The organism is Kribbella sp. NPDC051586 (assembly GCF_044453965.1).
GTDB lineage: Bacteria > Actinomycetota > Actinomycetes > Propionibacteriales > Kribbellaceae > Kribbella.
This window is the reverse complement of sequence record NZ_JBITDF010000003.1, coordinates 284,672-342,342: the sequence shown is the minus strand read 5'-3', so window position 1 is coordinate 342,342 and position 57,671 is coordinate 284,672. Positions and strand designations below refer to the sequence as shown.

49 protein-coding genes (2 of these 49 running past the window's edge) are annotated in these 57,671 nt (G+C 67.7%); 15 read left to right on the top strand and 34 right to left on the bottom strand.

What is annotated here, in order from left to right:
• Window positions 1–366, top strand: the final stretch of a protein-coding gene (locus ACIA58_RS20495; protein ID WP_396405302.1) for a DUF349 domain-containing protein. 861 nt of this gene lie to the left of the window's left edge; 366 of the gene's 1,227 nt are visible here — the last part of the coding sequence; the start codon falls outside the window, past its left edge; it ends in the stop codon at window positions 364–366.
• Between the two features lie 274 nt (window positions 367–640).
• On the top strand, window positions 641–1,504 hold the full coding sequence (locus ACIA58_RS20490; protein ID WP_396405301.1) for a hypothetical protein: 864 nt from the start codon (window positions 641–643) through the stop codon (window positions 1,502–1,504).
• 1 nt (window position 1,505) lies between these two features.
• Here ACIA58_RS20490 and ACIA58_RS20485 read toward each other — a convergent pair whose 3' ends face one another.
• From ACIA58_RS20485 to ACIA58_RS20475, 3 genes are all read right to left on the bottom strand, one after another.
• Window positions 1,506–2,075, bottom strand: coding sequence for a GrpB family protein (locus ACIA58_RS20485; protein ID WP_396405300.1), 570 nt, complete (start codon window positions 2,073–2,075; stop codon window positions 1,506–1,508).
• Window positions 2,076–2,145: 70 nt separating this feature from the next.
• On the bottom strand, window positions 2,146–2,904 hold the full coding sequence (locus ACIA58_RS20480; RefSeq protein ID WP_396405299.1) for a hypothetical protein: 759 nt from the start codon (window positions 2,902–2,904) through the stop codon (window positions 2,146–2,148).
• 1 nt (window position 2,905) lies between these two features.
• Entirely contained in the window at window positions 2,906–3,487 is a 582-nt protein-coding gene (locus ACIA58_RS20475) for a papain-like cysteine protease family protein (RefSeq protein WP_396405298.1), read from the bottom strand.
• Between the two features lie 180 nt (window positions 3,488–3,667).
• On the opposite strand from ACIA58_RS20475, the gene ACIA58_RS20470 reads away from it, so the two are divergent.
• A complete protein-coding gene (locus ACIA58_RS20470; protein WP_396405297.1) occupies window positions 3,668–4,573 on the top strand; it encodes a hypothetical protein in 906 nt (301 codons plus the stop codon).
• On the opposite strand, the gene ACIA58_RS20465 is transcribed toward ACIA58_RS20470, so the two are convergent.
• From ACIA58_RS20465 to ACIA58_RS20410, 12 genes are all read right to left on the bottom strand, one after another.
• Window positions 4,570–5,298: a hypothetical protein gene (locus tag ACIA58_RS20465; RefSeq protein WP_396405296.1), complete on the bottom strand. Its 729-nt coding sequence runs from the start codon at window positions 5,296–5,298 to the stop codon at window positions 4,570–4,572. The genes ACIA58_RS20470 and ACIA58_RS20465 overlap by 4 nt on opposite strands.
• 243 nt (window positions 5,299–5,541) lie before the next feature.
• Window positions 5,542–7,731: a RelA/SpoT family protein gene (locus tag ACIA58_RS20460; protein ID WP_396406495.1), complete on the bottom strand. Its 2,190-nt coding sequence runs from the start codon at window positions 7,729–7,731 to the stop codon at window positions 5,542–5,544.
• 324 nt (window positions 7,732–8,055) lie between these two features.
• Window positions 8,056–8,595 (bottom strand): adenine phosphoribosyltransferase, encoded by a 540-nt coding sequence (locus ACIA58_RS20455; RefSeq protein WP_396406494.1) that lies wholly within the window; start codon window positions 8,593–8,595, stop codon window positions 8,056–8,058.
• Window positions 8,595–9,773 carry a protein translocase subunit SecF gene (secF, locus tag ACIA58_RS20450; RefSeq protein ID WP_396405295.1) on the bottom strand — a complete coding sequence of 393 codons (1,179 nt, stop codon included), beginning with the start codon at window positions 9,771–9,773 and terminating at the stop codon, window positions 8,595–8,597. Before secF ends, ACIA58_RS20455 begins: the two co-directional genes overlap by 1 nt.
• A complete protein-coding gene (secD, locus tag ACIA58_RS20445; protein WP_396406493.1) occupies window positions 9,773–11,452 on the bottom strand; it encodes a protein translocase subunit SecD in 1,680 nt (559 codons plus the stop codon). Before secD ends, secF begins: the two co-directional genes overlap by 1 nt.
• Window positions 11,453–11,617: 165 nt before the next feature.
• Entirely contained in the window at window positions 11,618–12,079 is a 462-nt protein-coding gene (gene yajC, locus ACIA58_RS20440) for a preprotein translocase subunit YajC (RefSeq protein WP_396405294.1), read from the bottom strand.
• Window positions 12,080–12,314: 235 nt separating this feature from the next.
• Window positions 12,315–13,367 (bottom strand): Holliday junction branch migration DNA helicase RuvB, encoded by a 1,053-nt coding sequence (ruvB, locus tag ACIA58_RS20435; RefSeq protein ID WP_134102782.1) that lies wholly within the window; start codon window positions 13,365–13,367, stop codon window positions 12,315–12,317.
• 15 nt (window positions 13,368–13,382) lie between these two features.
• On the bottom strand, window positions 13,383–13,985 hold the full coding sequence (gene ruvA, locus ACIA58_RS20430) for a Holliday junction branch migration protein RuvA (protein WP_396405293.1): 603 nt from the start codon (window positions 13,983–13,985) through the stop codon (window positions 13,383–13,385).
• A gap of 22 nt (window positions 13,986–14,007) precedes the next feature.
• On the bottom strand, window positions 14,008–14,604 hold the full coding sequence (ruvC, locus tag ACIA58_RS20425; RefSeq protein WP_396405292.1) for a crossover junction endodeoxyribonuclease RuvC: 597 nt from the start codon (window positions 14,602–14,604) through the stop codon (window positions 14,008–14,010).
• A 72-nt stretch (window positions 14,605–14,676) separates the two neighbouring features.
• Window positions 14,677–15,837 carry an enhanced intracellular survival protein Eis gene (gene eis / locus ACIA58_RS20420; protein WP_396405291.1) on the bottom strand — a complete coding sequence of 387 codons (1,161 nt, stop codon included), beginning with the start codon at window positions 15,835–15,837 and terminating at the stop codon, window positions 14,677–14,679.
• Between the two features lie 27 nt (window positions 15,838–15,864).
• A complete protein-coding gene (locus tag ACIA58_RS20415; RefSeq protein ID WP_396405290.1) occupies window positions 15,865–16,326 on the bottom strand; it encodes a hotdog fold domain-containing protein in 462 nt (153 codons plus the stop codon).
• Between the two features lie 42 nt (window positions 16,327–16,368).
• Window positions 16,369–17,637, bottom strand: coding sequence for an amidohydrolase family protein (locus ACIA58_RS20410; protein WP_396405289.1), 1,269 nt, complete (start codon window positions 17,635–17,637; stop codon window positions 16,369–16,371).
• A gap of 309 nt (window positions 17,638–17,946) precedes the next feature.
• On the opposite strand from ACIA58_RS20410, the gene ACIA58_RS20405 reads away from it, so the two are divergent.
• From ACIA58_RS20405 to ACIA58_RS20370, 8 genes are all read left to right on the top strand, one after another.
• Window positions 17,947–18,519 carry a hypothetical protein gene (locus ACIA58_RS20405; RefSeq protein ID WP_396405288.1) on the top strand — a complete coding sequence of 191 codons (573 nt, stop codon included), beginning with the start codon at window positions 17,947–17,949 and terminating at the stop codon, window positions 18,517–18,519.
• 141 nt (window positions 18,520–18,660) lie between these two features.
• Window positions 18,661–19,677 carry a LacI family DNA-binding transcriptional regulator gene (locus tag ACIA58_RS20400; RefSeq protein ID WP_396405287.1) on the top strand — a complete coding sequence of 339 codons (1,017 nt, stop codon included), beginning with the start codon at window positions 18,661–18,663 and terminating at the stop codon, window positions 19,675–19,677.
• Window positions 19,677–20,312 (top strand): DUF1961 family protein, encoded by a 636-nt coding sequence (locus tag ACIA58_RS20395; protein WP_396405286.1) that lies wholly within the window; start codon window positions 19,677–19,679, stop codon window positions 20,310–20,312. The genes ACIA58_RS20400 and ACIA58_RS20395 overlap by 1 nt, the downstream gene beginning before the upstream one ends.
• 141 nt (window positions 20,313–20,453) lie before the next feature.
• Entirely contained in the window at window positions 20,454–21,071 is a 618-nt protein-coding gene (locus ACIA58_RS20390; RefSeq protein ID WP_396405285.1) for a YesL family protein, read from the top strand.
• Window positions 21,068–22,627 carry an extracellular solute-binding protein gene (locus tag ACIA58_RS20385; protein ID WP_396405284.1) on the top strand — a complete coding sequence of 520 codons (1,560 nt, stop codon included), beginning with the start codon at window positions 21,068–21,070 and terminating at the stop codon, window positions 22,625–22,627. The genes ACIA58_RS20390 and ACIA58_RS20385 overlap by 4 nt, the downstream gene beginning before the upstream one ends.
• Window positions 22,628–22,630: 3 nt before the next feature.
• Window positions 22,631–23,629: an ABC transporter permease gene (locus tag ACIA58_RS20380; protein ID WP_396405283.1), complete on the top strand. Its 999-nt coding sequence runs from the start codon at window positions 22,631–22,633 to the stop codon at window positions 23,627–23,629.
• A 10-nt stretch (window positions 23,630–23,639) separates the two neighbouring features.
• The gene (locus ACIA58_RS20375) at window positions 23,640–24,527 is read left to right on the top strand and encodes a carbohydrate ABC transporter permease (RefSeq protein ID WP_396405282.1); all 888 of its coding nucleotides are present in this window, start codon (window positions 23,640–23,642) and stop codon (window positions 24,525–24,527) included.
• Window positions 24,524–27,067: a Tat pathway signal sequence domain protein gene (locus ACIA58_RS20370; protein WP_396405281.1), complete on the top strand. Its 2,544-nt coding sequence runs from the start codon at window positions 24,524–24,526 to the stop codon at window positions 27,065–27,067. Before ACIA58_RS20375 ends, ACIA58_RS20370 begins: the two co-directional genes overlap by 4 nt.
• Window positions 27,068–27,132: 65 nt before the next feature.
• Here the strand turns inward: ACIA58_RS20370 and ACIA58_RS20365 are convergent, their stop codons facing one another.
• From ACIA58_RS20365 to ACIA58_RS20295, 15 genes are all read right to left on the bottom strand, one after another.
• Window positions 27,133–27,894 carry a YebC/PmpR family DNA-binding transcriptional regulator gene (locus ACIA58_RS20365; RefSeq protein ID WP_396405280.1) on the bottom strand — a complete coding sequence of 254 codons (762 nt, stop codon included), beginning with the start codon at window positions 27,892–27,894 and terminating at the stop codon, window positions 27,133–27,135.
• A gap of 33 nt (window positions 27,895–27,927) precedes the next feature.
• Window positions 27,928–28,533, bottom strand: coding sequence for a pyridoxal 5'-phosphate synthase glutaminase subunit PdxT (gene pdxT, locus ACIA58_RS20360; RefSeq protein ID WP_396405279.1), 606 nt, complete (start codon window positions 28,531–28,533; stop codon window positions 27,928–27,930).
• Complete coding sequence (locus ACIA58_RS20355) at window positions 28,530–29,096, bottom strand: DUF6891 domain-containing protein (RefSeq protein WP_396405278.1); 567 nt, start codon at window positions 29,094–29,096, stop codon at window positions 28,530–28,532. The genes pdxT and ACIA58_RS20355 overlap by 4 nt, the downstream gene beginning before the upstream one ends.
• A gap of 21 nt (window positions 29,097–29,117) precedes the next feature.
• Window positions 29,118–30,011, bottom strand: coding sequence for a carbohydrate ABC transporter permease (locus ACIA58_RS20350; RefSeq protein ID WP_396405277.1), 894 nt, complete (start codon window positions 30,009–30,011; stop codon window positions 29,118–29,120).
• Window positions 30,008–31,009 carry a carbohydrate ABC transporter permease gene (locus tag ACIA58_RS20345; RefSeq protein WP_396406492.1) on the bottom strand — a complete coding sequence of 334 codons (1,002 nt, stop codon included), beginning with the start codon at window positions 31,007–31,009 and terminating at the stop codon, window positions 30,008–30,010. The genes ACIA58_RS20350 and ACIA58_RS20345 overlap by 4 nt, the downstream gene beginning before the upstream one ends.
• A 2-nt stretch (window positions 31,010–31,011) precedes the next feature.
• Complete coding sequence (gene ngcE / locus ACIA58_RS20340; RefSeq protein WP_396405276.1) at window positions 31,012–32,424, bottom strand: N-acetylglucosamine/diacetylchitobiose ABC transporter substrate-binding protein; 1,413 nt, start codon at window positions 32,422–32,424, stop codon at window positions 31,012–31,014.
• 401 nt (window positions 32,425–32,825) lie between these two features.
• Window positions 32,826–35,360, bottom strand: a complete 2,535-nt coding sequence (hrpB, locus tag ACIA58_RS20335) for an ATP-dependent helicase HrpB (protein WP_396405275.1) — start codon at window positions 35,358–35,360, stop codon at window positions 32,826–32,828.
• A gap of 9 nt (window positions 35,361–35,369) precedes the next feature.
• Entirely contained in the window at window positions 35,370–35,594 is a 225-nt protein-coding gene (locus ACIA58_RS20330) for a substrate-binding domain-containing protein (RefSeq protein ID WP_396406491.1), read from the bottom strand.
• Between the two features lie 333 nt (window positions 35,595–35,927).
• On the bottom strand, window positions 35,928–37,634 hold the full coding sequence (gene drmB / locus ACIA58_RS20325; RefSeq protein WP_396405274.1) for a DrmB family protein: 1,707 nt from the start codon (window positions 37,632–37,634) through the stop codon (window positions 35,928–35,930).
• Window positions 37,621–40,851, bottom strand: a complete 3,231-nt coding sequence (locus ACIA58_RS20320) for a helicase-related protein (RefSeq protein WP_396405273.1) — start codon at window positions 40,849–40,851, stop codon at window positions 37,621–37,623. The genes drmB and ACIA58_RS20320 overlap by 14 nt, the downstream gene beginning before the upstream one ends.
• Window positions 40,844–42,637 (bottom strand): UvrD-helicase domain-containing protein, encoded by a 1,794-nt coding sequence (locus tag ACIA58_RS20315; RefSeq protein ID WP_396405272.1) that lies wholly within the window; start codon window positions 42,635–42,637, stop codon window positions 40,844–40,846. The genes ACIA58_RS20320 and ACIA58_RS20315 overlap by 8 nt, the downstream gene beginning before the upstream one ends.
• The gene (locus tag ACIA58_RS20310; RefSeq protein ID WP_396405271.1) at window positions 42,634–47,466 is read right to left on the bottom strand and encodes a DEAD/DEAH box helicase; all 4,833 of its coding nucleotides are present in this window, start codon (window positions 47,464–47,466) and stop codon (window positions 42,634–42,636) included. The genes ACIA58_RS20315 and ACIA58_RS20310 overlap by 4 nt, the downstream gene beginning before the upstream one ends.
• A gap of 145 nt (window positions 47,467–47,611) precedes the next feature.
• Window positions 47,612–47,782, bottom strand: coding sequence for a hypothetical protein (locus ACIA58_RS20305; protein WP_396405270.1), 171 nt, complete (start codon window positions 47,780–47,782; stop codon window positions 47,612–47,614).
• 562 nt (window positions 47,783–48,344) lie between these two features.
• The gene (gene pdxS, locus ACIA58_RS20300) at window positions 48,345–49,244 is read right to left on the bottom strand and encodes a pyridoxal 5'-phosphate synthase lyase subunit PdxS (RefSeq protein ID WP_396405269.1); all 900 of its coding nucleotides are present in this window, start codon (window positions 49,242–49,244) and stop codon (window positions 48,345–48,347) included.
• A 73-nt stretch (window positions 49,245–49,317) separates the two neighbouring features.
• Window positions 49,318–50,673 (bottom strand): PLP-dependent aminotransferase family protein, encoded by a 1,356-nt coding sequence (locus ACIA58_RS20295; protein ID WP_396405268.1) that lies wholly within the window; start codon window positions 50,671–50,673, stop codon window positions 49,318–49,320.
• Between the two features lie 125 nt (window positions 50,674–50,798).
• Between ACIA58_RS20295 and ACIA58_RS20290 the strand changes: the two genes are divergently transcribed.
• On the top strand, window positions 50,799–52,454 hold the full coding sequence (locus ACIA58_RS20290; RefSeq protein WP_396405267.1) for a bifunctional 3'-5' exonuclease/DNA polymerase: 1,656 nt from the start codon (window positions 50,799–50,801) through the stop codon (window positions 52,452–52,454).
• Between the two features lie 66 nt (window positions 52,455–52,520).
• Window positions 52,521–52,718 carry a hypothetical protein gene (locus tag ACIA58_RS20285; RefSeq protein ID WP_396405266.1) on the top strand — a complete coding sequence of 66 codons (198 nt, stop codon included), beginning with the start codon at window positions 52,521–52,523 and terminating at the stop codon, window positions 52,716–52,718.
• On the opposite strand, the gene ACIA58_RS20280 is transcribed toward ACIA58_RS20285, so the two are convergent.
• Complete coding sequence (locus ACIA58_RS20280; RefSeq protein ID WP_396405265.1) at window positions 52,719–53,669, bottom strand: RNA polymerase subunit sigma-70; 951 nt, start codon at window positions 53,667–53,669, stop codon at window positions 52,719–52,721.
• A complete protein-coding gene (locus ACIA58_RS20275; protein ID WP_396405264.1) occupies window positions 53,666–54,160 on the bottom strand; it encodes a hypothetical protein in 495 nt (164 codons plus the stop codon). Before ACIA58_RS20275 ends, ACIA58_RS20280 begins: the two co-directional genes overlap by 4 nt.
• A 77-nt stretch (window positions 54,161–54,237) precedes the next feature.
• Between ACIA58_RS20275 and ACIA58_RS20270 the strand changes: the two genes are divergently transcribed.
• Both ACIA58_RS20270 and ACIA58_RS20265 read left to right on the top strand, forming a co-directional pair.
• Entirely contained in the window at window positions 54,238–55,014 is a 777-nt protein-coding gene (locus ACIA58_RS20270; RefSeq protein WP_396405263.1) for an S-methyl-5'-thioadenosine phosphorylase, read from the top strand.
• The gene (locus ACIA58_RS20265) at window positions 55,011–56,051 is read left to right on the top strand and encodes an NAD-dependent epimerase/dehydratase family protein (protein WP_396405262.1); all 1,041 of its coding nucleotides are present in this window, start codon (window positions 55,011–55,013) and stop codon (window positions 56,049–56,051) included. The genes ACIA58_RS20270 and ACIA58_RS20265 overlap by 4 nt, the downstream gene beginning before the upstream one ends.
• Here the strand turns inward: ACIA58_RS20265 and ACIA58_RS20260 are convergent.
• Both ACIA58_RS20260 and ACIA58_RS20255 read right to left on the bottom strand, forming a co-directional pair.
• Complete coding sequence (locus ACIA58_RS20260) at window positions 56,025–57,191, bottom strand: sensor histidine kinase (RefSeq protein ID WP_396405261.1); 1,167 nt, start codon at window positions 57,189–57,191, stop codon at window positions 56,025–56,027. The genes ACIA58_RS20265 and ACIA58_RS20260 overlap by 27 nt on opposite strands.
• Window positions 57,188–57,671 carry the 3' portion of a response regulator transcription factor gene (locus ACIA58_RS20255; RefSeq protein ID WP_396405260.1) on the bottom strand. Its footprint extends 218 nt past the window's final position, so the window shows 484 of its 702 coding nt (coding positions 219–702); the start codon falls outside the window, past its right edge; the stop codon is at window positions 57,188–57,190. Before ACIA58_RS20255 ends, ACIA58_RS20260 begins: the two co-directional genes overlap by 4 nt.

The following is a 57,671-nucleotide window of genomic DNA, read 5'->3' as shown; positions in this document are numbered from 1 at the left end:
ACCATCGTGCCGGTGTCGGACGCTCGCACTGCCCGCGAGCAGCTCCGTGACTACCTGGACCGCTGGGACCAGATCGGCAAGATCCCGCGCGACTCCATGCGCGCGGTCGACGGCCGCCTGCGCGCCGTCGAGCAAGCTGTGAAGGCCGCCGAGGACGAGGTCTGGAACCGCAGCAACCCCGAGGCCCGCGCCCGCGCCGAGGCCACGGTCAAGCAACTCCAGTCCTTGATCGCCGATCTGGAGAAGCAGGCCACAAAGTTCGAGTCCCAGGGCAACACCCGCAAGGCCACCGAGGCCCGCGAAGCCATCGCCGCCCGCCGAGAATGGCTAACCCAAGCCCAAAACGCCCTAACCGACTTCAGCTGACCCGTACCCACTGAAGAAGACCGAAGCCATCGGGGGCCACTGCTCCACGGGTGATGCGGATGCCCGGGCCATCACAATCGCGGAGTCCGGGCCGCCGTAGGTGGTCAGCGGGTGGCGGTCGGTGGATTGTGATGGCCTGGCGATCCGGCAGCCGATGGCCCGCATGTGGCGTCGAGCTGCGCGGGTGGCTTCGGCGACGGCTCCCAGACGGCGGGCAGGGTGGGCCTGTGGACAACTCTGCGCATGAAATCGCGGGTTCGGGGATGCTGTCGGGATGCTTCCTGCTGACTTTCCGTATTACTTCTGTGGGATTCCGTTTCGGCCTTATCAGGTGAAGCGGAAGCTCAAGTGGCTTCTGGCCCATGGGGACATCCGGCCGGTCATGAAAGGGGTGTACGTCGACGTTCGGGTGCGTGACTCACTCGAACTGCGAGCAGATGCTGCGCGCCTGTTGATTCCCGAGGATGCGGTTGCGTGTGGACCGACCGCTGCCTGGCTGCACGGTCTCGACACCACCGCGTTGGGACCGGCCGAGTTGGTCGACGCGCACTGGACGAGGCAGCCGACCGATGAGGTCGACGTGCTCGGCGTGCGTGTTACCAGCCCGATCGCCACGGCCGTGGAGCTTGCCATGCGGCTGCCGCGGCCGTTTGCGTTGTCGGCAGTGGATGCGTTCCTCCGCACGGGCAAGGCGGATCGTTGGGCGCTGCGAGCCGCGTCGGCGGCGTACGAGGGCCGGCCGGGCTACCGGCAGGCACAGGACATCCTGCGATGGGCGGACCGTCGAGCGGCCTCGCCGGGAGAGTCTTGGCTGCGGCTCCGCCTGGTCGACGCCGGATTCCCGCGGCCGGATCTCCAGGTCCGCGTCGACGGCAACGGCCGGACCTACCGCCTCGACCTTGGCTATCCGGATCAGCCGGTTGATGGGCGTCGGCTGGGACTGGAGTACGACAGTGATGCTTGGCATTCGTCGGTCAAGCAGCAGTTGAAGGACGAGACCAGGCGGGCCGAACTGGATGGGCTTGGGTGGCAGATTGTTTCGGTTCGGCGGACTGATTTGTGGGGGGCTTATCCGGCGTTGGAGTTGGCCGTTGGGGGGTTTCTTTGTCAGGAGCCTCGGTTGCCGCGGCGGTGGTGAATCAGGAGGGGGTCCAGTTGGTGTGGTCGGCCCAGCGTTCGGCGGCTGTCATGAGGACGTCGGTGGCTGGGGCTTTGATCTGGCCGTAGTCGAAGAAATCGGGGACGGACTGGGCGAGGCGGAGTTTGAAGGCGCCCCAGGCTTGGCGGGCGGTCTCGTCGGCGCGAAGGTAGTCGCGGAACAGCAAGGCATAGCGGGCGTTCGGGCCGGTGGCGAGGCGGACGTGGACGTTGGTCGCGCGCTCCCCGACGGGTGGTGCGAAGACGAACTTCTCGCAGCGGTGACCGCTGGAGATCTCGACGCGGTTCCACGGCTCCGGACGGCAGCGGAAGCCGGCCTCCTCGAGCAGCTCGACGAGGTCCGGCGAGAGCGCCGTGACCCGGATCTGCGCGTCGATGCAGTTCTTGGCGGGCAGACCGGGAACGGACGTGGAACCGACGTGGTCGATGGAGACGGCGCGATCCCTCACCGCCGCACGCAGTCTGTCGGCGAGATAGGTGAACTCGGCCGGCCAATCAGAGTTGTAGTCGGCGACAGTGACAGCGGGACCCAGTTCGTCGGCGAAAGGCATTAGGTCATTATCCCAAGCGCCCGGTTCACCGCACCGAGGGGCGGGTACGGCGAACCGGGGCGGCTGGGGGTCACTCGCTGTAGGTCATTTTGCGCCTAACTACTAGTAGGAGGGCGAGGGCGAGCACGCCGGACGCCGCGGTGATGGGGACGGTGAGATCGGGGTGCGAGCGCGGTGACTGGGGAGCCGCGGTCGGGGTGGAGGTGTCGTAGCCGCCGGCCAGGCCCGCGTCGTTGTACGTGCTGCCCGGCAGCTTGTCGGAGTACCGGTGGGAGACGAGGTCCTGGTACGCCGCGACCGTGATGGGCTTGGCGCCGATCGACTTGACGGCGGACTGGTTGAGGGGACGGACCTGGCCGGCGGTCAAGGCGTACCACGCGCTGATCTGGGGCTCGGTGAACAGCAACGCGCCACCAGCGGCAGTCGCCATCCGGGCCTCGGTGTTGCCGGAGGCCACATTCACCGGCTGCCAGGCGCCGCTCGCGTCGGGAGCGGTGAAGACGGTCAACGCCTGACCGCCCTTGCTGGCAGAGGTTGCGGCGTACCAGAAGGTGGCGACCGGCGCGGACGCGTCCCGGACGAAGGCCGGGTTGAGTGCGTAGACAGCGTGACTGTCCGAGCCGATGCTCGCCGCAGCCTTGCCAGCAGCACCACCCGGGACCTTGGCGAGCAGCTGGACAGCGGAAGACGAGTGGGCAGCATTAGTTGCCTTGGACAACTCACTGGGAGCGACCGGCTGAGGTGCGGCGGCGCCGGCCGGGGCAGCGAAGGCAAGTCCCAGACCGAGACCGGCAGCGAGTACGGCGGCACAGCGAAGCAGGCGGCGCATGTCAGGCTCCGATCCGGTACAAGGAGTGGGTCCAGGTGAACTGCGAGTTGGACCGGTACCAGCTGTACGTCGAGTAGTTGTAGCGCGGGTCGTCCGGCCACGGGTTGTAGTACTCGAGGGTCGAGTCGGAGGCGTCGTACCCGATGATGTCCATCATGTGACCGCCGCCCGAGGTCCAGCCGATCCGCGTCATCACCGGGCGGCCGGCGGCGATCTCGGTGACGAGCGAGTTGAAGCTGAGCGTGCCGGAGATGTAGCTGCCGGCGCTGATCCCGATCGTCCGGAACGCCTGCTGGTCGTTCGCCAGGCTGGCCTGGTTGTTCGGGCAGGTCGCGTTCGCATTGTTGCCGAAGGCCATGTTGCAGAACTGGTTCTGCGAGTACGACCGGCCGTAGAACGCGGCGATGCTGTTGCCGCTCGCCGCCCAGCACCAGTTCGACTTCTGCTGGGCCTGGCCAGTGACGTTCAGGTAGTAGCTGCCGGGCGCGGCCGAGGCGGGCGGTGCGAGGGGGGCCAGCGTCGCGAGGCCGAGGATCGTCGCCAAGAGCAACGACCACGGGCGGCTGGGGCGGAGCCTGCGCATGAGTCCTCCTTCGAGGGGAGTGGGCGGAGACCATCGTCGGGACCCCGGCACGGCGCGACAAGCTCTCGGATCCCGCCGTACGGCGGCTTGTGAACGCCCAACACGCCGTGAACAGCGGGTGATGAGGCGGTGCCGGACCGTGCTGTGAATGTTTACACTGCCCTGGAGGAGCGTGGGCCCATGGTCAAATCGGTCGAAGCGTCGATCCCTGCGGTGACCCCGGAGGCGTCGTTCGCGGACGCCCTGCGGCATGCGATCTCGCGCCGCGGGCTGGCCCTCAACCGGATCCGCACCCACCTCGCGGACCGCGGGCTGAACGTCGGCGTCGCGACGCTGAGCACGTGGCAGAGCGGCCGCCGGATCCCACGCGAGGACTCGCTGGCCGTCATCACCGCGCTGGAGGAGCTCCTGCAGGTGCCGACCGGGTGGTTGACCGTCCGCATCCCGCCGGCCCGCGAGCCGGGCACGTCGCCCCAGCCGTACGCCGTGGTCGACTACGCCGAGGCGCTGAGCCGGTTGCTCGATCGTCTCCGCCGGGACGCCCACGGGCGGCTGCGGAATGTCACTGTGCTCGAGGAGGTCGAAGTCGGGGCCGACCGGAGTGCGCGTCGCAGGAGGGTGATCCAGACCGTGGTCGCCGTACAGCCGGTCGATCGGCTGATCATCGCGCACCAGGGCGAAACGGGCTCCGACGCGGAGCAGGTCACGCTGCGGGCCTTGAGCGGTTGCCGGACCGGCCGGATCGCCCGCTCTCCCGAGTGCGGGGCGCTCCTCGGGGAGCTGCTGCTGGACCGGGTGCTCGCCGTCGGGGACACTGCCGTCGTCCACTACGAGGTCGACGACCCGACCGGGTTGCCGACGACGGACTACCAGCGCTTCAGCGAGTGGGGCGGGATGCACTACGTGCTGGAGGTCCAGTTCGACCGTGCGGCGCTCCCCGTCCGCGTCTACGAGCTGCGCCGCCGCCACACCTCCGGCCCGAACCTGGTGCACCGCGAGCTGATGCTCACGCCGGACGGCCGCGTCCACGTGATCGAGCCGTCCGCCGATCCGGGGACGGTCGGGATCGCTTGGGAGTGGGACTAGCTCTGGAAGCCGGCGTGGACGTGGTCGTGGTGGGTCTGGTCCGAGAAGTACGCCGAACCGGAGAGCTGGTACGGACCGCCGACGTTGTACGAGCCGGCGGCTTCGGCGGCGTGCATGTACGACGTGACGAGTGAGCGGGACGTACTCGGCGACACCACCGCGTGCCCGTTGATCCGCCACGTGTCGAAGGCTCGGCCGCGGGGGTGGTCGCTGGGGCGGTCGGTGCCGAAGACATCGATCGGGTGGCCGGAGCGGATCACGCTGACACCGATCTGATACGTCTTGGCGAGTTCGAGCATCGCGGTCAGCACGCTGTCGTGCACCTGCCCCGAACGGATGTCCGCGGCGGATGCCGGAGGCAACGAGATCTGCTTGCTGACTAGCACCTGACGTGCCGCGGCCGACAGACTCGAGGCCGGTGCACCGGGCTGGGCCGGATGGGTCGCCGTCACCCGCCAGGTGCCCTGCGACGACTTGCTCAGCCGTACGTCGACCGTCGTACCGCCGCTGATCACCCGGTTCTGTCTGATCGAATACACGAGACACGGCACCAGCACGCTGGCCGACGAGCTCAGGATCCCGCCGTACTGCGCGTCGATCACGTCGATCGCGGCCGGCGTGTCGGTCGGCTGCAACAACTTCAGCACCGCCGCCACCGCCAGCCGCTTCACCTGAGGCTGGATCTCCCCCGGCCCCGGCACCCAGGCACGCACGGAAGGCAGCACGACCGTAGGCCTAGGTGTGGGCGACGGTGTCGGCGTCGGCGTAGTCGGCGGCGCGCTGGACCGCCCAGACGGCGTCGGAGTGGGCGTCGGGCTCGGACTCAGGCTTGGGCTCGGCTGATCCTGAGCCGACGAGTCACTGCACCCGGCCACCAACCCAACGCCCGCAACCAGAAACGCCCGCCGCCCGAAGCCACTCATAACCGCAGTGTCCCCGGCCTCTCAAATCCAGCCGCGGACGAGGAGCTACTGCGTCACGCGGTACACGTCGAAGACGCCTTCGACCGAGCGAACCGCCTTCAGCACGTGCCCCAGGTGGGTCGGGTCGCCCATTTCGAAGGTGAAGCGGGACTTGGCGATCCGGTCGCGGGTGGTGGTCAGGGCCGCGGACAGGATGTTCACGTGGTAGTCCGACAGCACGCGGGTGATGTCGGACAGCAACCGGGCCCGGTCCAGCGCCTCGACCTGGATGGCGACCAGGAAGACGGACTGGGCGGTCGGCGCCCACTCGACCTCGACGATGCGCTCGGGCTGGGTCTTCAGGTTCTCCACGTTGGCGCAGTCGGCCCGGTGCACCGAGACACCCGCCCCGCGGGTGATCCACCCGATGATCTCGTCGCCCGGAACCGGCGTACAGCACCGCGCCAGCTTCGACAGCACGTCCGTCGCGCCCTTGACGATGACACCGGCGTCGCCCCGGGCCGTGCGCTTGCGCCGCTCACGCGTGGCCGGCAGGTGGACACCCTCGGCGAGGTCCTCGGCCGCGCCCTCTTCACCGCCGTACGTCTCGATCAGACGCCGCACGACGGCCTGCGCGCTGACGTGCTGCTCGCCGACAGCGGCATACAGACCGGTGACGTCCGGATACCGCAGGGAGTTGGCGACTGCGGTCAGGGTCTCGTGCGACAGCAGGCGCTGCAGCGGCAGGCCCTCCTTGCGGAGCTGCTTCGCGATCGCGTCCTTGCCGTGCTCGATCGCCTCGTCGCGGCGCTCCTTGGAGAACCAGTGCTTGATCTTGTTCCGCGCGCGAGGGCTCTTGACGAACGTGAGCCAGTCGCGCGACGGTCCCGCGCCCTGCGCCTTCGAGGTGAAGACCTCGACGACGTCGCCGTTCTCGAGGGTGCTCTCCAGCGGCACGAGGCGGCCGTTCACGCGGGCGCCGATGCAGCGGTGCCCGACCTCGGTGTGGATCGCGTACGCGAAGTCGACCGGCGAGGACCCGGTCGGCAGCGACATCACGTCGCCGCGCGGGGTGAAGACGTAGACCTCGGAGTTGTTGATCTCGAACCGCAGCGAGTCGAGGAACTCCGACGGGTCGGAGGTCTCCCGCTGCCAGTCGACGAGCTGCCGCACCCAGGGCATGTCGTTCGGACCGCCGACGTCGGTGGTCGGCGTGGCCGGCGCGACCGAGCCCGGGTCTTCCTTGTACTTCCAGTGCGCGGCGATGCCGTACTCCGCGCGGCGGTGCATCGAGAACGACCGGATCTGCAGCTCCACCGGCTTGCCCTGCGGGCCGATCACCGTGGTGTGCAGCGACTGGTACATGTTGAACTTCGGCATCGCGATGTAGTCCTTGAACCGGCCGGGGACCGGGTTCCACCGCGCGTGCAGTATGCCGAGGGCCGCGTAACAGTCGCGGACCGACTCGACCAGGACCCGGATGCCGACCAGGTCGTAGATGTCGCCGAACTCGCGGCCGCGGACGATCATCTTCTGGTAGATCGAGTAGTAGTGCTTCGGCCGGCCGGTGACGGTGGCCTTCACCTTCGCGGCGCGCAGGTCCTCGTGGACCTGGTCGATGACGGAGGCCAGATACTCGTCGCGGGACGGCGCGCGCTCGGCGACCAGCCGGACGATCTCGTCGTACACCTTCGGGTGCAGGGTCGAGAACGCCAGGTCCTCGAGCTCCCACTTGATCGTGTTCATACCGAGCCGGTGGGCCAGCGGGGCGTAGATCTCCAGCGTCTCGCGGGCGATCCGCTCCTGCTTCTCCTGCCGCAGGAAGCCGAGCGTGCGCATGTTGTGCAGCCGGTCGGCGAGCTTGATCACCAGGACCCGGATGTCCTTCGACATCGCGACGACCATCTTGCGGATCGTCTCGGCCTGCGCGGACTCGCCGTACTTGACCTTGTCCAGCTTGGTGACGCCGTCGACCAGCATGGCGATCTCTTCGCCGAAGTCGCGGGTCAGGTCCTCGACCGTGTACGGCGTGTCCTCGACGGTGTCGTGCAGGACGGCGGCGCACAGCGTCGGCGCGGTCATGCCGAGCTCGGCGAGGATCGTGGCGACGGCGAGCGGGTGCGTGATGTAGGCGTCGCCGCTCTTGCGCAGCTGGCCGGTGTGGTACTTCTCCGCGGTCCGGTAGGCGCGCTCGATCAGTCCGAGGTCGGCCTTGGGGTGCGTCGCGCGGACGACCCGGAACAGCGGCTCGAGCATGGGCGCGCGGTTCGGGTGGCGGGTGCCACCGAGGCGGGCCAGCCGGGCCCGGACGCGGGCCGGCGCGATCCGCGGCGGCTGGGCCGGTGGTTGGGCAGGCGGCTGGGACGCAGGCGTCGGCGATACCGGGCGCACCGGTGACGGCGCGCGCGGGGGCTCTTGCGGTACGGCGTTCGGCACCGCAGATGTCATCGCCGGGTCTTCGCCCACGTTTGTGTCCCTCCGCCGACAGACCCCCAGTCTAGAGGCCCGCGTCCAACGAGGCAGAACCCGCTGTGGACAACACGCCGGGTCAGCTCACGACTGCGGAGAGTTTGCCCGAAATCAGACCGTCAACAGCGAGGTCAGCTGCTCACCCTCGAGGCGCTTGCGGCCCGGGAGGAAAGAAAGTTCCAGCAGAACCGCGGTGCCGGTGACCTCGGCCTCGCACCGCCGGATGAGGCGGAGGCAGGCTTCGACCGTGCCGCCGGTGGCGAGCACGTCGTCGATCACCAGGACCCGGTCACCGGGAGTGAACGCGTCCTGGTGCACCTCGATGGTCGCCTCGCCGTACTCCAGCGCGTACGACTCCTCGTACGTCGCGGCCGGCAGTTTGCCCTTCTTCCGTACCGGCACGAACCCGGCGCCGAGAGCGAGCGCGACCGGGGCGGCCAGGATGAACCCGCGCGCCTCGATCCCGACCACCTTGTCGACCACCGGGTTCCCGTCGTCGTCCTTCCCGACGGCCGCCAGCGCCTCGACCACCTGGCCGAAGCCGGTGTGGTCGGCCAGCAGCGGGGTGATGTCCTTGAACACCACCCCCGCCTGCGGGTAGTCCGGGATGTCGCGAATGCCGTCGGCGAGGACCTGCTCCAGCGACCGCATCACTTACCGCGCTTGGACCGCGGCTTGCGCGTCGGCTGCGGCCGCCCGGCCGTCGTCGCCCGCATCGGGCGGGACGACGGCGCCGGCGCCGTACCGGTGGCCCGATCCGCCTTCCGGGCCGTGTCCTGTACTGCGGCGGACCGCGGCGCCGCGCCTGACGTGGCGACCGCGACCGGAGCGGCCGCGGCGGCAGCGGTCTGGGCCTTCTTCGCCGACACGCGCTTGCTCAGCGCCTGCATGCCCGGCTCGCGCTCCTTGAAGACCGCGAGCAGCGACGGGGCGATGAAGATCGACGAGTACGCACCGACCGCGATACCGACGAACAGCGCCAGCGACAGGTCTTTGAGCGGGCCGGTGCCGAGCACGACCGTGCCGACGACCAGGATCGCGCCGACCGGCAGCAGGGCGGTGACGGTGGTGTTGATCGACCGGACCACGGTCTGGTTGACGGCGAGGTTGGTCGCGTCGGAGTACGTGAACCGGTTCGACCCGGTGATGCCGCGGGTGTTCTCGCGGACCTTGTCGAACACCACGACGGTGTCGTACAGCGAGTAGCCGAGGATCGTCAGTACGCCGATCACCGTCGCCGGCGTGACGTCGAAGCCGATCAGTGCGTACACACCGACGGTGATCGTGACGTCGTGGATCAGGGCGATGATCGCGGCCATCGAGGCCTTGGGTTCTCGGAAGTACAGCCAGATCACCGCGAACACGAGGACCAGGAACACGATCAGCGCGAGGATCGCCTTGTCGGCGATCTGCTTGCCCCAGGACGCGCCGATCTGCTGCGACGTCACCTGCTCGGCGGGGATGCCGGCTTCTTTCGCGATCGCGGCCCGCACGTTGCCGACGTCTGCCTGCGCCAGCGGCTTGGTCTGGACCCGGACCTTGCTGTTGTTGATCGTCGTGACGACCGGGTCGCCGAGGCCCTTGGCGTTGGTCGCCTTCACCGCGTTCGTGAAGTCGTCGACCGTGCTGTCGGTGACCTTCACGGCCGCGTCGTACTCGACGCCGCCCTTGAACTCGATGCCGAGCGCCAGACCGCGGGCGAACAGGCCGCCCAGCGAGATGACCACGAGGGCGATCGAGAGGCCGAACCAGAACTTGCGATGGCCGATGAAGTCGTAGGAGACCTCACCGCGGTGCAGCTTGGCACCGATCTGTCCGAGCTTCGACATCAGACCTCCCCTCCCAGCGGCTTGCGCGTCGACGGCGTCTTCCGCGGCCGGGCTGTCGGTTTCGTCTGGCCTGGTAGCCGTTCGACGCCGAGATGCTCCGGATCCAGGCCGGACAGCTTGTGCCCGTGGCCGAAGAAGTCGGTCCGGGCCAGCAGCGTGACGACGGGCTTGGTGAACATGAAGACCACGAACAGGTCGATCAGCGTGGTCAGGCCGAGCGTGAACGCGAAGCCCTTCACGCTGCCGATCGCCAGCACGTAGAGCACCACCGCGGCGAGCAGCGAGATCGAGTCGGCCGCGATGATCGTGTGCTTGGCGCGGGCCCAGCCGGTCTCCACCGAGGACCGCAGACTGCGGCCTTCACGTACTTCGTCGCGTAGACGTTCGAAGTAGATGATGAACGAGTCCGCGGTGATACCGACAGCCACGATCAGACCCGCGATCCCTGCCAGCGAGAGCGTGAAGCCGATTCCCTTGCCGAGCAGGATCACCAGGGACCCGGTCAGGATGCCGGCGGCGACGAGCGACAACACCACGACGATGCCGAGACCGCGGTAGTACAGGAAGCAGAACATCACGACCAGCGCGAGGCCGATGACACCGGCCCAGATGCCGGCCGAGAGCTGATCGCCGCCCAGCTGCGGCGACACGGTCTCGACCGAGGAGATGTCGAACTTGACCGGCAGCGAGCCGTACTTCAGCACGTTCGCCAGGTCGCGGGCCTCGGCCTCGGTGAAGGAACCGGTGATCTGCGCCTGGCCGCCCGGGATCGGGTTGTCCACGGTCGGGCTCGAGATCGTCTTGCCGTCCAGCACGATCGCGAACAGGTTCTGGCCGTCGCCCCGCTGGGAGATGTTCTGGGTGGCCCTGAGGAACTTGTCGCCGCCGGACGAGGTGAACTTCAGGTTGACCTGCCACTGCAGACCGTTCTGCGGAATGCCGGCGCTGGCGTCCGACAGGTCGGTACCCGCCAGGATCGCGGGGCCGAGCAGGTATTTGTACTGCCCGTCCTGGTTGCAGGAGAACAGCGCCTTCTTCGGGTCGTCGAGCTGCTTGTCCCCGCACTTGAACGTCGCGAACGCCGCCTGCGTGGCCGCGTCCGGCGTGTAGTTCAGCGGATCGCCCGCTGCGGTGGCCGGCGTCGACGGCGTCGCGGCCGGAGTGCTCGGCTTCGGCGTCGCGCTGGCCTTGGGGGTCGGCGTGGGCGTCGGCGTCGCGTCGGCGAGCGCGCTGGTCCAGGCTCGGCCCTTCGGCGAACTGCTCGTGGTCGGCTTGACCGTGGCGCTCGGCTTCACGGTCGTACTGGCCTTCGGCGTCGTCGTCGGCTTCGGCGTGGTGCTGGCGCCCGGAGTCGGCGTCGGAGTGGGCGCCGGCGCGGTTGCCTGCGCGCCCAGCACGATCCGGAAGTACAGCAGGGCGGTCTGGCCGACCTGCGACACCAGGGATTCCTTCGTGGCGCCCGGGACGGCCACGTTGATGTGGTTCGCCCCGGAGGTGGTGATGTCGGACTCGGCGACGCCGGCGCCGTTCACCCGCTGACCGATGATGTTCTTCGCCTCGTTCAACTGGTCGGCAGTCACCTTGCCTTTACCGTCGAACGTGCTAGCGGTCAGCGTGATGGTGGTGCCACCGCGCAGGTCCAGTCCGAGCTTGGGCTTCCAGGTCTTGGTCAGCGCCATGATGCCGAACAGCAGGACCACGACCACCAGGAGGGCGATCAGGCTCCGCCCGGGGCGGGATGTCGACGAACTCGTTGCCACGTCAGATTCAACCTTCGTACTTCTGGGCGCGCCGCACCGTCAGGTGGACGCCGAACGCCGCGCCGCAGGCTGTTGGGACGGAATTCAGTTCTCGGTGTGCGTCGGCGGCAGCTTCGGCGTGTCCTGCACCTTGCCGTCAGCCTTGTCACGGCCCGTGTCCGGAACATCCACCTTGGTGGCGTCGTCGGTCGCGGTCACATCGGCGGCGTCCGCGGAGTCGGTCTCGTCGGCGGTGTCCTCGGCGGTGGCGTCCTCGTCCGGGACGACCCGGCCGATCGCGGCCTTGACCACCTGCACCAGCACGCCTTCGGAGATCTCCAGCGTCACGTACTCGTCGTCGGTCTCCTCGACGATGCCGACCAGACCGCTGGTGGTGATCACCTTGCTGCCCGGGGCGAGCGCGGCGACCGTGTCAGCCTGGCGCTGGCGCTGCTTCTTCTGCGTGCGGCTCATGAACCAGATCATTCCGACGATCAGGATCAGCGGCAGCAGCAGCGTGATGCCGCCACCCCCGGAGGAGGCCATCGGTACGGCGAGGAGTTGCATCGGGTCTCAGAATCCTTTGTCGATCGGGAGTACGGGCGTCCGGCACGCTCTGCTCGAAGCGCGCAGGTCGCAGCGGAAATAACCTGGAGGCCAGGCCACCGGGGAGTCTAACCCTGAGGGGCAACAAGTGCCTCATGACACCGGGTCACGTTTGAGTTACTCACTACAGAAGTAACTACGCTCCGGCGTCCGCGGACGTTCCCCGACGTCCGCTGTTCAGTTGGGGTCGATCTCCTTAGTCCTCATCGGTGTCGAAGAGCGTGTCGGCGAACGTCGCGCCCTTCGGGACTTTCAGCCCGATGTGCCGCCAGGCCGCCGGCGTGGCGACGCGGCCGCGCGGCGTACGGGCCAGATAGCCCGACCGGACCAGGAACGGTTCGGCCACTTCCTCCACGGTCTCACGTTCTTCGCCGACCGCAACCGCCAACGTGGAAAGACCGACCGGTCCACCCCCGAAACGACGGCACAAGGCGTCCAGAACCGACCGGTCCAGCCGGTCCAGGCCCATCTTGTCCACCTCGTACAGCTCCAGGGCCGACTTGGCGAGCGCGAGGGTGATGATGCCGTCCGCTCGTACCTCTGCGTAGTCACGGACGCGGCGGAGCAGCCGGTTGGCGATACGCGGCGTACCGCGGGAACGGGACGCGATCTCCGCCGCGCCCTCTGGGGTGATGTCGACCTCGAGCAGCGCGGCCGAGCGGTTGACGATCTTCTCCAGCTCGGCGGACTCGTAGAACTCCAGGTGACCGGTGAACCCGAACCTGTCCCGGAGCGGCCCCGGCAGCAGACCGGCCCGCGTGGTCGCCCCGACCAGCGTGAACGGCGGGATCTCGAGCGGGATCGCGGTCGCGCCGGGACCCTTGCCGACGATCACGTCGACCCGGAAGTCCTCCATCGCCATGTACAGCAGCTCTTCGGCGGGCCGGGACATCCGGTGGATCTCGTCGAGGAAGAGGACCTCGCCCTCGCTCAGCCCGGACAGGATCGCGGCCAGGTCGCCGGCGTGCTGGATCGCCGGGCCACTGGTCACCCGCAGCGGCGCGGACAGCTCGCTGGCGATGATCATCGCGAGCGTCGTCTTCCCCAGCCCGGGCGGGCCGGACAGCAGCACGTGGTCCGGCGCCCGATTGCGCCCGCGGGCCGCGTGCAGCACCAGCTCGAGCTGCTCACTGACCCGGCGCTGACCGCCGAACTCGGCCAGCGTGCGCGGCCGGAGCGCGGACTCGATCTTGCGCTCCTCGAGATCCACCGCGTCGGCGGACACCAGCGGCCGGACGTTGTCTTCCATCTCTTATGCCTTCTCTCAGGCCTTCGAGAGCACGCGCAACGCGGCACGCAGCAGGTCGGGGACGGCCGGGCTCGGGCTGTCGGCGGCGAGTGGCGACACCGCGGTGACCGCATCCTCGGCATCGCGGGCCGAGTAGCCGAGACCGACCAGACCGGCCGCGACCTGCTCCCGCCACGCCTCCTGCGTCTGCAGGGGCCGCCCGGTCACCGTCTTCGACGGCGCACCGATCTTGTCCTTGAGCTCCAGCACGATCCGCTGCGCGCCCTTCTTCCCGATGCCCGGCACCTTCACCAGTACGACGAGATCCTCGGTCGCGACCGCCTGGCGCAGCTGGTCCGGGCTGAGCACCGCGAGCGCGGCCTGGGCGAGCCTCGGACCGACGCCGGACGCGGTCTGGAGCAGCTCGAACAGGTTCTTCGCGTCGTCGTCGGCGAAGCCGTACAGCGTCAGCGAGTCCTCGCGAACCACCATCGACGTGGAGATCCGGGCTTCCTGCCCCGGCCGTAGCCCGGCCAGCGTGCCCGGGTCGCAGTACACCTGCAGGCCCACTCCCCCGACCTCGACCACGGCGCTGTCCACGCCGATGGCCGCCACCGGTCCACGCACAAAGGCGATCATCGCCAACCTCCCGTTCCCGTGCTCACCGCTTGCCCTGCTGGGCCGCCACCGCGGCCCGCAATCTTGCCATCTGCAGACGGGACTGCGCCTGCGCCACCGCCTCCAGGTTCGACCGGGCGGCGGCCGCCTCCTGGAGCTTGCTTGCCACGCCACCGCGCCACACCTGGCAGATCGCCAGCGCCAGCGCGTCCGCGGCGTCGGCCGGCGTCGGCCGCTCGCTCAGCTTGAGGATCCGGGTGACCATCGTGGTCACCTGCTCCTTGTCCGCGCGGCCCGATCCGGTGACCGCGGCCTTCACCTCACTCGGCGTGTGCAGCGCGACCGGCAGCCCGCGCCGGGCAGCGACGACCATCGCCACCCCGGAGGCCTGCGCGGTCCCCATCACGGTCCGGACGTTGTGCTGGGCGAACACCCGCTCGACGGCGACCGCGTCCGGCTGGTACTTCGCGATCCACTCGTCCAGCTCCGCCTCGATCTGGACCAGTCGCTTGGACACGTCCAGCTCGGCCGGAGTCCGGATCACCCCGACGGCGACCAGCGCGGGCGGCTTCCCCGGCGTACCCTCGACCACGCCGAGGCCGCACCGGGTCAGTCCCGGGTCGACGCCGAGCACCCGCATGGACCACCTCCGAACGTTTGTTCGATAACCCTAGACGGCGGTCTCGCGACTACGGAAACCGACGCGCCGAACTCAGAAGTAGTCGAGCATGTACGGCGTCGGTCCGCCGAAGACCGCGTCCAGGCCGGAGTCCGCGTCGGCCGCCCCACCGGTGATCAGTCCGGCTCCGCGAAGGGCTGCCGTCGGCGTACCGGCGTACAGGGCGGCCAGTCCACGCGGGCCGAGTCGGAGGGCCTCGCTCGACGGGTCTGTGGGCGTGAGGCGCCCGGATCCGTCGGCGACGGACAGGTGCCAGTCGCCCGTGTTGGCGGTCAGCTCCGGGTCGTCGATCCGCAGGTCGGCCTCGAGTACGACGCCGTCCGGGAAGCCGCGCGTCGCGATGGCGGCCGGAGCGTCGACCAGCCGGAGCATCCAGCGATTGATCTGCGTATCGCCGTTCGCCTCGTGCTCGGCGAGCAGGTGGATCGGGTCGAACGGCGGGCAGTACGCCTGGACGGTCTTCGCGATGGACGCGCCCGAGCCGACGGTCGCCCACAGCGCCCGTGCGGTCTCCTCGGACCCGGCCATCAGCTCGTCGACGGCCAGATCGCCGTCGGACCAGTTGTAGACCACGAACCCGTCGTCGGCGACGTACGCGAAGTTGTTCTCGTCCTCGAGCCACGACTCGACCTCGGTGCGCGGCCAGATCAGCGGACCGCTCGAACGCCGGGCCTCATGCGCCTTCCCGGCGAGCTTCAGGAACAGGTCCGCGTCAGCACGACCTGCCTTCCGCACCGCCGTCCCCTTGCCGCCCAGCCTCCGCAGATCGGCCGCCTGGAACGAGAACTTGTACCGGTGGCCGGCGAACTCGTAGCCCAGATGCCTGTAGAGCACAGTCGTCGCCGGATACAGCGCCGTCAGCGGATACTGCTTGTCGGCGCATCGCCGCAGCACGGCCCGCATCAGCAGGCTGCCGACCCCACGACCGCGGTACTCCGGTGCCACGACGACGCCGGCCACTCCGCCCATCGGGACCCGCCGCCCACCCCACCACTGCTCGAACGGCCAGATCCGCGCCGCAGCGACCAACTCGTCGCCGTCGACAACGCCCAGCAGTCGCCCGTCCTCCAGGGACGCGCGCGCGATCTTCAGCCAGTGGTCCCGGTCCCCACCAGGACCGAACGACCGGATCCGCACCTCCCACACCGAGTCCAACTGCTCCTCGACGACATCCACCACCCGCAGCTCAGTCACGCCGCGACCCTACGTCGTACGACGCAGCTATTTCTTGTCAGTTACCCACAGATGGATGGTCCCCTCGACAACGACCGTGCCGTCGTCCCGGGTCGCCGTCACCCGTACCGGCACCTCCGGCCCCGCCGTCCACAGATCCGGATCGGTCTCCGCCGAACAGGTCAGGTCGGACGTCGACTTGGCCAAGTACGCGACCTCCATGCCCTTCGGCAGCCACCGCTTCCCCGCCGGGACCGTGGCCTCCGCCAGCGCCCCCATCGCCGCCTCGAGACCGTTGCACACGGCAATCGCATGCACCGTGCCGATGTGGTTCAGCACTGCCCGCCGCTTCGGCAGCGTCAACGCCGCGAAGTTGGGACTCACCTGCACGAACCGCGGCCGCACCGACCGGAAGTACGGCGCCTTCCATGTGAAGCCCCACGAGAACACCCGCTCCCCGCCCGGCACCCCACGCAACCGCTCCCACAACCCCAGCACCTGACTACTCATGCCCCGATGTTACCCACGAGTCACATCTCGCGTGAAGAGCCCTCAGGCGGTGTCCTTGACGATCTCCCCCTGCTTCATGATCAGCGCGAACGCAGTGTCCGGCGTGGCCAGCAGCTGGATGTCGTCGAGCGGGTTGCCGTTGACCAGGACGAGGTCGGCGAGGGCGCCTTCCTCGACGACCCCGAGGATGCCCGGGTACGGATTCCGCGGGCCGGACAGCGACAGCAGTTCGGCGTTGGTGACGGTCGCCATCGTCAGCACCTCGGCCGGCGAGAACCACCGCGTCATCTTCGCGAGCTGCTTGCCCTGCTTCGCCGCGAGCGCCGGATCGAACAACGTGTCCGTGCCCCACGCGACCCGGACGTCGTGCTTGCTCGCCAGCGCGTACGCCGTCTCGGTACCGGTCACCATCTGCTCGTACTTCCCACGGCTACCGGGCGGGACAGGCGGCGCGTCCTCGTCGTCGAGGAACGGCTGCAGCGACCACCACACGCCGTTGTCCGCCATCAGCTCGACCGTCTCGTCGTCGAGCAGTTGGCCGTGCTCGATGCACTTGACCCCGGCCCGGACCGCCTGCTGGACCGCGCGCGGCGTGTACGCGTGGACCATCACGTACGTACCCCAGTTCTCCGCCGCTTCGACGGCCGCGCGGAGCTCGGCCTCGGTGTACTGCGTGACGTCCAGCGGATCGTACGACGACGCGACGCCGCCGCCCGCCATCACCTTCAGCTGCGATGCGCCGAGCATGAGTTGTTCGCGGGCTGCTTCGAACACCGCGTCCACACCGTCGGCGATACGGACAGCGCCGACGAGCTCGGCGTGGCTCAGGTGTCCGCTCCGCCCGCGCGGGATCTCGTGCCGGGCCCGGAAGTCGCCGTGGCCGCCGGTCTGCGAGATCATCGCGCCGGCCGGGAAGATCCGCGGCCCGAGCACGATGCCGGCGTCGATCGCCTGCTTGAGTCCGAACGACGGGCCGCCGGCGTCGCGAACCGTGGTGAATCCCCGCAGCAGCGTGTCCCGGGCCGCGGCCGCAGCCATGATGTGCAAGTACCCGACGTCACCGGTCAGAGCCGTTGCCAACGGCACCGCTGCCAGGATCGAGTGCCAGTGCGCGTCGATCAGTCCCGGGATCAGCGTCCGTCCCTCACCGGCGACGACGCGCGCTCCGGCCGGGATCTCCTGCTCCGGCGAGATCCTGCTGACGACCCCGTCCCGGACCTCGACCTGCACCGGGTCACCGACCCTGCCCTGCCGCACATCCAGCACTCGCACCTGACGAAAGACGGTCGGTTGTCCCTGATCCGAGGTCACGGTGGCACCTTTCTGAAGGGTGTCCTCAGCGTAGAACCCCGGTGGGAGCGGGCTGCTCACCCGATCCGGAGGATGAAACGGCCGTTCCGACCGGCCCCTTCCGATTGACTCGCGCCGCCGGCCGCCGCGCGAGCAACTCGTTGCCGCGCTACGGGGTGAGGCTGGAGCCGTGCTGCTCGCCGCCGTACTCGCGATCGGGGTCGCCATCGACAGGCTGTTTGCGGCATCCTCGCTGCATGCCTTGTCGCTGGTTCGATCGACCGTCACGCAGTACGTCGCTGGAGCAACCCGTGGTCCGCCCCAGCTGAGATGCCGACGCTCTCCGACGTACGAGTCGCCGCCGATCTCACGCTCCGCCTTCGTTTCGACCGCTACGACGCGGACGCCGCTCTGAGCCTTCGAGAGCTGGACGAGATCCTCAAGTCGTTGCGAACACTTCTGCGCCTCCTCGCAGTGGCGGTCGTTCCCACCGCCGAGTGGCCGCCCGACCCGCACCCGCCCTTCCCCGGCTACCGCGACTGGAACGCGAACGTCCTCGAGATCGGGTACGCGTCGCCGCTGCGTTTGAGGGTTTCAACCGCGGGCCCGGTCGCGCTTCTCGCGTACTGGATCCTCCGCAATCCCGAACGGGTCGGCGCATGGCTGCCGACTGCCGTCCGGAGTGCCCAGGAGGCCTGGAAGTCCGCCGACAGACTCGAGCGCCAGGACGAGATGCGCAATCTCGCACCCCAACTCGGCCCTCGAACAACCGGAGTCGACGGTCGCCCATTGGAAGATCGGTACGCCGACCTGGTCAGCAGCGTCGCCGACGACATCTGGCGAGGCGACCCCGGCGATGTCGAGATCGAGGAGTACGACAGCGACCCACCGGATATCCGCTGACCCCCACAGCTGACAAAGCCCTCGCGCCGGCCGACGGTTTCACAGTGCGCCTGTGCACCAGGCCCCGCGGACGGTGGGGATTTTGACGATTCAATTCGGGATAGACTCGGGGCGACCTGAACGGCTGGTGGATGGGGAACGATGGGGACGCCCAGCATCAAGGAGGTTGCGCGGCGGGCCGGGGTTTCGGTGGGGACTGTCAGCAACTTCTTGAATCGGCCGGCGATCGTGGCGCCGGATACCCGGCTGCGGGTGCAGGAGAGCATCGACGCGCTCGGGTTCGTGCGGAACGAGGCGGCGCGGCATCTGCGGGCGGGGAAGAGCCGCACTGTCGGTCTCGTCGTCCTCGATGTGGCGAACCCGTTCTTCACCGATCTCGCCGAAGGCGCCGAGTCGTTGGCGTACGAACACGACACCGTAGTCATGCTCTGCAACAGCAAGACCGACCCCGTGCGCGAGGGGCATCACCTCGATCAGCTCGAGCAGCAGCGGGTGATGGGGATCCTCATCACCCCGTTCGACAGCAGCGATCCGCAGCTGTCGGCGCTCGTCGAGCGCGGTACGCCGGTGGTGCTCGTCGACCGTACGGCGGACCGTGGGCTGTGCTCGGTGTCGGTCGACGATCATCTCGGCGGACGTCTCGCCGGGAATCATCTGATCGAGGCCGGTCATCGGCGGATCGCCTTTATCGGTGGGCCGTTCACGATGCAGCAGGTGTCGGACCGCAAGGCCGGCATCACCGCGGTCGTCGCGGAGTCGGGCGACGTCGACCTGCAGTACTACGAGGTCGACGTGATGGGCGTGATCGAGGGACGCGCGATCGGCGAACGCGTCGCCGCGATGCCGGTCCGCTCCCGCCCCACCGCGGCCTTCCTCGCGAACGACCTGCTCGCACTGGGATTCCTGCAGGCGATGGCGGTTGCCGGACTGCGCGTGCCGCGCGACATGGCGATCGTCGGGTACGACGACATCGACTTCGCCCGCGCCGCCGCCGTACCGCTGTCGTCCGTGCGGCAACCGGCCGAGCTGCTGGGCCGATCCGCGATGGAGCTGTTGCAGGAGGAGGTCGAGGCGTCGGACCGGCATCGCCATCGCCAGGTCATCTTCCAGCCCGACCTGATCGTCCGCGAGTCCAGCGACTTCAAACGCCGCCGCTGATGACGGTGCTGTACGAGAATCCCCTCGCGACACCGGCCGATCTCGACGGCTTCCGGCTCGAAGGCGAGGGCGCGTCGTCGTTCCCGCTCGGACGGTTGCGGTTGGAGAGCTCGCGGCCGGCGAGCGACGGGCAGGATGCGAACATCGTGCTCTGGTGCCCGGAGGACTTTCCGCCCGATATCACCGTGGAGTGGGACTTCTGGCCGATCCGTGAGCCCGGCCTGTGCATCCTGTTCTTCCACGCCCAGGGCCGCCAGGGCGAGGATCTGTTCGACCTGCGGCCGCGCACCGGCCCGTACGAGCAGTACCACCACGGCGACCTCGACACGTACCACGTCTCGTACTTCCGCCGCCGTTGGCCGGCCGAGCGCGCCTTCCACACCTGCAACCTGCGCAAGAGCTACGGCTTCCACCTGGTCGCGCAGGGCGCGGACCCGATCCCGGACGTCCCGGACGCCGACGGCCCGTACCGTCTCAGGCTCTCGGCACAGGACGGCGAGATCACGTTCGCGATCAACGACCTGGTCAGTTTCTGCTGGCACGACGAGCGGCCGCTGCCAGGCGGCAAGCTCGGCTTCCGGCAGATGGCGCCGATGATCGGCGACTACGCGAACCTGCGCATCTCGCAGCCTTGACGGCCCCCTTCGGGCAGTCCGCTCACCCACCTGTGACCACTCCCTGACAAACGCTTTCCAAGGCGTTGACGTTGAGACGATTCAACTATATGGTCACATCACTTTTCGCCCGTAGCACCCCGAAACATCTAGGCAGGCGCCATGAGTGGCTGGTCGATCAAGCTCTACAACGCAACAGACGAAGTCGTCTGGGCGATCAAACTGAATGCGCTGTGGATCCTGTTCACCCTGCTAGGCGGCATTGCGCTGGGTATCGGCCCGGCCACGCTCGCGGCATATTCACTGGCCAGACGCAGGTCTTCCGGTGAATCGTTTCATGCACTCCCTGCCTTCCGTACGGCGTTCCGCCAGGAATTCCGCCGCGGCACGCTCGTCGTACTGCCCCTGACCGCGCTCGCCGTCATTCTCGTCGGCAACTACCTGTACTTCGCCGTGCTCGGCGCCGCACTCCCCCGGCTGGCGAGCCTCGCAGCGCTCGTCGCGCTCGGGCTGATCGCCGCCTACGCGCTCCCGATGGCCGTGCACTACGACCTCGGCCTCCGCACCTTGTTGCCCAAGGCATCGCTGGTCGCGCTCGCGCGGCCGGCGTCGTCGCTGGTCCTGCTGTTCGTCGCGGTGTCCATCGCCTACCTGTCGGCCAAGTTCCCGGTGTTCGGGTTCGTGCTGGCCGGTGGCGCCTGGATCCAGCTCGATACCTGGCTCTGCCTGCGCTTCTTCGCCGAGAACGAAGCGCGCCTGCATCTGAAAGGGAACCGATGACCATCTTCTCCAAACGGCGCATCGCCGTAGCCAGTCTGTCGATGGCTCTGTCCACGGCACTGCTCGCCTCAGCGGCCTGTTCCGGCGATGGCGACGACAGCGGAGGCCAGGCCTCGAGCAACGAGCTGACGGTGATGGCGCCGCTGTTCGGCACCGCGCCGGACGCCAACGGCGAGCTGCAGCAGGCGGTCGAGAAACTGATCGGCAAGAAGCTCAAGATCACCTGGGTGCCGAACGCGGAGTACGGCGACAAGTCGAACGTCACGCTGGCGTCGGACAAGATCCCGGACGTGATGGTGGCGAACGAGAAGAGCCCCTCGTTCGTCAAGGCGGCCGAGGCGGGCGCGTTCTGGGACCTGACCGGCAAGCTCGACAAGTACCCGAACCTCAAGCCGGCCAACGAGCAGATCGCCAAGAACTCGCAGACCAACGGCAAGACGTACGGCATCTACCGGGTCCGGCCGCTGCTGCGCTCCGGCATCGTGATCCGCAAGGACTGGCTGGCCAAGCTCGGTCTCAAGGAGCCGCAGACCGTCGAGGACCTCTACACCATCGCGAAGGCGTTCACCGAGCGGGACCCGGACGGCGACGGCAAGAAGGACACCTACGGCCTGATCATCCCGAAGTGGCCCGGCAACTACGCCAGCGCCAGCCCGTACGACGTGGTCGAGACCTGGTTCGGCGCCCCGAACGGGTGGGGTGAGCGCGACGGCAAGCTGGTCCCCGGCTTCGACACCCCGGAGTTCCTGGCCGCGAACGAGTGGTTGCGCACATGGGTCAAGGAAGGCCTGATCAACCCGGACTTCGCCACCCTCGACAGCGCCAACTGGAACGACCCGTTCGTGCAGGGCAAGGGCGGCATGATCATCGACGTGAACGTGCGGGCCACCCAGCTGCTCGACCTGTTCAAGGAGAAGAACCCGAAGGACTTCGACAAGGTCACCCTGGTCGGCAACCTGAAGGGCCCGGACGGCGAGAAGCACTCCTACCCGTTCACGGGCTACAACATGGTGATGGCGATCTCCAAGCAGCACATCCGCACCGAGGAGCAGCTGGACCAGGTGCTGCAGACGCTGGACAAGCTTGAGTCCAAGGAGGGCTCGATCCTGCTCACCAACGGGATCGAGGGCCGCAACTTCAAGGTCGACGGCCAGTACGCCGTGCCGATCAACCAGGACGACCCGAAGGTCAAGGCGATCCAGAACGACGTCGACAAGGGCTTCATCCAGCTCGGGACGCGCGCCTCGGTCGGACTCGGCGCCTACGCCCTGCGGCCGAACGACGAGGCGAGCCGGGCGATGCGGACGAAGTTCGACGTGCTGATGAACGAGGACCTGAAGACCGCGGTGTTCAACCCGGCGCTCAGCATCATCGCGCCGACCGCGGTGGCCAAGGGCCAGACGCTCGACACGATCATCCCGGACGCCCGGATCAAGTACCTGTCCGGCGCGATCACCGAGGACCAGCTGAAGGCGCAGATCAAACGCTGGTACGACGGCGGCGGCACGCAGATCGCCAAGGAGGTCAACGACCTTTCCGCCAAGGCCGGCGGCTGATCCATGGCCACCGATCTGGTGCCGGAGGTGGTCCAGCCTGCCGCGGGGTCCTCGCGGCAGGCGTCCGCCCCGAAGCGCAAACGCCGGACCCGGACCAGGCCGCTGTGGCGGGACCTGCTCCGCTACCGCTGGCTGTACCTGTTGCTGCTGCCAGGCCTGGCGTACTTCGTCGTGTTCAAGTACCTGCCGATGTACGGCCTGACGATCGCGTTCAAGGACTACGTGCCGTTCCTCGGGTACTCCGGCAGCGAGTGGGTCGGCCTGAAGCACTTCCACGAACTGTTCACCGGGCCCGACTTCGGCCGGCTGATGTTCAACACGCTGCTGCTCGCAGTGTTGACGATCCTCTTCGTCTTCCCGGCGCCGATCATCGTCGCACTGCTGCTGAACGAGCTGCGGGTCAACGTGTTGAAGCGGTCCGTGCAGTCGCTTGTCTACATCCCGCACTTTCTGTCGTGGACGATCGTGGCGTCGCTGACCTACCTGCTGTTCTCGGTGGACTTCGGCGTGATCGCGAACTGGATCCACAGCATCCTCGGCGGGCAGAAGACCGACTACGTGGCGCAGGCCGAGTGGTTCCGGCCACTGATCGTGCTGCAGCTGCTGTGGAAGCAGACGGGCTGGGGCACGATCATCTACCTGGCCGCGCTGGCCGGGGTGGACTCGCAGCTGTACGAGGCGGCGAGAGTGGACGGCGCCGGCCGGTGGCGGCAGTTCTGGCACATCACGCTGCCGGCGATCCGGCCGACGATCGTGGTGATGGCGATCCTGACGTCCGGGCACCTGATGGACTCCGGGTTCGAGCAGATCTGGCTGATGACCACGTCGCTGAACCGCGACGTCGCGGACGTGTTCGACACGTTCGTGTACTACGTCGGCATCACCCAGGGTGCGTTCAGCTACGCGACCGCGGTCGGCCTGTTCAAGGGCGTGGTCGGCGTGATCCTGATCTTCGGCTCGAACTTCCTGGCCAAGCGCCTCGGCCAGCGCGGATTGTTCTGAGGGGAACGCGATGAAGCAAAGAGTGCGGTACTACGACTCCGTCGGCAGCCGCGTCTTCGATGTGCTGAATGTCCTTTTCCTGAGCGGGTTGGCGATCGTCACGGTGCTGCCGCTGCTGTACGTCCTGGCCGGGTCCTTCGCCACCGAGTCGGAGATCAGTTCGCGGCCGTTCTTCCTGTGGCCGAAGCGGTTCGTGACCGACACGTACCAGTACATCTTCTCGACCGACACGTTCGTGCGTGCGCTGCTGACCACGGTCGGCGTGACCGCGGTCGGCACCGTCGTCCAACTCGTGCTGACGCTGACGATGGCGTACCCGCTGGCGAAGCGGTTCCTGCCCGGGCGGGCGCTCGTGCTGAACCTGGTGATCTTCACGCTGGTGTTCAGCGGCGGCATGATCCCGACGTACCTGGTGGTGCGCGATCTCGGGCTGCTCGACAGCTACTGGGCGCTGATCCTGCCGCTGGCGATCAACCCGTTCTACCTGATCGTGGTGAAGAGCTTCTTCCAGGAACTGCCGGAGGCGCTCGAGGAGGCGGCGCGGATCGACGGCTGCAACGAGCTGAACGTGTTCCTGCGGATCGTGCTGCCGTTGTCGAAACCGATCATCGCGACGTTCTCGCTGTTCTACGCGGTCGGGATCTGGAACGACTACATGTCGCCGTTGCTCTACATCGACGACAACAAGAAATGGACGCTGCAGATGATCGTCCGCCAGCTCACCGCGGCGAACGCGGACTCGGCGAACGTGCTGCAGCAGTTGGAGACGGTGACGTTTCCGGAGCAGGGGCTGAAGTTCGCGGTCGTGGTGGTCGCGACGCTGCCGATCCTGTTCTTCTATCCCTTCCTGCAGAAGCATTTCGCCAAAGGCGTCCTGATCGGATCGGTGAAGGAATGACCACGCTGCAATGGCTGGAAACCCCTTGTCGGCAAGGCGTTTCCTGGGGTGTCCCGTGGCCTCGCGGAGCGGTGGCCGAGGGCACTGAGTTCGCGATGGCCGACGGTAGTACGCCGGTGCAGAGCTGGACGACCGCGACGTGGCCGGACGGTTCGGTCAAGTGGTCCGCGCACGCGATCGGCCCGGCCGAGCGACCGGATGCGTCGTACGAGCTGGTCGTCGGTGAGTCCACGCAGCCGCGTCAGCCGGTGCAGGTCGAGCGGGTCGACGGCGAGGTTCGGGTGTCGACGGGCGAGGTCACGTGGGTGCTGAAGCCGCCCGGGTTGATTGCCTCCATCAACGACAGCGGGCAGGAGATCGTGCGGGACGTCCGCCTGGTCAGCCTGCGTCAAGACGCGCCCGACGAGGAGCTGAGCCGGACCCGGCACCACACCACGGCTATTGTCGACAATCTTGTTGTCGAGCAGGACGGTCCGGTGCGTGCCGTGGTCAGGCTGGACGGCAAGCACGGTGACTGGCTGCCGTTCTCGGTGCGCCTCTACTTCTATGCGGGCGCCGCCGACGTGCGGATCGTGCACAGCTTCATCTGGGACGGCGATCCGGACCGCGACTTCCTGGCCGGCCTCGGGCTCAGCGCCGACGTCGTGATGCGCGACGAGACGCACAACCGGCACATCCGGCTCGCTGGTCCGTCCGGCTTCCTGACCGAGTCGGTCCGCGGTCTGACCGGTCTGCGCCGCGATCCGGGCGAACAGGTACGCCGTACACAGGTGGCCGGCCAGGCCGTCCAGGAGATCCCGAACCCTGAGGTGGCCGACCGCCTGAACCTCATCCCCCAGTGGAACGACTACACGCTCGACCAGAGCAGCGCGGACGGTTTCACCCTGCGCAAACGCACCGGACCGGGGCAGGGCTGGGTCACCATCCCGTCCGGGACCAGGTCGCCCGGTTACGGGTACGTCGGCGGTGTCAGCGGCGGACTGGGTTTCGGGCTACGCGACTTCTGGAAACTGCACCCGACGCGGCTGGACATCCGCAACGCCGCTACGGACGTCGCCACCGCCACCGTGTGGATGTGGTCGCCCAGCGCACCAGCTATGGACGTGCGCTACTGGCACGACGGCATGGACCAGGACACGTACGCCGAACAGCTCGAAGGACTCGAGATCACCTACGAGGACTACGAACCAGGCTTCGGCAACGCCCAGGGCATCGCCCGCACGCACGAGCTCAGTCTGCGCGTCCACGACACCACACCGTCGGCAGACGAGCTGTCGGAACACGTCGCACTGCTGAACTCCCCCGGTCTGCTGACCGTCTCGCCGGCAAGGATGCTGGAGGCGGGTGTCTTCGGCACGTGGAGTCTGCCCACCGCAGACCACCAGGACATCGAGGCCCGGCTGAACTTCCTCTTCCAGTACTACGTCGGCCAGCGCGAGCAACGACGCTGGTACGGGTTCTGGGACTACGGCGATGTCATGCACACGTACGACCGCGATCGGCACACCTGGCGGTACGACGTGGGCGGGTACGCGTGGGACAACTCCGAGCTGTCACCCGACCTCTGGCTCTGGTACCAGTACCTGCGCACGGGACGGGCGGACGTGTTCCGGTTCGCGGAGGCGATGACGCGGCACACCGGGGAGGTCGACGTACATCATCTGGGGCGGTGGAAGGGGCTGGGGTCGCGGCACAACGTGCAGCACTGGGGCTGTAGCTGTAAGCAGGTCCGGATCTCCAGTGCGATCTACCGACGCTTCTACTACTACCTGACCGCTGACGAGCGCACCGGCGATCTGATGGACGAGCTGTCCACCCTCGAGGAGGCGTTCCTCAGAATCGATCCGCAGCGCAAGGTGCGGCCTGATGTCTACTCCCCCGACCCGCACGCGCTCTCGGTCGAGCTGGGCGTGGACTGGGGCGCACTCGCTGCGGCGTGGCTGACGCGGTGGGAACGGTACGGCGACGAGCGGGCCCGGGCACGACTGGTCGGCACGATGGCCGACATCGCGGCGCTGCACTACGGGTTCCTCACCGGCAACGCGCGGCTGGACCTGTCGAGCGGGCGATTCGACACCAGCCGACGGGGTATCGCCGTCTCGCACCTGTCGTCGCTCTTCGGGCTGCCTGAGATCTGTTCGGAGCTGATCGACCTGGACCTCGACGTACCTGGGTTCGAGAAGGCATGGCTGGACTACTGCCGCCTATATCTGCTGTCGCCGGAAGAGCAGACCGCTGCGGTTGGACAGCCGTTGCAGGGCATCTCGCTTGTGCAGGCCCACAGCCGACTGGCCGCGTACGCCGCTGCCCGCACCGGTGACGCGGAGCTGGCGCGCCTGGCCTGGCGGAAGTTCTTCGTGGACGAGGGCGACCAGCTCAACCGCAACGCGATGCAGCGCGAGGCGGAGTGGAAGACCACGGCTGTCGACGGCGCCCTCATGCCGGTCGACGAGGCGGCGTTCATCAGCACCAACGGCGCCGCGCAGTACGCCCTCGCAGCCATGCAAAACCTCGCCCTGATCCCAGAACACCGGAGCTGACAACGCCGAAGGCCTCTCCGGCGAAGCTGGTCGCCGGAGAGGCCTTCGACAGGTGCGGGGCGAGGTCAGCCGACCTCGGCCATGATCTCGTCGGAGACGTCGAAGTTCGCGTAGACGTTCTGCACGTCGTCGCTGTCCTCGAGGGCGTCGATCAGGCGGAAGATCTTGCCGGCGCCGTCGGCGTCGAGCTCGACCGTCATCGACGGGACGAACTGGACGTCGGCGGAGTCGTAGTCGATGCCGGCGTCCTGCAGCGCCGTCCGGGCCGGGACCAGGTCGGTGGCCTCGGTGACGACCTCCCAGGACTCACCCAGGTCGTTGACCTCGTCGGCGCCGGCCTCGAGCACGGCCTCCATCACGTCGTCCTCGGACAGCGACTTCCCGTCCTGCTCCTTGGCGACGACGATGACGCCCTTGCGGTTGAACAGGTAGGCGACCGAGTTCGGGTCGGCGAGCGAGCCGCCGTTGCGCGTCATCGCCGTCCGGACGTCCGCGGCGGCCCGGTTCCGGTTATCGGTCAGACACTCGACCAGCATCGCCACGCCGTTCGGGCCGTAGCCCTCGTACATGATCGTCTGGTACTCCGCGCCGCCGGCTTCCGCACCGGATCCGCGCTTGATCGCGCGGTCGATGTTGTCGTTCGGGACCGAGGTCTTCTTCGCCTTCTGGATGGCGTCGTACAGGGTCGGGTTCCCGCCGGGGTCACCGCCGCCCATCCGGGCGGCCACCTCGATGTTCTTGATCAGCTTCGCGAAGAGCTTGCCGCGCCTCGCGTCGATGACGGCCTTCTTGTGCTTCGTGGTGGCCCACTTGGAGTGGCCTGACATGGCGAAACCAACCCTTCTACCTACAACAACGACTCAGTGGGCCCGGACCAGCTCGGCGAAGTAGCCGTGCAGCCGCGCGTCCCCGGTCATCTCCGGATGGAACGACGTGGCGAGCAGCCGGTCGTGGCGGACCGCGACGATCCTACCTGTGGCAGGGCCCGACCTCACCGTCGAGAGTACCTCTACGTCCGGTCCGACCCGCTCCACCCACGGTGCCCGGATGAACACGGCGTGGTACGGCGCATCGAAACCTGCTCCCAAACCAGGGAACTCGAGGTCGGCCTCGAACGAGTCGACCTGCCGCCCGAACGCGTTCCGGCGGACCGTCACGTCGAGCCCGCCGAGGGTTTCCTGGCCTTCGATCCCACCGGTGATCCGGTCGGCCAGCATGATCATCCCGGCGCAGGTGCCGAAGACCGGCATCCCGTCCGCGATCCGCTTCTGCAGCGGCTCGAACAGCTCGAACGTCCGCGCCAGCTTGTACATGGTGGTCGACTCCCCGCCGGGCAGAACGAGCGCGTCGACCTGCTCCAGCTCGGACGGACGCCGTACCGGTCGCGCCTCGACACCGACGTCGGTCAGCATCGCCAGGTGCTCGCGCACGTTCCCTTGCAGCGCGAACACGCCGATGGCCGTCATAGCGTCACCCTCCGTTGCCAGTTGAGCGTGACCTCGATCCGGCCCTCGTCGAAGACCGCGGGCAGGTCGTTGCGGTGCAGCAGCTCGAGTACGTCCTCCAGCAGCGGCTCACCCGGCGCCACGTTCGCGGTGTCCGGATGCCAGAGCTTGAGCTCGAGCATGCCGAAGTCGACCGCGTGCCAGACGTCGGTGTCGGTGAAGAACACCAGACCCTGCGGACTGTCCGCGGCCTCCAGCACCTGTCGGGCTTCGTGGTGGTCCGGCGTGTACCGGACCACCACCACGCCCAACTGCTCGAGCTCCGCGAGTACGGCGTCCAACCGGTCCGGGTCGGTGCTTTCCGGCCAGGTGGCGGCCTCGGCGTCGAGGTCCATCACCGCCTCACCGATCAGCAGCGGGACCAGGCCGGCCGGGTCCATCGACGGCGCGTCCTCCTGGACCGCCTCCGTCAGGGCAGCCGTGATGGCGGCGTGGTCGGCGTACCCGGACCGCACCAGGACGCGGGCGAGGCCACGCAGCTCCCGGGCGGTCCGTTCGTCCACCGACTGCAGGTTGCTTGTCACTGCTCAAGGGTAGTTCAGGCGCTACTTCACGCCTCCGGCGGTGACCGAGACCTGCAGCTGACGCTGGAAGATGATGTAGACGACCAGCACCGGCGCCACCGTGATCACCACGGCCGCGAACAGCGCACCGAAGTCCACCGCGTATCCGGCCTGCGACGCGAACGACGCCATGCCCTGCGAGAGCACGTAGTTCTTCGAGTCGGTGTTCAGCGCGACGGGAAGCAGGAACTGGTTCCACAACCCGAGGAAGTTGAAGATGGCGACCGACGCCATCCCAGGCCTCGCCATCGGCAGCATCACCGAGAAGAAGGTCCGCCACTCACCCGCCCCGTCGATCTGTGCCGCCTCGTAGATCTCGCCCGGCAGCGCCTTGAAGAAGGAGTGCAGGAAGAAGACGGTGAACGGCAGCGCGAACGCGACGTAGGTGATGATCAGCCCTGGAAGGGTGTTGAGCAGGGAGAAGTTCTTCAGCGTGAAGAACAGCGGCACGATCGCCAGGAAGACCGGGAATGTCAGTCCGGCCAGCATGGAGTAGTAGATCAGCCGGTTGCCTGGGAACGTGAACCTGGCCAGCACGTACGCACACATGGCGCCGAGGATCATCACCAGCACCAGTGCACAGCCCACGACGATCACGGTGTTCGCGAAGTAGCGACCGATGCCGGCCGTCGTCCAGGCGTTGGCGTAGTTCTCGAACCGCAGTTTGTGCGGCAGCGTCAGCGGGTTGCCCAGGACCTCCTGCGTCGACTTGAACGAGGACAGCAGCGTCCACAGCAACGGCACGATGACCAGCAGCGACCACAGGATCAGCGCGATGTGGGCGGTCGTGGCGACGCCCTTGCCCTCACGGGTCCCATGGCCGGGTGCCCGGGAATCGGCGACCAGGTCGGCCCGGTCGGCGGTAGTGGTTGTCATCGTCGTACCTTCCGCTCACGTCCGCCGGTCAGGGCGTTCACGACGAAGACCAGGAGCGCGAACAGCATCGTCACCGCGGCCAGGACCACGCCCATCGCGGTCGAGTAACCGAACTGCCCCTTGGTGAAGGCAGTGGTGAACAGCTGCTGGGGCATGACCAGGGTCGAGTTCTGCGGCCCGCCGCCGGGGTTCAGCGCCTGCATGTAGACGAAGGCGTCGAGGGCGGCAATGCCGAGGTAGATGTAGGCCGTCTGCACGTTGTCCCGGATCAGCGGCACCGTGATGGACAGCGCCGTCCGGAACCGGCCGGCGCCGTCGATGCGGGCCGCCTCGAACACCTCGGGGTCGATCCCCCGGATGGCGGCGATGAACAGCACCATGTAGAAGCCGACGAAGCCCCAGACCATCACGAACATCGACGCCGGCATCGCGGTCCGCGCGTCACCGAGCCACGCGTAGTTCTCGAACTGGTGCAGCCCGATCTTCGACAGTACGGCGTCCAGGATGCCCGAGCCCGGCGTGAACACCTGGGCCCAGATCAGGCCGATCACGATCGCGGGGATCACGTACGGGAAGAACGAGACGATCCGGTAGTAGCCCGAGTTGCGCAGCCCGCGGACGGTCCCGGTACCCGAGCCGCCGATCGTCACCAGCGTGGCCAACGTCAGCGCCAGCACGATCGTCACGATCGGCACGACGATCGCGAGCTCGATGTTGTTGCGGACGGCCTTCAGGAAGATGTCGTCGTGGAACAGCTTGACGTAGTTGTCGAAGCCGATGAAGTTCTGCCCCGCGCTGAAACCGGACCAGTCGGTCAGCGAGTAGTACAGCGCCTGGACGAACGGCGAGACCACGAAGACGACGAACACCGCCAGCGGCAGGCCGAGGAACACGACCATGAAGCTGACGCGGTCGAAAGTCAGCGGCCGGCGGCGCCGGGTGACGGACCGCTTGGGTCCGCCTCCCGGCACAGCCTCTTGCGTCAGGTTTTGCTGCATAGTCACTTGGTGACCGGGATCTTCTTGACGGAGCTGTCGTTGCGCACCTTGTCGGTGATCTGCTGCAGGCCCTTGGTCAGGCCCGCCGCGTCCAGCTGGCCGGACAGGAACGAGTTCCAGACCACCAGCTGGTCGGTGTTCATGCCGTACAGGCCGAACACCTGGTAGTCGAAGACGTTCGTGCCGGCGGCGTCCAGCATCGCGGTCTGCGACTGCAGCGCGGTCGAACCGAAGCCGTCGGCGGGCACCAGGCCCTTGACGATCGTCGGCGCGAGCCGGGTCTTGGCGAAGTTGGTCGCCGCGTCCTTGGACAGCATGGCCCGCAGCAGCTCCTTGCCGCCGGCAACGTTCTTGCCCTTGGCCGGGACGATGAACGGCTCACCGGCCGCGGAGCGCAGCGACTCGTACGGCAGCTTCGGGCTCTCGGTCAGGGTCGGCTCCGGGACGCCCTTCATGTCGAAGCCCGACTTGGTGGCCTTCTTCATCTCGTTCTCGATCCACGAGCCCGAGGGGTAGAGGACGGCCTGCTGGTCGTTGCTCCACTTCGCCTGCGCGGCGGTGAACTGGGTACCGGCGCCGCCGGGCACGAAGTACCCGTTCTTGACCATGGTCTCCATGGCCTTGAAGATGCCCTGGAACTGCGGCATCGACCAGCAGTTCTCCTTCAGGTTCTCCAGCGCCAGCCGGACCTCGTCGCCACCCTCCTTGATGGCGCCGTCGACGGCCATCGTGTGGTAGTAGGTGGCGGCTTCCTTGCCCCAGACGAACAGGTACTTGCCCTTGGCCTTGGCCTTGGCGCCGAGGTCGAGCAGCCCGTCGTACGTCTTCGGCGGCTCCCAGCCGTTCGCCTTGAACAGGCTGTCGGAGTACCAGATGCCGTACAGAGTCAGCACGTAGTTCATCGCGACGAACTTGCCGTCGAAGGTACCCGGGTTCTTGGCGCCCGGGTACAGGGTGTCGGCGATCTTCGTGCCCTCGTAGTTGTTGGCCTCGAAGACGTCGTCGAGCGTCGACAGCTGGTCCAGGATCGTGTTGAAGCCGATCTGGTTCGCGCCGGAGTTGTCGATCAGGTCCGGCGGGTTGCCGCCGACGAAGCGCGGCTGCAACTGCTGGGCGATCTGGGTCGACGGGGAGACCTTGAACGTCGAGCCCGCCTGCTTCTTCTGCGCGATGTCGGCCGCGAACTGCACGTAGTCGTAGCCGTACCCGCCGTTGAAGATCACCGCGTCGACGCTGGACTTGTCCGCCATACCGAACGGGTTGTCCGTGCTCTTGGCCCCGCCCTGCTGGGAGCTGTTGTTGTCGCTGCCACTGCCCGCGCAACTGGCGAGCACGCCACTGAGGGGAAGCACCGCGGCCGCCGCCAGGCTCCCCCGCAGGAGACTCCGTCGTCCGATCTTGCTGGTCTCGCTCATTTGGTCCTGCCTCTTCTCGCTAGATTCCCGACGGTGCTGATCACACCTGCCCCTTTGTGGTGAGCGTCCCCGTTCCGTGGCCGACCGGCGCTTTTCGCTGCTGGTCGCTCACGGTCCAGCCGCACGATAATGGCGGCAGGGCGCACTCCGACGCGCTGCCGCCCGAGGTGATTACGCATTGTCTTTGCCAAAGTCGTTCGACGTCAACCCTCCGGACGGCGGGTCCTGGACCCGATCACCGGCTCCGATCAGCCCCGAACGCCTTGTGCGACACACGTCCCCACGCTTACCGTCCTTCACCGGCACCGCGACCGACGCGCCGAATCCGATCCCATTTCGTGACCTCGGGACTTGTCCTTACATTGTGGGCCGCGAGCAACGGATCGTTCAGGTAATCCGGTTCACCGGCGCGGTTTCGGTCGCTTGGTCGCGATGGCGGTGAGGGGATCCTCCGGCCAGGGGTGGCGGGGGTAGCGGGCTCGCAGGTCGGCCCGGACCTGGGGATAACCCTGCTTCCAGAAGGACGCGAGATCGCTCGTGATCGCAACCGGACGCCGCGCGGGCGACAGCAGGTGCAGAACGACCGGGACCCGGCCGTCCGCGACGGCTGGAGTGGCGGTCCAGCCGAATACCTCCTGCAGCTTGACCGCGAGGACCGGCGGCTCGGCACCGTCGTACGCGAGTCGCACCTCGGAGCCCGACGGGACCTGGAGCCGTTCCGGTGCGAGTTCGCCGAACCGGGTCGCCGCGGGCCACGGCAGTAGTCGCCGGAGCGCCGAAGCCACGTCGATGCGGGCAAGATCGCGGGCGCCCCGCACCGAGGCGAGCTCGGTACCCAGCCATTGGTCGAGATCGGCCAGGAGTGCGTCGTCGTCGACCGCGGGCCACGGCGCTCCGAGGTGGGCATGGCAGAACGCGAGCCGCTCCCGCAGCGCGAGTGCGGCCTCCGACCAGCGCAGTACGGACAGCCCGCTGCGCCGGATCCCGTCGCGCACGGCCGCTTGGACCAGCAGCGGGTCGGGCTTTGCCAGCGGTACGTCGTTGAGCACGATCGCACCGAGCGCCTCGACGCGCCGCGTCACGATCCGGCCGTCGTCCCAGCGGATCTGGTCGGTGGTCGAAACCAGGTCGCCGGCGATGTCTCGCGCGGTCTGCTCGTCGATCGGCGCCGCGGAACGGATCCTCGCGTCGGGGCGGCCGGGCGCCCGGTCGGCAACCGCGATCGCCAGCCAGGTCGTGGTCCGCAACGGCGACTGCGGGTCGAGCGCGGCACCCGTACCTCCAGACATCTGGTACGTCGCCGAGTCGGCTCCCCGGATCCGCGCGATCCGATCCGGATACGCCAACCCCACCACAACCCCGGCCGCAAGATCATCCGGTACCTCGCGCCCCCGGCCGGGCGGCCGCACTCCATCGCCGCCCGACTCCTCGCCGGTCGTCGCGCCGCGGCCGAGGCGCTTCGTTTCGTCTCGCCAGCGGGCCGTGGCGCCGCGGTCCTCGCCGCGGCGGAGGGCTCGCCAGCGGGCCGGTAGATCGTCGCCGAAGTCGCGGCCGGAGTCGTCCGAGAGCATCGCGACGACCTCGCGGGCCCGGTCGGCGCCGACTCGCGGCGCCCCGTCCAGCAACGCACGGGCCAACCGAGGATGCGCCCCGATCGCCGCCATCCGCCGTCCCCGCTCGGTGATCCGGCCGTCGTCGTCAACGGCGTCGAGGCGGCGCAGCAGTTCGGTGGCCGCGGTCATCGCCACCACCGGCGGCGCCTCGAGCAAGGTCAGGCCGTCACCGGCAGGTGCGCCCCACGCCGCGAGGTCGAGGGCGAAGGAGGCCAGATCGGCGATCGCGATCTCCGGCGCCGGATGGTCGTCGAGATGCGTGTGGTCGGTGGCAGACCAGCACCGATAGACCCGGCCGGGCGCCTCCCGCCCGGCGCGACCCGCTCGCTGTTCGGCCGAGGATTTCGAGACCCGGCAGGTGACCAGCGCACCGAGGCCACGGGACTGATCGGTCCGCGGCTCCCGGGCAAGACCCGAGTCGACCACGACCCTGACCCCGGGCACCGTCAGCGAACTCTCCGCGACCGACGTCGTGACCACGATCCGGCGGGTGGCAGCCGGCGCCAGCGCGCGCTCCTGTTCGGCCCTGGACTGGCGACCGTACAACGGCAGCACGTTCTGACCGGCCAGCCGCCGCGTCACACCGTTGATCTCGGCTTCCCCCGGGACGAACACGAGGATGTCGCCGTCGGTCTCGGACAGTGCACGCCGGACGACGGCCGCGACGTGATCCAGCAGGCGCGGGTCGACCCGCCCACCGGGAAGCAGCGGCACGGGGACCGGTGGCGGGGCCCATTCGATCGCCACGTCGAACAGCGCGGCAGACGCGGTGATCACGGGCGCCGGAACGTCGGAGCCCAATGCGCGGCTCAGCCTGATCGTGTCCGCCGTGGCCGAGGTCGCAACGATCGCCAGGTCTTCGCGAAGATTCGCCCGGATGTCGACGCAGAACGCGAGCAGCAGATCGGCGTCGAGGTGCCGCTCGTGACACTCGTCGATCACGATGGCGGCGACACCCGGCAGCTCCGGGTCGTGCTGCAGACGCCGTACGAGGAGCCCTGTCGTCACTACCTCGACACGGAGCCCTTTGCCGCCGCTGCGTTCACCCCGCATCGCGTAGCCGATCCGCTGCCCGAGCGGTTCGCCGACCAGCATCGCCAGTCGCGTCGCAGCCGCGCGGGTCGCCATCCTGCGCGGCTCCGCGACGACGATCGTGCCCCCGAGCGCGTCGCCCAGCGCCAGCGGCAACAACGAGGTCTTCCCCGATCCAGGCGGCGCAACCAGCACCGCCGTACCACGCGAACGCACCGCCTCGACGGCGGCAGGCAGAACCGCCCGCACAGGCAGATCCGCCCCCGCCACACCCGCTCCAGGCAACAACACACCCCGACGCTAACCGACGACGACCCAGGAGCCTCCGGTGCTCATTCGTCCGACCAGCGTGAGTGGGAGCTCGAGATGTTCGGGGCACGTGCCGTTGTCCGCGGTGTCGATGAGGATCTCGGCGGCTCGACGCCCCGCCACGCGCACGGGCTGCCGGATGATCGACAGCCCGACGGCGCCGGCGGCAGGATGGTCGTCGAAGCCGATCAGCGCGAGCTCGCCGAGTACGTCGATGCCGGGCTCCCGTCGTCTACGTCTTCGCCTGGGCTGGGGGCGGGACTACCGACCCTGCGCGCCTCCTACCGGCTCGCCAGGGCCTCCACCGGTTCCGCGTCGAGCAGATCCGGCTCTCGGTCTTGGTGCTGGACGTGGACTGGCATCACGTGGGCATCGATCCGCGGTCGGTTCCCACTGGACCGGCCAGAGCTGTAACACCGACCTCGTTCCGGCACTCGCACGCTCCTGACCGAGATGCACCGGGATCCGGACGTGCTCGCACCTCCTCTACAGCTGACCCGGTGGCCGAGTCGGCAGCTGCGGATCCCGGAACCTGCTGGATCTCCTCCGCTACAAACTGCTCACGAGTCCGCCCGTCAGCGAGTCGATGTTGCCGACGAGGCTCACACGGTCGAGGAAGATGTTCCGATGCTCGCAACTGGTCTCGGGGAGTAGGAGGCAGGCGTGGCAGGCGGCCAGGTTGAGACCGTCGGTTCCTGATGGTCCGGACTCGCTGCACACCGGGTCGTTGGAGCACCAGCCCGCGCGACTTAGGGCGGTGCGCAGCGTGTCGGCGAAGCGTTGCTCGTCGGCCAGCGCGGCGAGGCCACCGAGGCTGCCGGCCGCGTCTGAGGACGCCGTGTAGATCAGCAGACCGGATTGACCTTCCTCCGCATAGATGCGCTCACGTAAGGAACCGATCGGGTATCCGGCGTCGAGGCTGAGCTCCTGCAACAGAGCGTGAGCGAGAGAGTGAATCGCGACGAACCTGGCCGATGGAGCTGTCACGACCGGTGCGCCCGACTCGGCAGCACGCTGCTGGAGTGACCGGTCGAGAAGCTCGTGACGCTGTCGGGCGAGCGATTGCTTCTCCCACGCGGCGATTGCGTCTTCGGAGAGACGCACGAATATCCCTTCGCCGAGGACCTCCGTGGCGGGCAACCAGTGGAGATGGGTCTCGCTGAGTCTGGCCAGCCGGGGGTTCGTCGTGTCGGTGACCATCGGGGTGACACGGGAGAAACCTTGCAGCGCACGGACCTCGCGCAGCCTGTTCGCCCTCGACACCTGTGCGACCAAATCCCGTACGCGCAGGTCCACATCGACCGCCACACATTGGAAGGTATCGAGCGGACCGCCTTCGTTCCCGTCGACAAGAGCCCGGTACTCCTCGTCACGCAGGTCCTTGTCGCTCGGCTGGGCCGTGGTGTCCAGACCCTTTCGTTGCCGGACGACATCGACGATGCTGTCGACCGACAAGCCTGATCTGCCCTCGATCATCGCAGGCAGCGCTGCGGCGAGCGCGCTCTCCGGTAGATGCTCGAGGACGACCCAGTGTTTGGTGACGAACTGGGCATTCGGGCTCGACCAGGGTGGAATCGAGATACTCGAGCGCACCGCTCCGAACCAGACGTTGGAGGATCCTCGCTGGAGCGCACGCAGCGGCTTCTCGCACTGTTCGTCCGATGCGTCCGGTAGCCAGGGTCGTCTACCACCGCAACTCTTGATGTTGCTGAGCGCATTGCGACCGAATGAGCCGTCGAGATCATGCGCCGGTACACCGCAGGAGCATCTGATGACGATGTCGGCCAGGGAGGAGGACGCACCTTGCGACTCCAGCGTCATCCTGTGCGGGCCATCGGGAACGTCTGAGCCGCGATGGGTCCAGTTGAAGTACGGGAAGTCCTCTATGTGGCCGTTCTCGCAGCATGCCACGAATCGCGAGGGTGTCAGGTCCCGCAGGCAGTCCGGGCACTGCATCTTCTTCGCGTCGAACTTCCAGTAACTGTCGAGTCGCCGACACTCCGGGCAGTAGTGGTAGGTCGGAAAGCGGACGACGGGAACGTCACCGGTCCTCTTTCCGCTGGCGGGCGCGCGAAAGGTGTGTACGCCGAGCGACCGGGCCAACCTCGGTTCCTCGACAGCGGGCGACCATTTCTCGTCCCACTCGTCGATCCCACAGATCATGAAGCTCTGGTCACCGGCCGGGAAGAGTGAACCGACTCCGTAGGTCGTGACGAGCTGGCTCTGCCGCGCCTTCGGACGCTCAGCGGTCGCCATCGTCTGCCGCCTTCCTGTTCTTCTTCGGGGAGATGATCTTCAGCGTGCTCTCCCGGTCGACATTGCGAAGACTCATCAGCGTCGGCCAGGGTGGCTCGGACGGCGGGAAGATGGCCGCCAGCGGCTCGCCGGTGGAAGCATTCATCGCCGAGCTGCCGGCAGGAATCATCAGACCCTTGACATCCGCGCCTTGCTGGGCCCAACGGGAGTACTGCAGAACCTCCCCTGTCTCGACCGCATCGCGCCAGCTTTCCACGAGGCTCTCCAGCGCCGCACGGACGGCGGACGCGGAGTCGGACTCCACGTCGACGGCCCTGGCCACGATGATGTCGACAATCCGATCGAACTCGTCGGTATCGACGGGAACCGCGACCGCCTTGTCCCCAGAAGCGCCAGGGATCAGGTGACGCACCAGAACGACAAGGAGACCGTGCAGCCCACGGTCCAGCGCACGGAGCGCAAACGGTGTTGCACCGGTGGCTTCGACCTGGCTGTACAACGCGCGATGATACGAAGTGAACGATTCGTAGTGCGAGAGGTCGCGCGACCGCGACGCGTTGTACAGAGTGAGCACCAGCCCCGGATACCGACGTCCGACACGACTGGTCGCCTGAATGTACTCGGAGGTTGTCTGCGGTTGGCCCATCACTGCCATCAGGCCCAGACGGTCGACATCGACGCCAACCGAGATCATGTTCGTCGCCAGCACGATGTCCGGACTTCCTGGCTCCGAACACGGTGTTTGGAGCGCCTTCAGTTCGTGCGGGATCTCGCTCGACTTCTTGCGGGACGTCAGCTCCCGCGGATCTCGGATCTCACGGAGCTCGCTTCCGTTCCGACCCGCCACTACCTTGATCCGGTCCCGTACGTCGTCGATCGACTGGATGTAGGCAGCGCCCAGAACTCTGAGGCTGTTGAAGTAGCCCAACAGCGTCCAGTAGGCGTCCTTCACCTCATCGGTCGCGTCGACGTCCTTTGCTCCCTGCAACAGGGCGGCGTAGGTACGGACCAGCAAGGTCGCGTGACTGGTGCTCGTCGCCATCAACCCGACATATCGTCGGGTTCCCTTCACGTCTGCGGGGGCGTCCACTGCAAAGAACGAATCCGAGGCATCGATCCCGGGCGGCGGGAACTGCCGCGCTTCCCGCGCGAAGACAGCTCTGACCTGCTTCGACGCACGCCTGATCGTTGCGGTCGATGCGACGAGCTTGGGCCTCGCTCCCAATTCACGGTCGGTCGCGAGGTGGTCGATTGCCGTCTCGTAGAGACCCACCAGCGTCCCCAGCGGTCCACTGATCAGGTGAAGCTCGTCCTGCACGATCAGGTCAGGTGGTGCATCGTGCCCCGAGCCGAACAGCCGGCCGCTCTCCTCCCGCCATGCAAGCATGGCGAACTTGTCGACAGTTCCGATCACGAGCGAGGGCCGCTCGCGATACACGTCGGAGTCGACCAGATGCACGGGGAGACCGTCGTGTTTGCTGAACCGACACAACGGATCGGGACAGCGAACAGTGACCCGATCACGATGGACGTCGGCCTCGTAGTGCTCCGGCCCGAGCTCGGAACCGCACCACGGGCAATGCAGGAGCTGAACCGGGTCACCCAACTCGCCGGGCTCCTCGCCTCCCCGCCGCTTCCTGATCGCCTTCGCCGCATTGACGGCGTTGTTCGGTGTCGCACCCTGACCGACCCAGAGGCCGATCGAGAAAGACTTGCCGTCTGCCAGGCCAGGAGTCGCCGTGCGTAGGTCTTCGAGCGCACAGATCAACCCTGCGGCGCGCTCGAACTGCTGCAAGGTGAGCAGCCGCAAGGTGTAGCGCATGATGACACCGACGCCTGCGCCGTCGCCGTCCTCGCCGGCTCCACGCAGGCGTCGGTGCACCAGAGCGAAAGCGATCAGGCCGAGGTATGCCTCGGTCTTACCGCCACCGGTCGGGAACCACAGCAGATCGGCAAGATCACGATCGGGTCCGGTCGGGTCCGAGAGTCCTTCGAGATTCAAAAGGATGAACGCGATCTGGAAGGGTCGCCACATGCCGACCACGTCCTTGGGCGGCGTGCCGAGTCCACGGCGGATCATCTCCTGACGGACACGCTGCTGTTGCATGGCAAGATTCATGACCCGGAACGCCTGATCCGCCCGACTGTCGACACCGAGCAGCTCGATTCCTCGACGCATGCGCTCGGCAGCCACCCTTGCGTCGCGAAGATGGTCTCGCGCGGTGGCTGCCTGCACCTCGGTGAGGGTGCCCACCGCTTGCTCCTGTGTGTCGATCCACTCTGCGTACCTGTCGACAAGACGGATCAGTGGCTCCCGAGTACCTGGCTCTGCGAGCGCGACCATGCTGAGGTCGTCGACATCGTCACGCTCTGCCTGGGCCAGCTGCAGATCATGCTCCGGAAAGAAGGTCGTTCCGACCTCGGTAACGTGGTCGCTCTCGGTCCAGGCGACAGCCACACCGTGCCCGACCGCAAGATGGCGCTGTTTGCGATACAGCAGCTCGCCGCCGAGTTCGTCCGCGTCCATGTGCTCGGGTCGACGGTCGGGGCTCCGATCGGCCAGTTCGCCGTCGACAGCCCGCACGCGAATCTGCGGTCGGAACCAGCACAGTGCATCGGTATGCCCCTTCTCAGGCCGGGTGAAGCTGTTGACCAGAACCAGCGTGGCGTTGACGACGCCACGCTGCGCCGGACGAACGACGACACGCAGCGTCAAACCGTCCGCGATCTTGAGTTCACTCGGCATCCCGGGAACTACGGCGATCGTCTCTTCGACCGGCCCGATCTGCACTCTCCGCCAAAGGCTGGCTCGCTTGGAGCGGGTCCGGCTGGCGATACCGTTCGCCGTCGCATCGGCCCGACCGGATTCCTCGTCGGGCTCGTACCTGTCGGCTTCGATCACCACCTCGAGCTGCCGGGTCCCCTCGGTCAGACCGAAGGTGAGCCCGATTGTCGACGGGTATCGAAGGTGTGCGAAGGAGACACCAGGGTCGAAATCGCTGTCCGGCGCCGAGCTGCCCTCTTCGTCGGGCATCTCGTTGGCCATCTCGACGACGTCCTCCGAGCCCTCGGCGGAGCGCGGGTGCAGGATTCCGACGATGTACCGCTCGAGCGGAGCCTCCGAGAGGGTCTCGTCATTCGGACCCCCGTACAGGTCGGTGACCACTGCCTCGACCATCCGGTCGCGCGCTTCGTACCACGGGGCGAGGTCAGTCATCTTCCGTCGTTTCCTTCCAATCGAGGTGGAGCAGACCGGTCACCACCGGCGCCAGCCGGAATCGATGTCTACTTGTGGATCCCGGCCGCGGGTCGACAATCACTGTCGCGACGCTCTCGACCCGGGCACCCCCGACAATCGGCCAGGATCGTTGCGTGTGCTCGAGAGTGCCTGTGCGAGCAGCCAGGTCCTCACCGAATCGACGCGACGTCTGCGCAACCGGGATGCCGTTGTGCGAGACGGTGTAGATCGGCACCGTCAGTGTCGATTCGAAACGATCGAGCCTCAGCTCGAGCGGGTCACCCGCCGAAACCTGCGTGGTCAGCTGCAGCTCCGCCTGCGCAGCATCTGTCCCGACCGGCACGACATCTGCGACTCCGATCTCGAAGCCGAACGTCTGCCAGTGCTTGTATCCGCCCTGGAACCAACGCTCCTCATGAAGCCTTCGCTTCCGGAATCGACGTACGAATCGGTCATCGGGGCCGTTCGCGCGCACGAGCAGCCGTCGTGCCCGAGTCAGCGAGACGAAGCGAGCACGAAGCAGCTCGCCGGGATCCGTCGTGTCCTCGAGCCACGCGCGCTCAGGGAAGTCGACGAGTACGACGTTGTCGAACTCGAGGCCCTTTGCGCGGTGAACGGTCGAGACCACCACGGGCGTCGTCGGTTGATCCACGAGTTCAGGGGTCAGCGGCCGCGAACCACGGAGGCCCTGCGCGAGGCGCAAGAGCTCGATCTCCGTGCCTCTGCCTCGTTCGACTCCACGGAGAGCCCGCCAGAGGAGCGCAGAGTCGAGCTCGGGACATCGTTCGGCAACCCGCTTGTCGAGCTCGTTCCGGGCAATAGTGTCGGTCGGGAGGTCACCTAGCAACTGAGTCACCCAACCGGCGATGACCCGTTGCCGGGCACCGCGACGGACCTCCACCACCGTTCGGTTCCGTAGAACTCCTGCCACCAGCAGTGCCTGGCCGTTGGTCGCCGTCAAGAAGGCAGTCCGTCCCGTCCAACGCGCGGCGAGAGCGACGACCTCCTCGACGGTCCCCGCCGCCAGAACTCCGGCGTGGAAGTCGTCGAGCAGGCCCGGGTCGCCACCGGGCAGGACGGCCGACCGCAGTGCCACGGCGGCTTTCGCATCACGGCTGGTCGCACGGTATTGACCGGTCAGATGCCGAATCTCGGTGGCAGGCAGGGCTGTGATCGAGTCCATCAGCTCCGCGGACGACATCGACGAGAGGGGCTTGCGTCCCTTGCGGTCAGGGCGGATCTGGAAGTCGTAGATCCCCTGCGCGGGGTCTCCGAGCAGCGAGAATCCGGCCTCTGCCGGCAACTGCTCGATGATCGCCAACAGGAACTCCGCTCGGACACCGACGATGTCCTGCAGCTCGTCGACGATCAGATGTTCGAGATCGTCGATCCGCCCCCAGCTCTCGTTGCGGAGCAGTCGAGTGGCCAGCGCGATGCGCCGGTCGAAGTCGTGGTCCTCGTAATCCTCCGTACTGAGGTCACGCAGCAGCTCGGCAGCCAACGAGTCCATCGTCTGCACGCCGACCGGTCGGGTCCCCACGCGGGCCCGAAGTCGGGCGTCGGCAGCATGCACCGCGGCGTTCGAGAAACTGATGACCAGCATGCCGTCGACAGGATCGATGCCCTCGTCGTCCACCAGGTGCTCGATCAACGCAGACACGACCTCGGTCTTGCCCGAGCCCGGCCCGGCGATCACGATCTGACGTGTTTCGGTGTCGACGTCGACCGCTGCGAGCTGGCTGTCGTCCAGCTGTGTCCCGATCAACGCCTGCTCCACAGGTACTCGAACTCGTTGAAGGCGAGCAGATCGCCGTACTTCTGGAAATTGTCGAGCACGTTGACGATCAGGACCTCTTCGGAACCGCCGTTCTTCGGGCCACGGAGGCCACGCCCGATCATCTGTTGGTACACGTTCGGGCTGAAGGTCGGCCGTGCGACATAGACCGCCTGCACCTTGGGAGCGTCGAACCCCTGGGTCAGGACGTTGTAGTTCGTCAGGACCCGAATACGTCCGGCCTTGAACTCGTCGATGTAGTGACGCCGAGCGGCCGCCTCGGTATCGGCCGACACAGCCATGGCAGGGATCCCCCGGTGCGAAAGGAGTGCCGCGAGGACGCGCGCGTTCTCGACCGATGGCGCGAAGGCGAGCACTGTCCAGTCGACCGGCTGCGACGCGATCGAGTCCACGACGCGTAGGGACCGGGTGAGATCGGCGCCGAGGCGTTCGACCACTGCCGACGGGAGTCGCCGTGTCTGTTCGATCTCCGCGACATCCGATTCGGTCAGGTGGACGTCCGTCCCGCCGAGAATTTCGTGTCGTACCTGGGCGAGCACGCCCATGTCCTGGAGCTCTTCGTACGGATCTTCCTTTCGGAAGGCTCCGCGGTCGAGCCGGTTCTTGCCGTAACGACCCGCCAGACGCTCGGTCTGTTCTGCAGACGTACCGCGGAACGGCGTCGCCGTGAGGCCTATCAACGGTTTGCGGTCGTCCGATCGCACACGACTGCTGCGGCCGAGCCATTCCAGCACTCGTGTGTACGACGGCGCGATCGAAGCGTGAGCCTCGTCGACCACGACGACCGAAGCCTCACGCAGCCAGTCGTACTCGTCACCCGATCTCGTGGTCAGGGAACTCAACTTGTCGATGGTCGCGATCACCAACTGGAACACGCCCGGCTCTTCCGATACCTCGTTGGTCGCCCAGAGCCGACCGAGGCGCATCGGCAGCTGGGGGCCGATGGCTCGCCACACGTAGGTCCAGGTTTCAGCAGCTTGCTCGCACAGTTCGTCGGTCTGGGCGATCCAGACCAGCGGGACCCTCGTGGACACGTCCTGTTCACGGACCGCGTTGACGAGTGCCTCGACGGTAACCCGGGTCTTGCCGGCACCTGTCGGTAGCGACACCATCCCGCGATCGGGGCCCACTCGGCGCAGGAGCCCGGTGATGCGCTCAGTCACGAACTCCTGGAAGTCATGGAGCGGGCTGAGAACAGCCGGACCGTCGATCATCTCGACCGCTGCGCGAGTACCTCCCGGAAAGCCTGCCCAGTCGGGCGGGAACCCCAGCGAGGCGACCCACTGCCGCGTCACACGTCGACCGGCCCACTCTCGAGGAGGTTCCAGTCCACGGTCCTCGAGTGCCGGTCGCAGTTGCTTCAGGATGCCGACGCCGTGAACGGCACGCGCCAGGGCCGCGACCTCGGTCGGTGCGGCACCGCCACGATCCTGGTCGAGGATCTTGAGAGCCTGTGCGGGCACGCATCGCCGCAGCGCATCGGGACCTACCGCAGCCACGAGCCGTGCATCGTCGTCCGCCGCACGCCTGATCTGGTTGCGGAGGTTGTTGGTGGCCGCCTGCTCGATCTGCCCGAGGACCTTCTCGATACCCGCCTGACCGAGTTCGAGTCCCAGCAGCGAGGAGATCTGTGAGAGCTGCTGCCGCGGTGACGTCGCGGTGACAAGCAAGGTGTCGCCGTCGCGCCGGGCATCGATCGGGCGTGCGACCTGCCCTCGTGGTGTGGCGATCATCTTCACGATTCGACCTGCAGGCTGGAGCTTGAGCTCCTGGTCGGCCAGGTCGAGATGGAGCTTCAAAGGCGGATAGATATCGGTGAGGTAGCTCCATTCGCCGGACGTCTCGATGAGGATCTCCTCCTGCAGGAGGTCCTTGCCCCTGGGCATCTTCCAGGCCTCGACGAAGCGCTCCACGTCGTCGTGGTCGACCGCCATCAGGGCGGGCACCTGGGCCTCGAGCATCGATTCGTAGACCGCTGGTTCGTCGGTGACGCCGATATTTGCGATATCGACCGACTGGAGTTGTGTTCCGACCCGAACCACCAACTTGTCGCAGGTTGTCCGCCCCGGCAGCCAGGAGTAGAAGGCGGCACGCCGGACGTCGTCTCCCGGTCCGCGCCAGGTGTCCGCCTTCTCCTTGAGCGCCACCCATTCGGCGGTGGGCAGGGTTTCGGGGTCGGACTTGACGGCCAACGCCGTGGCCCACTCGTCGGACAACTCGACAGCAGGCAGTATCGCGGGATCCACGGCGTCGCTCGCCTTCAGCACGGCAGCCACAGGGCGGATGCCGAACGCGGTGGGCAGGCAGCCGTGCCGGGCGAGGAACCATGTCTCAGGAGCGTTCAGCGTGCCTGATGCATATCCAGAATTGGTCGCATGGCGGGCATGCCACCGGGTCGGCACCGGCCGGGAGAGCAGATGTTTGGTTGCTGCCGCGACCCCTTCCGGGCTGAGCGACAGGAGGGGTGCCAGTGGCCAGGGCGGCGGAGCGCCCTTCGCACCCGGAGTGATCTGGATCTTCGAGTGCTCCGGTTTGCCCGCCTTACCGGACTGAGCTTTGACGAACGCCTCTCGCATCTCGTCCTCGTAGACGGTGAGCCAAGCCTCTCGTGGAGCCTTGTGGCGCCAGACCGGAGCGTCGACAGCTCCGACTTCGTGCAGCAGATCCGCGTCGCGAGCGTGGAACCGCGGATCGATCACACGGCCGCGGTCGCGGCTGACGTCCGCGGGGATGATCCGACCTGCCAAGTAGACCTGTCCGACCGGGAGCCATGTCCCGGCCGCCGTTCGTACGCGTACCTGCTGTTCGAAGTTCTCGCCGAGATCCTCGGAGAGAATTCTGAGTGCGGTCTCCATCGGGATCTCACGGAGCACAGCGAAGATGTCGGGCCAGATATCTGCCGGGTTCTTGAGCCCCGCCGACGTCCTGGCCAGGGCGAGCAGCCGGTGAAGTTCGCCGCTCCGGTCCATGACGACGATGCCCAGCCTTTGCAGCGCGTCTCGCACCGCCGGCAGTGCGCCCAGCTCAGGATCGACGAAGTCCACGTCCGACGTCTGATCACCGTCGACACGCACGAACACCTGCCCTTTGGCAGGTGCTCTCAACTCGCCGTCCTCGAGACGGATGATCCTCGCCTTGCGCACACCGACGAGCGCCTCGGCGATCCTCGTGTCTTTCGCGGCCTGCGCGTCGTCCACGATGCGTGCCGCCAAGAGGATCGCCGCTGCGGATGCGGCGACGCTGCCGTCCGTCACCAGTGCTTCGAGCCATTCGTCGACACCGGCGGCGCTCTGTGCATCGCTGTTCCCGAGACGGTCCGGGAGCATCAGTCTGACGACCTTCTTGCGGCGCTCAGGACTGCTGTAGGCGCTGGGATGGAGCCACTTGTCGACCGGGGCGTTGGCGATCGCGGCCCACTGTGCCAGCCATTCCGTCGGCACGTCACCGACCCACTTCAACGCGGCCGGGGTCTTGAGGACGTTGTTGCCGTCAGGCAGCGACGGCACACTCCGCAACCGGCGGAAGATCGGTTCGTTGATCTCGCGATCGACCCAGTTGCGCGGTTCGAGACCTCGCGCCGGCATGGCGTCGATGGCCGCAACCGCCTCGTCGGTGCCGCTCATGACCTGGATCGCGTCGCCGAACAGCTTCGGCAGCTTCTCGAGGAGCTCGTGGTTGAAGTCGCCCTCGAGCAGGCCGGTCCGATCGTCGCTCAGTTTCCACGGAGCATTGACCAAGCCCGCCAATGTAGTCTCGAAGTGAGTCGGGAAGTAGGCCCACAACCTTCCGAGCCGACTGCCGGGCGGAATCGGCAGGGCGTACTGGACCTCGACCTGCCGACGAGCTGCGACATGACCGCCCTCTTCCCGTGCCGCCGAGCTGGGGTGGTGGACCTCACGAGTCATCGACCAGCGAGTAGTCCTTCCACCCGACCTGAGCAGCACAGTCCGGTCCGGTTGGACCTCCTGACCGATCTTGCGATCACCGAGCCTTGGCTTGGCGCCGGTAGCGGTGTTCAGGTCGCCGTCAGCGAGGTTCCGCAATCTCGCGTGGGCGATGTGCGGGGAGAACAACACGAATTCCGCGGGAAACTGGTACAGACGCTCCGACAGCGGATTGCACGGGACCGACAGCGGAAGCACGATCACCGTGCTCGCCCATTCCATGAAATCGCCCAGGTAGGTGTCCTGCGTGCCCTCCGCCCCCGGATCGAGGGTGCGAGCCAGCCGCATTGCCGGGTACCGAGGAAAATCGAAGCCTGCATCCGCAAGGGTTCGGGCCGCCCAGGCTTTGTCGAAGCCGAACGACACCGTACGGCTGAAGACCCTCGGTCGGCAGGAAATCGCCAGCACTGACTTGAAGCCGATGCCGAACTTGCCGATCTTCTGGTCGTCCTTCGTGGAGATGTCCGAGGCCATGATCGACCGGACGCCTTCCTGGTCGAAGGGCTCGCCGTCGTTCGCGACGTACAGGGTGTCCTGAGTGAGGAGCACCTCCACCCGTGTGCCGCCACGTCGCGCCGCATCGGAGGCGTTCTGGAGCAGTTCTTCAAGTTGTCTGGTGGCGTATCCGCCCTCGGAGATACGTCGTTCGTTGTTCGCGTCCTGAAGGACCCGGCTGGGGTCCTCGGAATACACCTTCAGGCAGATCTCCGTCTGCTCCCGGACGACCTTCGCGAGCTCCGTACCCCGCTCCCAACCGCGCACCCCGACCTCCAGCTGCAACGAACCGTCACCGGCCCTCGAAACCCTGCGCGGGCCCGGATCGATCGTCCAGAACCCGCTTCTGACATGGACCACCCGCGCAGACAGCCCGCGGCGCACGCGTGGGCGAGTCCGCAACCAATCGGCCGGTCGTTCCTCCTCGCGGGGACGAACCGCCGTACCGCGCACGGAGCACGAGCCGATCGACTCGTGGTCCGCGACAGCTGGACTCGCCCGCGCCTCAGAGCTTCGCGGCAGAACCTGCCCGGCTGTAGCCGCCCCAGACATCGAGCTGGTCGTACGTCTCGCTTCTCATACGAAGCACCCAGAGGGTGTGACTGTGCCTGCGAACCGTCGTGGACGATTCGTCCGCCATGTAGTTGCGGTGTCCGTTCGTGTTCTTCGCGACCATCTACTTCCCCCCACAGGAATCGGCGCGACGGCGAGCGCCTGTCTCGCCGACTACCCCTGGCACTATGCACCGGCTACGCTGCGTTGCCAAGGGGGTTGTCACAGATAGTTATCTTTGTCGCCTCGACATCTCCTGTACGGGGTTGCAGACGCCAGATTCGGCATTCGCCGGAATTGCCGCAGACGGTTCGCCCCTCGACGTTCGGGCCGGCCGCAAGGTGCAGACCCGCTCGATCCGGTGAGCACCTCGGCTAAACCTTCAACTCTCTTGCGAACTTGTGCGTTCGCGTCGCGGGACGAGGGTTCACAGGCTTCCCGCGCGTGGTCGCGCTCCGAGACGAAGACGAAGACCAGCCGCCGGCCGCAGTAGCCAACGACCGACGACCGACGACCGAGCGAGTTCCGATCTCAGATCCGACGCCGGACCACGGCACTCCGACTGTGTCGATCCCATGCCGTGGCCCGACATCGCCATCTCCGCAATCTGCCACTGCCGGCAACGGCGAGATCGGCAGATCGCGCTCAAATGTGCGCTGAATTGCGAAGTGATACTCCTCCGACCGCTACCAGCCGCGCTCGGCGAGGCGGTGGGGCTGCGGGATCTCGTCGACGTTGATGCCGACCATGGCCTCGCCCAGGCCGCGGGAGACCTTGGCGATCACGTCGGGGTCGTCGTAGAACGTGGTGGCCTTGACGATCGCCTCGGCGCGCTGGGCCGGGTTGCCGGACTTGAAGATGCCGGAGCCGACGAACACGCCCTCGGCGCCGAGCTGCATCATCATGGCGGCGTCGGCCGGGGTGGCGATCCCGCCGGCGGTGAACAGCACGACCGGCAGCTTGCCGAGCCCGGCCACCTCCTTGACCAGCTCGTACGGCGCCTGCAGCTCCTTGGCCGCGACGTACAGCTCGTCCTCGGGGAGGTTCTGCAGCTTGCGGATCTCCTGGCGGATCTGGCGCATGTGGGTGGTCGCGTTGGAGACGTCACCGGTGCCGGCCTCGCCCTTGGAGCGGATCATCGCCGCACCCTCGGTGATCCGGCGCAGCGCCTCGCCCAGGTTGGTCGCACCGCAGACGAAGGGGACCGTGAAGTTCCACTTGTCGATGTGGTTCGCGTAGTCGGCCGGGGTGAGCACCTCGGACTCGTCGATGTAGTCGACACCGAGGCTCTGCAGCACCTGCGCCTCGACGAAGTGGCCGATCCGGGCCTTGGCCATCACCGGGATCGAGACGGCGCCGATGATCGAGTCGATCATGTCCGGGTCGCTCATCCGGGACACGCCGCCCTGCGCGCGGATGTCGGCCGGGACCCGCTCCAGCGCCATCACCGCGACCGCGCCGGCGTCCTCGGCGATCTTGGCCTGCTCGGCGGTGACGACGTCCATGATCACGCCGCCCTTGAGCATCTCCGCCATGCCGCGCTTGACCTTGGCGGTACCTGTTTCGGGCGTCTGGTTCTCGGTCACTGACTTCCTCCTGATCGTGGGGCTCGGTTCCAGATTAGGAGGTGCCGGGCATCGATCCTCAGTCCACCTTGGATCAAGTGGACTGAGCCAACGCATCACCCAGCCTGGCGACCACCAGCCTCAGCGTCGCCGGCGGGGCGGTGAACGGAATGCGGATGTGACGCCGGTCGGTGCCGTCCGGTGTGAACAGGTCGCCTGAGCCGAGCAGGAGGTTCTGCTCGCGCGCTGCCTCGAGCACTCTGCGCGCTCTGGTCTCCGTCAGCTCCAGCCAGAGCGTCATACCGCCCGTCGGTGTGGACCACGCCACACCGTCCAGTGTCTTGAGTCCGGTTTCCAGTGCGGCCAGGTTGGCGCGAAGACGGGTACGGCGGCGGCCGATCACCTTGTCGAGCTTCTGAACGATCGCCCGGGCCAGGAGGTCGTCCAGCGCACTCGGTGAGGCCACGCTGAGCTGTGCGGCCGTGTTGATGCGCCGCCTCAACTGCTTTCCGGTCCGGACCCAGCCAACCCGCAGTCCACCCCACACCGTCTTCGAGAGCGATCCCACACTCACAGTCCTGGGATAGCGGCTCAGCGGCTCGGCCTGCTCCCCGTTCGCCAGCCACAACGGACGCATGGTCTCGTCACTGATCAGCGCGGCGCCGTACCGGCGGGCGATCTCCACCACGGCCTGGCGACGGTCCGCCGGGAGACTCAGCCCGGTCGGGTTGTGGTTGTCCGCCTGGAGGTAAATGACCTTCGGGCGATGGCGTCGGCAGAGGTGGGCGAGCTGGTCGGTGTCCCAGACGCCAGCAGGCCAGCCGGCTACGTCCAGGCGGTGTTTACGCAGCAGATCAAAGGCAGCTGGGTACGTCGGGGTCTCGGTGATCGCTACGCCCGGCCCGAGGTCCAGACCGGCCAGTGCGGCGTTCAGGCCGGCTGCCGCGCCGACGGTGAGCGTGAGCTGGTCCGGCTCGGTCGGCACGCCCTCTCTGGTCAGCCGCTCCGCCAACGCTGCTCGGAGCTCTTGCGACCCACCCGGCGGCGGCCCGTCGCCACCCATGGCCTGCGGCAGTCCGTCCTCGATGATCTGGGCCGCTGCCTCGGCGACATCGTGCGGGGCAGCTGTGGTGGCGAAGCGCAGGTCCAGCACCGGCTGGTCCCCCGCGGTGACCGTCGACGCCGGCGCCACCGGATCCAGCAGCCGGTCCAGTGGCCGCACCACGGTCCCGGAGCCGCGCTTGGTCTCCAGTACGCCGTCACGCCGCAAGTTCTCCAGCGCGCGTACGACGGTCACCCGGCTGACACCGAGCCGCTCCGCGAGGACCCGCTCCGACGGCAGTCGCGAGCCGATCGAGAGGTCGCCGCGCTCGATCCGCCGCAGTACCAGCCCCTCGATCTGCTCGGTCTTCGTCCCGTCCGCCGCTTCCAGCTCCCCCATCCGCCACATAAGTCCACTATCCCACCACTGGCCTGATCGCTCTTTGAGCACCCATCAACCATTCCCGGCTGCCCGAGATGGTCGGTGGGTGCTCAAGGTCCGCGAATGTCGGTGCGGGATGTGAGGATTTGCCTATGGACGAGCGGTGGGCGATCGGCCCGGAGGAGGGTGGTGGGGCGACGCTGGTCGCGCTGCGTCCGGACGGGCAGCCCGCCGGGGAGATCCAGTACGAGTCCGACCTCGTCGCGGCCGTCGCGTCGCGACCGCATGTCACTCGGTGGGTGTGGCGTTCATCGGCCGAGATCTATCCGCGGTTGCTCGCGGCCGGCGTCCGCGTCGAGCGGTGCTACGACCTCGAGAACACCGAAGGCCTCCTGCTCGGCCACGAGGGCCGCCTCGGTGAGCCACGTTCCGCGGCCGCGGCCTGGGCGCGACTGAGCGGTGCGGCGGTGCCACCGGATCCGCCGATGCGCGCCGTCGTGCCGGGTGAGCAGTCGTCGTTGTTCGAGATCCCCGCCGAGCCGATCGCGTTCGAATCCCTCCTGCGGGTGTACGCCGACCAGCTCCGCCGGCACGAGCTCGCCGAGCACCCGGACCGGATGCGGTTGCTCACGGCCTCGGAATCGTCGGCGATGCTGATCGCCGCCGAGATGGACCGCGCCGGCCTCCCGTGGAGCGCGCAAGCCCATCGTGACGTCCTCAGCGAGCTGCTCGGCGAACGCTTCGGTGGTACGGGCGAGCCGCGCCGGCTGACCGAGCTCGCGGACGAGATCTCGTCCGCGTTCGGCCACCGGGTCCGGCCCGAGCTGCCGGCCGACGTACTGAAGGCGTTCAAGCAGGCCGGGCATCAGCTGAAGTCGACCCGGCGGTGGGAGCTCGAGACGATCGACCATCCGGCCGTCGCGCCACTGGTCGAGTACAAGAAGCTGTACCGGATCTACACCGCCAACGGCTGGTCCTGGCTGAACGACTGGGTCCACGACGGCCGCTTCCGCCCCGGCTTCGTTCCCGGCGGCACGGTCTCCGGCCGCTGGATCACCAACGGCGGCGGCGGCCTGCAGATCCCGAAGGTCATCCGCCGCGCGGTCGTCGCCGATCCCGGCTGGCGTCTGGTCGTTGCCGACGCCTCCCAACTCGAGCCGCGCGTCCTCGCCGCCATCTCCCGCGACCGCGCGCTGATGGAGGTCTCCAGCGACGCCGGCGACCTCTACAAAGCCGTGTCCGACCAGGCGTTCTCCGGTGACCGCGCGCAGGCGAAGCTGGCCGTCCTCGGCGCCATCTACGGCCAGACTTCCGGCGACGGCCTGAAGAACCTCGCCATGCTCCGCAAGCGATTCCCTCAAGCCGTCGCGTACGTCGACGACGCGGCCCGCGCCGGTGAGGAAGGGCGTCTGGTCCGCACGTACCTCGGCCGCACCTGCCCGCCGACCGGCCACCCGCTCGACGCAGCCATGCTCGAAGGCCCGCCCGCCGACATCCCCACCACGGATCCGCGCCATGCCAGAGCGCGGGGCCGCTTCACCAGGAACTTCGTGGTCCAGGGCAGTGCCGCCGACTGGGCTCTCCTGCTGCTCGCCGCACTTCGCCAGGCGCTCACGCCGTTGAAGGCCGAGCTCGTCTTCTTCCAGCACGACGAGGTCATCGTCCACTGCCCCGCCGACGAGGCCGAGCAGGTCGCCGCCGCTGTCCAGCAGGCCGGCAACCTGGCCGGCACGCTGACTTTCGGCCCGACCCCCACCAATTTCGCGTTCACCACGGCAACGGTGGAGATCTACGCCGACGCCAAATAGTTTCAAACGACTTATTAGGCCGCCGGGCCGATAACGTCTCCGCATTCCGACGGATGGGAGAGCGTGATGGCGAAGGCGAAGTGGGGAAAGAAGGTCTCCGGCAGCGAGGCGGTGGCGAGCGGTGGCTCGACCAGCGGCAAGCAGGCCGAGAAGGCAACCCAGGCAGGGCATCTCGGCGACGACAACCGGGTCTACCACCGTGGCAAGGTCGTCGGCGACTTCAGCGGCCGGCAGCGGAGGATCGAGAACCAGAACGGCGTCTGATCACAGCGTTGCAGGTAAACCGTAAAGCTTGTGGTTCGTGGTTTCGAAGGCGGTAATTTCGGCTATTCGACCGTTCTCGATGCGGAAGATATCGAGTGCGAACAGCTGACAGGCCGTCATCCGCGGGGGTAAGAGATAGGCCGCGAGGGTGGGTTGACGGTTGATCGTGGTCGGCCGGAAACGCCACTGACCGCGATACTCCCCGGTGAGGTTCGGGATCAACGAGCGCACCGCATCCTCGCGGCCTTCGAACCAGAACGGGTACGGCGGCATGGTCATGCGGATGTCTTCGTGCATCAGGGATGCGAGCGCGTCGGGGTCGGTGTTCTCCCACGCGGTCATGTAGGACCGTAGAAGCTTGCGTTCGTCGGCGGAGGCGTCGGGAGCCGACCACTCCGAGCGATGCGAAGGCAGATGCTCGCGCAGGACAGGCCGGGCCCGCTGCAGGGCCGAGTTGACGGCCGCCACCGAGAGATCCACCGCAGCGGCAGTTTCGCGCGCCGGCCAGCCCAGCACATCACGGAAGATCAGCACGGCACGCGGCCGCGCCGGCAGGTGCTGGATGGCGATCAGGAACGCCAACTCGATCGTCTCCCGCCGGATCACCGCCGCATCAGGCTCCTCGGCGCGATCCAGCAGTACGTCGGGAAACGGCTGCAACCACGGCACGTCCTCGCGCGCCGGAAGCGCCGTAGCGGGGAACGACGCCGGCTCGAGCTGGTACGGCAGGACCCGGCGCGGGCGCCGTACGTCGATGCACGCGTTGGTCGCGATCCGGTACAGCCACGCCCGCACCGACGACCGCCCCTCGAATTCGTCCCGTCCGCGCCAGGCCCGCAAGAACGTCTCCTGCACCAGGTCCTCGGCCTCGTCGTACGACCCGAGCATCCGGTAGCAATGCACTCGCAGCTCGTGCCGGTAACGCTCGACGTCCTTCTCGAAGCTGCTCATCTCCCGTCCTCGAGCTCGATCGTCGCCGGCATCGGGGCCCGGCCGGCCAGCCGGAACCAGGTCACCAGCCGCCGCTGACGCAGGTCGCGCGTCGACACGACGACATCGTTGTGGAAACGCCGGGCCAGCTGGACCCGGCGCATCGCCAGCGTCAGCTCGCCGGCCCACGGCTCGATATCGGTGCCGGTGGCATGGATCGCCCGGGTCAGCGCGGACTCCACCTGCTCATGCACCTCCAGTACGTCGAGCGACGCCGCCCGGGCCCGATGCGCCGCATCGAGCAACAACAGGGCCGATGCCGGGTCGAGGATCTCGCTGCCGGCCAGCTCCGCGACCAGCGCGGACCGGCGGGCCAGCTCGGTCTCGAGCGACGCGCGGGCGAGCTCCACCCGGTGGTGCAGCCGGTCCAGCCGCCCGGCCGTCCAGCTCGCGTAGGCGCCGAACAGCAGCAGCACTGTGCCGACTGCGAGCAGCACCCAGGAGATCTCCACGGGCCCATTCTTACGGAGCGCTGACGGACCGCCGGGAATCGGTAGTCGCGGCGTCACCGGACGCTAGCGTCGAGGCCATGGCTGATATCGGCGTGATCGGCGGTTCCGGGTTCTACTCGTTCCTCACCGACGCGGAAACCATCGAGCTCGACACCCCCTTCGGCGCGCCCAGCGAGCCGCCGGTGGTCGGGGACCTCGACGGCCGCCAGGTCGCCTTCATCCCCCGGCACGGCGCCGACCACCGGTTCCCGCCGCACCGGGTCAACTACCGCGCGAACCTCTGGGCCCTGCGCGAACTCGGCGTCCGCCAGGTCCTCGGACCGTGCGCGGTCGGTTCGCTGAAACCTGAGCTCACTCCCGGCACCTTCGTGGTCCCGGACCAGTACGTCGACCGCACCTGGGGCCGCGACCACACCGTGTACGACGAAGCACCGGTCGTCCACACCGCTGCCGCCGATCCGTACTGCCCGGTCGGCCGTGCCACGGTGATTGCCAGCGGCAACGTCGTACCGGACGGCACGATGGTGGTGATCAACGGCCCGCGGTTCTCGACCCGGGCCGAATCGCAGTGGCATGCCGCGCAGGGCTGGTCGGTCGTCGGCATGACCGGCGCACCCGAGGCCGCGATCGCACGGGAGCTCGCCCTCTGCTACACATCGATCGCCGTCGTCACCGACCACGACGCGGGCGTGGAGACCGGGGCCGGAGTCACCCAGGCCGAGGTCTTCGAAGCGTTCAAACACAGCATCGAGCGCCTGCAGGACCTGCTCAAGATCGTGATCGGCCAGCTCCCCAAGCCCGACGCCGACTGCGACTGCCGCCACTCCCTCGACGGTACGGCGGCCGCCCGATGAGAGTCCTGCTCACCGGCGGCGCCGGCTTCATCGGGCAGCACGTCCACCACCAACTCGTTGCCGAGGGCCACGAGGTGACGGTGCTGGACTCCTTCCGCCCGGACGTCCATGCCCACAAACCCACGCCCCGCCCCGGTCTCATCGTCGGCGACATCCGCGACGCCGACCGCGTGACCGATGCGCTCCAACGCATCGACACCGTCATCCACCTCGCGGCGAAGGTCGGCCTTGGCGTCCACCTCGACGACATCGACGACTACGTGTCCACCAACAGCCTGGGTACGGCGGTCCTGCTCAAGGCGCTTGCCCACAGCAAGGTCCGCCACCTCGTCTACGCCAGCTCGATGGTCGTGTACGGCGAGGGCCGGTACGACTGCGACGAGCACGGTCAGGTCGCGCCCGGACCGCGCCGTACCGAAGACCTGGAAGCCGGCCGCTTCGAGCCGCCCTGCCCCCGCTGTGGCGCTCCGCTGCGGGCCGGCCTCGTCACCGAGGACGCTGTCCTCGATCCGCGGAACGCCTACGCGGCCAGCAAGCTGAGCGGCGAACACCTCGCCGCCACCTGGGCTCGCGAGACGGACGGCCGGGTCTCCGCGCTCCGCTTCCACAACGTTTACGGCCCCGGCATGCCACGCAACACGCCGTACGCCGGAGTGGCGGCGATCTTCCGCTCGGCGCTCGAACGCGGCGAAGCGCCGCGCGTCTTCGAGGACGGCCGGCAGCGCCGTGACTTCGTACAGGTCCGCGACATCGCCACCGCCGTCACCATGTCCGCCGCCGCACTCCCCCATCAGCCGGCCTTCACGGCGTACAACGTCGGCAGTGGCACCGTCCGCACGATCGGCGATCTGGCGACCGAGCTCGCCCGCCTGTACGACGGTCCGAGCCCGATCGTCACCGGTCAGTACCGTCTCGGCGACGTCCGGCACATCACCGCCTCGTCCGACCGCCTGCGCAACGACCTGGGCTGGAAGCCCGCGTACGACCTGACCGCCGGGCTCCAGGACCTACTAGTTGTGGGCGGCAACCGGCGGTAGGTCGATCTGGAACGCGCACCCGCCGTCGACGTTGGTGACGCCGATGTTGCCGTCGTGAGATTCGACGACGCCGCGGGCGATCGCGAGACCGAGCCCGCCGCCGCTCGACCGGGCCGCATCTGCGTTGGCGGCCGGCTCGGGCGTGCGCTGCTCGTCGCCACGCCAGCCGATGTCGAAGACTCGCTCCAGATCGTCGGTCGGGATGCCTCCACAGGCATCGGTGACGGCCAGGCGCACGCGACCGTCCGTCTCCCGGTCCACTGAAACCGTCACCACACCGCCGGGCGCCGTGTGCCGGATCGCGTTGCCGACCAGGTTCGTCACCGCACGCGTCAGCTCGTCCGGATCACCCTGCACGGCGAGCCGATCGTCGTCCTTCGGTATCGACAACGCCAGCCGAACGCCCTCCGCCCGCGCGTGCTCGTTGTTCTCCCCCGCGACGTCCTCGGCCAGCTCACGCAGGCTGACCGCGGACCGCCGCCGCGGCAACGGCGCCGCCGACAATCGCGACAGCTCGAACAGGTCGTCCACCAGCCCGGTCATCCGATCGACCGTCGACCGCATCTGCCGCAAAGCACCCGGTACGTCGTCGATCACGCCGTCCTCGAGTCCCTCGGACACGGCCCGCAACCCGGCCAGCGGAGTCCGCAGGTCGTGCGACATGAACGCGACCAGCTCCCGCCGGCTCGACTCCAGTGCCCGCTCCCGCTCATGCGACGCGGCCAGCTTCTTCCGTGTCATCTCCAGCTCGTTCGTCAGCTCGGCCAGCTCCGCGGGAACTGCGCCGGCCAGAGCCTCCGGCGCCTCGTACGACGTACCGAGGTGCCGCAACCGCCGTCCGACGTCGCGTGACCCGGTGCTGATCCAGTGCCCGAGCAGCACCGTCATCGCCAGCCCGAGCAGCGCCGCGAAAGCCAGCGTCCACAGCACCACCCACGAGTCGTGCTGGGAGATGAACATCGCCCGCACGCTCTGCAGTACCGCGGCCAACGCCGCGGCCATCGGCGCGAGGCCCGCGACGATCATCGTGACCCGCAACGACCGCCGCCGGAACTGCCACAGAATCGCCGCGCCGACCGCCGCGACCACCAGCGTCCACAGCGTGGTGAGCGCGAGGATCGTGAACATGTCCTTGTTCATGACGCGTCGCCCGCGAACAGGTACCCGGTCCGCGGCACGGTCAGCACGAGCTTCGGATCGGACGGATCGGCCTCGATCTTCTCGCGCAACCGCCGCACGTGGACGGTGACCGTCGAGGAGTCGCCGAAGTCCCAGCCCCATACGCGGCGCAACAGCTCGGCCTTGGTGTAGGCCTTGCCGGCATGCGACACGAGGTACGCCAGCAGGTCGAACTCCCGGTGCGTCAACGACAGCTCCGCGCCGTCGAGGTACGCGCGCCGCGCCGCGGTGTCGACCATGACCGGCCCCGCGCTCAGCTTGGTCGGCGTCAGATCGAGCCCGGCGAGCCGCTCCTCGCGCCGTACCATCGCCTGGACCCGCAGCGTCAGCTCCCGCGGAGAGAACGGCTTGACCACGTAATCGTCCGCGCCGACCTCGAGGCCGACCAGCCGGTCCTCCTCCTCGCCGCGCGCGGACAGCATGATCACCGCGGCCCCGTCG

What these genes read in the sequence shown, in the direction of transcription:
- ACIA58_RS20490 (WP_396405301.1), top strand. Translation starts at nt 641, where the DNA reads ATGCTTCCTGCTGACTTTCCGTATTACTTCTGTGGGATTCCGTTTCGG.
- ACIA58_RS20485 (WP_396405300.1), bottom strand. Translation starts at nt 2,075, where the DNA reads ATGCCTTTCGCCGACGAACTGGGTCCCGCTGTCACTGTCGCCGACTAC.
- ACIA58_RS20480 (WP_396405299.1), bottom strand. Translation starts at nt 2,904, where the DNA reads ATGCGCCGCCTGCTTCGCTGTGCCGCCGTACTCGCTGCCGGTCTCGGT.
- ACIA58_RS20475 (WP_396405298.1), bottom strand. Translation starts at nt 3,487, where the DNA reads ATGCGCAGGCTCCGCCCCAGCCGCCCGTGGTCGTTGCTCTTGGCGACG.
- ACIA58_RS20470 (WP_396405297.1), top strand. Translation starts at nt 3,668, where the DNA reads ATGGTCAAATCGGTCGAAGCGTCGATCCCTGCGGTGACCCCGGAGGCG.
- ACIA58_RS20460 (WP_396406495.1), bottom strand. Translation starts at nt 7,731, where the DNA reads ATGCTCGAGCCGCTGTTCCGGGTCGTCCGCGCGACGCACCCCAAGGCC.
- ACIA58_RS20455 (WP_396406494.1), bottom strand. Translation starts at nt 8,595, where the DNA reads ATGCGGTCGCTGGAGCAGGTCCTCGCCGACGGCATTCGCGACATCCCG.
- secF (WP_396405295.1), bottom strand. Translation starts at nt 9,773, where the DNA reads ATGTCGAAGCTCGGACAGATCGGTGCCAAGCTGCACCGCGGTGAGGTC.
- secD (WP_396406493.1), bottom strand. Translation starts at nt 11,452, where the DNA reads ATGGCGCTGACCAAGACCTGGAAGCCCAAGCTCGGACTGGACCTGCGC.
- yajC (WP_396405294.1), bottom strand. Translation starts at nt 12,079, where the DNA reads ATGCAACTCCTCGCCGTACCGATGGCCTCCTCCGGGGGTGGCGGCATC.
- ruvB (WP_134102782.1), bottom strand. Translation starts at nt 13,367, where the DNA reads ATGGAAGACAACGTCCGGCCGCTGGTGTCCGCCGACGCGGTGGATCTC.
- ruvA (WP_396405293.1), bottom strand. Translation starts at nt 13,985, where the DNA reads ATGATCGCCTTTGTGCGTGGACCGGTGGCGGCCATCGGCGTGGACAGC.
- ruvC (WP_396405292.1), bottom strand. Translation starts at nt 14,604, where the DNA reads ATGCGGGTGCTCGGCGTCGACCCGGGACTGACCCGGTGCGGCCTCGGC.
- ACIA58_RS20415 (WP_396405290.1), bottom strand. Translation starts at nt 16,326, where the DNA reads ATGAGTAGTCAGGTGCTGGGGTTGTGGGAGCGGTTGCGTGGGGTGCCG.
- ACIA58_RS20405 (WP_396405288.1), top strand. Translation starts at nt 17,947, where the DNA reads ATGCCGACGCTCTCCGACGTACGAGTCGCCGCCGATCTCACGCTCCGC.
- ACIA58_RS20400 (WP_396405287.1), top strand. Translation starts at nt 18,661, where the DNA reads ATGGGGACGCCCAGCATCAAGGAGGTTGCGCGGCGGGCCGGGGTTTCG.
- ACIA58_RS20395 (WP_396405286.1), top strand. Translation starts at nt 19,677, where the DNA reads ATGACGGTGCTGTACGAGAATCCCCTCGCGACACCGGCCGATCTCGAC.
- ACIA58_RS20390 (WP_396405285.1), top strand. Translation starts at nt 20,454, where the DNA reads ATGAGTGGCTGGTCGATCAAGCTCTACAACGCAACAGACGAAGTCGTC.
- ACIA58_RS20385 (WP_396405284.1), top strand. Translation starts at nt 21,068, where the DNA reads ATGACCATCTTCTCCAAACGGCGCATCGCCGTAGCCAGTCTGTCGATG.
- ACIA58_RS20380 (WP_396405283.1), top strand. Translation starts at nt 22,631, where the DNA reads ATGGCCACCGATCTGGTGCCGGAGGTGGTCCAGCCTGCCGCGGGGTCC.
- ACIA58_RS20375 (WP_396405282.1), top strand. Translation starts at nt 23,640, where the DNA reads ATGAAGCAAAGAGTGCGGTACTACGACTCCGTCGGCAGCCGCGTCTTC.
- ACIA58_RS20370 (WP_396405281.1), top strand. Translation starts at nt 24,524, where the DNA reads ATGACCACGCTGCAATGGCTGGAAACCCCTTGTCGGCAAGGCGTTTCC.
- ACIA58_RS20365 (WP_396405280.1), bottom strand. Translation starts at nt 27,894, where the DNA reads ATGTCAGGCCACTCCAAGTGGGCCACCACGAAGCACAAGAAGGCCGTC.
- pdxT (WP_396405279.1), bottom strand. Translation starts at nt 28,533, where the DNA reads ATGACGGCCATCGGCGTGTTCGCGCTGCAAGGGAACGTGCGCGAGCAC.
- ACIA58_RS20350 (WP_396405277.1), bottom strand. Translation starts at nt 30,011, where the DNA reads ATGACAACCACTACCGCCGACCGGGCCGACCTGGTCGCCGATTCCCGG.
- ACIA58_RS20345 (WP_396406492.1), bottom strand. Translation starts at nt 31,009, where the DNA reads ATGCAGCAAAACCTGACGCAAGAGGCTGTGCCGGGAGGCGGACCCAAG.
- ngcE (WP_396405276.1), bottom strand. Translation starts at nt 32,424, where the DNA reads ATGAGCGAGACCAGCAAGATCGGACGACGGAGTCTCCTGCGGGGGAGC.
- drmB (WP_396405274.1), bottom strand. Translation starts at nt 37,634, where the DNA reads ATGGCGACCGCTGAGCGTCCGAAGGCGCGGCAGAGCCAGCTCGTCACG.
- ACIA58_RS20320 (WP_396405273.1), bottom strand. Translation starts at nt 40,851, where the DNA reads ATGACTGACCTCGCCCCGTGGTACGAAGCGCGCGACCGGATGGTCGAG.
- ACIA58_RS20305 (WP_396405270.1), bottom strand. Translation starts at nt 47,782, where the DNA reads ATGGTCGCGAAGAACACGAACGGACACCGCAACTACATGGCGGACGAA.
- ACIA58_RS20295 (WP_396405268.1), bottom strand. Translation starts at nt 50,673, where the DNA reads ATGTGGCGGATGGGGGAGCTGGAAGCGGCGGACGGGACGAAGACCGAG.
- ACIA58_RS20290 (WP_396405267.1), top strand. Translation starts at nt 50,799, where the DNA reads ATGGACGAGCGGTGGGCGATCGGCCCGGAGGAGGGTGGTGGGGCGACG.
- ACIA58_RS20285 (WP_396405266.1), top strand. Translation starts at nt 52,521, where the DNA reads ATGGCGAAGGCGAAGTGGGGAAAGAAGGTCTCCGGCAGCGAGGCGGTG.
- ACIA58_RS20280 (WP_396405265.1), bottom strand. Translation starts at nt 53,669, where the DNA reads ATGAGCAGCTTCGAGAAGGACGTCGAGCGTTACCGGCACGAGCTGCGA.
- ACIA58_RS20270 (WP_396405263.1), top strand. Translation starts at nt 54,238, where the DNA reads ATGGCTGATATCGGCGTGATCGGCGGTTCCGGGTTCTACTCGTTCCTC.
- ACIA58_RS20265 (WP_396405262.1), top strand. Translation starts at nt 55,011, where the DNA reads ATGAGAGTCCTGCTCACCGGCGGCGCCGGCTTCATCGGGCAGCACGTC.
- ACIA58_RS20260 (WP_396405261.1), bottom strand. Translation starts at nt 57,191, where the DNA reads ATGAACAAGGACATGTTCACGATCCTCGCGCTCACCACGCTGTGGACG.